The organism is Pandoraea morbifera (assembly GCF_902459575.1).
GTDB lineage: Bacteria > Pseudomonadota > Gammaproteobacteria > Burkholderiales > Burkholderiaceae > Pandoraea > Pandoraea morbifera.
Map to the genome: position 1 here is coordinate 1 of NZ_CABPSD010000018.1, position 56503 is coordinate 56503.

52 protein-coding genes and 1 tRNA gene (1 of these 53 cut by a window edge) are annotated in these 56503 nt (G+C 65.8%); 19 read left to right on the forward strand and 34 right to left on the reverse strand.

Features of this window, described 5'->3' with window-relative positions; all coding sequences use genetic code 11:
- Positions 1-341, reverse strand: a 341-nt coding sequence (locus PMO31116_RS23910) for a hypothetical protein (protein WP_217424766.1), incomplete at its 3' end; no start/stop codon positions are given.
- Here PMO31116_RS23910 and PMO31116_RS21160 point away from each other — a divergent pair.
- Positions 340-1350, forward strand: a complete 1011-nt coding sequence (locus tag PMO31116_RS21160; RefSeq protein ID WP_150568420.1) for a serine/threonine protein kinase — start codon at positions 340-342, stop codon at positions 1348-1350. The two genes, PMO31116_RS23910 and PMO31116_RS21160, sit on opposite strands and share 2 nt — an antisense overlap.
- Before the next feature lie 73 nt (positions 1351-1423).
- Here PMO31116_RS21160 and PMO31116_RS21165 read toward each other — a convergent pair whose 3' ends face one another.
- Positions 1424-1882: a metal-dependent hydrolase gene (locus PMO31116_RS21165; protein WP_150568421.1), complete on the reverse strand. Its 459-nt coding sequence runs from the start codon at positions 1880-1882 to the stop codon at positions 1424-1426.
- A 296-nt stretch (positions 1883-2178) separates the two neighbouring features.
- Between PMO31116_RS21165 and PMO31116_RS21170 the strand changes: the two genes are divergently transcribed.
- Complete coding sequence (locus tag PMO31116_RS21170) at positions 2179-2922, forward strand: transporter (protein ID WP_150568422.1); 744 nt, start codon at positions 2179-2181, stop codon at positions 2920-2922.
- Positions 2923-3095: 173 nt separating this feature from the next.
- Here the strand turns inward: PMO31116_RS21170 and PMO31116_RS21175 are convergent, their stop codons facing one another.
- From PMO31116_RS21175 to PMO31116_RS21210, 8 genes are all read right to left on the reverse strand, one after another.
- Positions 3096-3983, reverse strand: a complete 888-nt coding sequence (locus PMO31116_RS21175; protein WP_150568423.1) for a sugar phosphate isomerase/epimerase family protein — start codon at positions 3981-3983, stop codon at positions 3096-3098.
- Positions 3980-5149, reverse strand: a complete 1170-nt coding sequence (locus PMO31116_RS21180) for a dihydrodipicolinate synthase family protein (RefSeq protein ID WP_150568424.1) — start codon at positions 5147-5149, stop codon at positions 3980-3982. Before PMO31116_RS21180 ends, PMO31116_RS21175 begins: the two co-directional genes overlap by 4 nt.
- Before the next feature lie 3 nt (positions 5150-5152).
- Positions 5153-6316 carry a Gfo/Idh/MocA family protein gene (locus PMO31116_RS21185; protein WP_150568425.1) on the reverse strand — a complete coding sequence of 388 codons (1164 nt, stop codon included), beginning with the start codon at positions 6314-6316 and terminating at the stop codon, positions 5153-5155.
- A 190-nt stretch (positions 6317-6506) separates the two neighbouring features.
- The gene (locus tag PMO31116_RS21190; protein WP_150568426.1) at positions 6507-7970 is read right to left on the reverse strand and encodes an enolase-like domain-containing protein; all 1464 of its coding nucleotides are present in this window, start codon (positions 7968-7970) and stop codon (positions 6507-6509) included.
- An 82-nt stretch (positions 7971-8052) separates the two neighbouring features.
- Positions 8053-8817, reverse strand: a complete 765-nt coding sequence (locus PMO31116_RS21195) for an ABC transporter ATP-binding protein (RefSeq protein WP_217424768.1) — start codon at positions 8815-8817, stop codon at positions 8053-8055.
- A 62-nt stretch (positions 8818-8879) separates the two neighbouring features.
- Positions 8880-9878 (reverse strand): ABC transporter substrate-binding protein, encoded by a 999-nt coding sequence (locus PMO31116_RS21200; RefSeq protein WP_150568428.1) that lies wholly within the window; start codon positions 9876-9878, stop codon positions 8880-8882.
- Between the two features lie 245 nt (positions 9879-10123).
- Positions 10124-10927, reverse strand: a complete 804-nt coding sequence (locus tag PMO31116_RS21205; RefSeq protein ID WP_174971671.1) for an ABC transporter permease — start codon at positions 10925-10927, stop codon at positions 10124-10126.
- 189 nt (positions 10928-11116) lie between these two features.
- A complete protein-coding gene (locus PMO31116_RS21210; RefSeq protein WP_150568429.1) occupies positions 11117-11761 on the reverse strand; it encodes a TetR/AcrR family transcriptional regulator in 645 nt (214 codons plus the stop codon).
- A 198-nt stretch (positions 11762-11959) separates the two neighbouring features.
- On the opposite strand from PMO31116_RS21210, the gene PMO31116_RS21215 reads away from it, so the two are divergent.
- Positions 11960-12036, forward strand: a tRNA-Met gene (locus tag PMO31116_RS21215).
- Between the two features lie 124 nt (positions 12037-12160).
- Complete coding sequence (locus PMO31116_RS21220; protein ID WP_150568430.1) at positions 12161-12973, forward strand: class I SAM-dependent methyltransferase; 813 nt, start codon at positions 12161-12163, stop codon at positions 12971-12973.
- Between the two features lie 143 nt (positions 12974-13116).
- Here PMO31116_RS21220 and PMO31116_RS21225 read toward each other — a convergent pair whose 3' ends face one another.
- Both PMO31116_RS21225 and PMO31116_RS21230 read right to left on the reverse strand, forming a co-directional pair.
- A complete protein-coding gene (locus PMO31116_RS21225; protein ID WP_150568431.1) occupies positions 13117-14094 on the reverse strand; it encodes a bifunctional helix-turn-helix transcriptional regulator/GNAT family N-acetyltransferase in 978 nt (325 codons plus the stop codon).
- A 99-nt stretch (positions 14095-14193) separates the two neighbouring features.
- Positions 14194-15534, reverse strand: coding sequence for an aminotransferase-like domain-containing protein (locus PMO31116_RS21230; protein ID WP_150568474.1), 1341 nt, complete (start codon positions 15532-15534; stop codon positions 14194-14196).
- Between the two features lie 152 nt (positions 15535-15686).
- Between PMO31116_RS21230 and PMO31116_RS21235 the strand changes: the two genes are divergently transcribed.
- Positions 15687-16172, forward strand: a complete 486-nt coding sequence (locus tag PMO31116_RS21235; protein ID WP_023594814.1) for a PaaI family thioesterase — start codon at positions 15687-15689, stop codon at positions 16170-16172.
- Positions 16173-16276: 104 nt separating this feature from the next.
- Here the strand turns inward: PMO31116_RS21235 and PMO31116_RS21240 are convergent, their stop codons facing one another.
- Positions 16277-16681, reverse strand: coding sequence for a hypothetical protein (locus PMO31116_RS21240; protein WP_150568432.1), 405 nt, complete (start codon positions 16679-16681; stop codon positions 16277-16279).
- Between the two features lie 424 nt (positions 16682-17105).
- Here PMO31116_RS21240 and PMO31116_RS21245 point away from each other — a divergent pair, with 424 nt between their 5' ends.
- Positions 17106-17363 (forward strand): hypothetical protein, encoded by a 258-nt coding sequence (locus tag PMO31116_RS21245; protein ID WP_150568433.1) that lies wholly within the window; start codon positions 17106-17108, stop codon positions 17361-17363.
- 17 nt (positions 17364-17380) lie between these two features.
- On the opposite strand, the gene PMO31116_RS21250 is transcribed toward PMO31116_RS21245, so the two are convergent.
- From PMO31116_RS21250 to badH, 11 genes are all read right to left on the reverse strand, one after another.
- Positions 17381-18559 carry a CmpA/NrtA family ABC transporter substrate-binding protein gene (locus PMO31116_RS21250; protein WP_150568434.1) on the reverse strand — a complete coding sequence of 393 codons (1179 nt, stop codon included), beginning with the start codon at positions 18557-18559 and terminating at the stop codon, positions 17381-17383.
- 9 nt (positions 18560-18568) lie between these two features.
- The gene (locus PMO31116_RS21255; protein ID WP_023594810.1) at positions 18569-19144 is read right to left on the reverse strand and encodes an ANTAR domain-containing response regulator; all 576 of its coding nucleotides are present in this window, start codon (positions 19142-19144) and stop codon (positions 18569-18571) included.
- Positions 19145-19146: 2 nt separating this feature from the next.
- Positions 19147-19962 (reverse strand): uroporphyrinogen-III C-methyltransferase, encoded by an 816-nt coding sequence (cobA, locus tag PMO31116_RS21260; protein ID WP_150568435.1) that lies wholly within the window; start codon positions 19960-19962, stop codon positions 19147-19149.
- Between the two features lie 108 nt (positions 19963-20070).
- Positions 20071-22782: a nitrate reductase gene (locus PMO31116_RS21265; protein ID WP_150568436.1), complete on the reverse strand. Its 2712-nt coding sequence runs from the start codon at positions 22780-22782 to the stop codon at positions 20071-20073.
- Positions 22783-22839: 57 nt separating this feature from the next.
- The gene (gene nirD / locus PMO31116_RS21270; RefSeq protein WP_150568437.1) at positions 22840-23211 is read right to left on the reverse strand and encodes a nitrite reductase small subunit NirD; all 372 of its coding nucleotides are present in this window, start codon (positions 23209-23211) and stop codon (positions 22840-22842) included.
- 10 nt (positions 23212-23221) lie between these two features.
- On the reverse strand, positions 23222-25684 hold the full coding sequence (gene nirB, locus PMO31116_RS21275; protein ID WP_150568438.1) for a nitrite reductase large subunit NirB: 2463 nt from the start codon (positions 25682-25684) through the stop codon (positions 23222-23224).
- 375 nt (positions 25685-26059) lie between these two features.
- Positions 26060-27229 carry an acyl-CoA dehydrogenase family protein gene (locus tag PMO31116_RS21280; RefSeq protein ID WP_150568439.1) on the reverse strand — a complete coding sequence of 390 codons (1170 nt, stop codon included), beginning with the start codon at positions 27227-27229 and terminating at the stop codon, positions 26060-26062.
- Positions 27230-27296: 67 nt separating this feature from the next.
- On the reverse strand, positions 27297-28940 hold the full coding sequence (gene aliA / locus PMO31116_RS21285) for a cyclohexanecarboxylate-CoA ligase (RefSeq protein ID WP_150568440.1): 1644 nt from the start codon (positions 28938-28940) through the stop codon (positions 27297-27299).
- Positions 28941-29079: 139 nt separating this feature from the next.
- Positions 29080-30234 carry a cyclohexanecarboxyl-CoA dehydrogenase gene (aliB, locus tag PMO31116_RS21290; protein WP_150568475.1) on the reverse strand — a complete coding sequence of 385 codons (1155 nt, stop codon included), beginning with the start codon at positions 30232-30234 and terminating at the stop codon, positions 29080-29082.
- Positions 30235-30248: 14 nt separating this feature from the next.
- Positions 30249-31031, reverse strand: coding sequence for a 2-ketocyclohexanecarboxyl-CoA hydrolase (gene badI / locus PMO31116_RS21295; RefSeq protein WP_150568441.1), 783 nt, complete (start codon positions 31029-31031; stop codon positions 30249-30251).
- A gap of 153 nt (positions 31032-31184) precedes the next feature.
- Entirely contained in the window at positions 31185-31952 is a 768-nt protein-coding gene (badH, locus tag PMO31116_RS21300; RefSeq protein WP_150568442.1) for a 2-hydroxycyclohexanecarboxyl-CoA dehydrogenase, read from the reverse strand.
- 144 nt (positions 31953-32096) lie between these two features.
- Here badH and PMO31116_RS21305 point away from each other — a divergent pair, with 144 nt between their 5' ends.
- From PMO31116_RS21305 to PMO31116_RS21330, 6 genes are all read left to right on the forward strand, one after another.
- A complete protein-coding gene (locus PMO31116_RS21305) occupies positions 32097-32648 on the forward strand; it encodes a MarR family winged helix-turn-helix transcriptional regulator (RefSeq protein ID WP_150568443.1) in 552 nt (183 codons plus the stop codon).
- A 212-nt stretch (positions 32649-32860) separates the two neighbouring features.
- Entirely contained in the window at positions 32861-33334 is a 474-nt protein-coding gene (locus PMO31116_RS21310) for a MarR family winged helix-turn-helix transcriptional regulator (protein WP_150568444.1), read from the forward strand.
- 3 nt (positions 33335-33337) lie between these two features.
- Positions 33338-35356 (forward strand): FUSC family protein, encoded by a 2019-nt coding sequence (locus PMO31116_RS21315; RefSeq protein WP_150568445.1) that lies wholly within the window; start codon positions 33338-33340, stop codon positions 35354-35356.
- The gene (locus PMO31116_RS21320) at positions 35353-35562 is read left to right on the forward strand and encodes a DUF1656 domain-containing protein (RefSeq protein ID WP_150568446.1); all 210 of its coding nucleotides are present in this window, start codon (positions 35353-35355) and stop codon (positions 35560-35562) included. The genes PMO31116_RS21315 and PMO31116_RS21320 overlap by 4 nt, the downstream gene beginning before the upstream one ends.
- Positions 35559-36515, forward strand: coding sequence for an efflux RND transporter periplasmic adaptor subunit (locus tag PMO31116_RS21325; protein WP_150568447.1), 957 nt, complete (start codon positions 35559-35561; stop codon positions 36513-36515). The genes PMO31116_RS21320 and PMO31116_RS21325 overlap by 4 nt, the downstream gene beginning before the upstream one ends.
- Positions 36512-37981, forward strand: a complete 1470-nt coding sequence (locus PMO31116_RS21330; RefSeq protein WP_150568448.1) for an efflux transporter outer membrane subunit — start codon at positions 36512-36514, stop codon at positions 37979-37981. The genes PMO31116_RS21325 and PMO31116_RS21330 overlap by 4 nt, the downstream gene beginning before the upstream one ends.
- Positions 37982-38235: 254 nt before the next feature.
- On the opposite strand, the gene PMO31116_RS21335 is transcribed toward PMO31116_RS21330, so the two are convergent.
- The 3 genes from PMO31116_RS21335 to PMO31116_RS21345 all read right to left on the reverse strand — a co-directional run bounded on the left by PMO31116_RS21335 (position 38236) and on the right by PMO31116_RS21345 (position 40769).
- Positions 38236-38502: a DUF4148 domain-containing protein gene (locus PMO31116_RS21335; protein WP_150568449.1), complete on the reverse strand. Its 267-nt coding sequence runs from the start codon at positions 38500-38502 to the stop codon at positions 38236-38238.
- A gap of 458 nt (positions 38503-38960) precedes the next feature.
- Positions 38961-39728: a LuxR family transcriptional regulator gene (locus PMO31116_RS21340; RefSeq protein WP_150568450.1), complete on the reverse strand. Its 768-nt coding sequence runs from the start codon at positions 39726-39728 to the stop codon at positions 38961-38963.
- Positions 39729-39875: 147 nt separating this feature from the next.
- Entirely contained in the window at positions 39876-40769 is an 894-nt protein-coding gene (locus PMO31116_RS21345) for a LysR family transcriptional regulator (protein ID WP_150568451.1), read from the reverse strand.
- Positions 40770-40906: 137 nt separating this feature from the next.
- Between PMO31116_RS21345 and PMO31116_RS21350 the strand changes: the two genes are divergently transcribed.
- Complete coding sequence (locus tag PMO31116_RS21350; protein WP_217424767.1) at positions 40907-42052, forward strand: MFS transporter; 1146 nt, start codon at positions 40907-40909, stop codon at positions 42050-42052.
- A gap of 75 nt (positions 42053-42127) precedes the next feature.
- Here PMO31116_RS21350 and PMO31116_RS21355 read toward each other — a convergent pair whose 3' ends face one another.
- From PMO31116_RS21355 to PMO31116_RS21365, 3 genes are read right to left on the reverse strand one after another with little or no spacing between them, the layout of a single operon-like run.
- Positions 42128-43591, reverse strand: a complete 1464-nt coding sequence (locus PMO31116_RS21355; protein ID WP_150568452.1) for an efflux transporter outer membrane subunit — start codon at positions 43589-43591, stop codon at positions 42128-42130.
- Positions 43588-46761: a multidrug efflux RND transporter permease subunit gene (locus PMO31116_RS21360; protein WP_150568453.1), complete on the reverse strand. Its 3174-nt coding sequence runs from the start codon at positions 46759-46761 to the stop codon at positions 43588-43590. Before PMO31116_RS21360 ends, PMO31116_RS21355 begins: the two co-directional genes overlap by 4 nt.
- 2 nt (positions 46762-46763) lie before the next feature.
- Positions 46764-48029: an efflux RND transporter periplasmic adaptor subunit gene (locus PMO31116_RS21365; RefSeq protein WP_246185419.1), complete on the reverse strand. Its 1266-nt coding sequence runs from the start codon at positions 48027-48029 to the stop codon at positions 46764-46766.
- Between the two features lie 349 nt (positions 48030-48378).
- Between PMO31116_RS21365 and PMO31116_RS21370 the strand changes: the two genes are divergently transcribed.
- The gene (locus tag PMO31116_RS21370; protein WP_150568455.1) at positions 48379-49251 is read left to right on the forward strand and encodes a LysR family transcriptional regulator; all 873 of its coding nucleotides are present in this window, start codon (positions 48379-48381) and stop codon (positions 49249-49251) included.
- A 3-nt stretch (positions 49252-49254) separates the two neighbouring features.
- Here the strand turns inward: PMO31116_RS21370 and PMO31116_RS21375 are convergent, their stop codons facing one another.
- Both PMO31116_RS21375 and PMO31116_RS21380 read right to left on the reverse strand, forming a co-directional pair.
- On the reverse strand, positions 49255-49731 hold the full coding sequence (locus PMO31116_RS21375; protein ID WP_150568456.1) for a YaiI/YqxD family protein: 477 nt from the start codon (positions 49729-49731) through the stop codon (positions 49255-49257).
- 69 nt (positions 49732-49800) lie between these two features.
- Positions 49801-50877, reverse strand: a complete 1077-nt coding sequence (locus PMO31116_RS21380; protein WP_150568477.1) for a zinc-binding dehydrogenase — start codon at positions 50875-50877, stop codon at positions 49801-49803.
- A gap of 90 nt (positions 50878-50967) precedes the next feature.
- Between PMO31116_RS21380 and PMO31116_RS21385 the strand changes: the two genes are divergently transcribed.
- Positions 50968-51894: a LysR family transcriptional regulator gene (locus tag PMO31116_RS21385; protein WP_150568457.1), complete on the forward strand. Its 927-nt coding sequence runs from the start codon at positions 50968-50970 to the stop codon at positions 51892-51894.
- 269 nt (positions 51895-52163) lie between these two features.
- On the opposite strand, the gene pdxR is transcribed toward PMO31116_RS21385, so the two are convergent.
- Entirely contained in the window at positions 52164-53591 is a 1428-nt protein-coding gene (pdxR, locus tag PMO31116_RS21395; RefSeq protein ID WP_150568458.1) for a MocR-like pyridoxine biosynthesis transcription factor PdxR, read from the reverse strand.
- 91 nt (positions 53592-53682) lie between these two features.
- Between pdxR and PMO31116_RS21400 the strand changes: the two genes are divergently transcribed.
- The 4 genes from PMO31116_RS21400 to PMO31116_RS21415 all read left to right on the forward strand — a co-directional run bounded on the left by PMO31116_RS21400 (position 53683) and on the right by PMO31116_RS21415 (position 55816).
- Entirely contained in the window at positions 53683-54114 is a 432-nt protein-coding gene (locus tag PMO31116_RS21400) for a GNAT family N-acetyltransferase (protein WP_150568459.1), read from the forward strand.
- Positions 54115-54192: 78 nt separating this feature from the next.
- Entirely contained in the window at positions 54193-54627 is a 435-nt protein-coding gene (locus tag PMO31116_RS21405) for a carboxymuconolactone decarboxylase family protein (protein WP_150568460.1), read from the forward strand.
- 24 nt (positions 54628-54651) lie between these two features.
- Positions 54652-55266 carry an FMN-dependent NADH-azoreductase gene (locus PMO31116_RS21410; RefSeq protein WP_150568461.1) on the forward strand — a complete coding sequence of 205 codons (615 nt, stop codon included), beginning with the start codon at positions 54652-54654 and terminating at the stop codon, positions 55264-55266.
- A 196-nt stretch (positions 55267-55462) separates the two neighbouring features.
- Complete coding sequence (locus PMO31116_RS21415; RefSeq protein ID WP_150568462.1) at positions 55463-55816, forward strand: RidA family protein; 354 nt, start codon at positions 55463-55465, stop codon at positions 55814-55816.
- 186 nt (positions 55817-56002) lie between these two features.
- Here PMO31116_RS21415 and PMO31116_RS21420 read toward each other — a convergent pair whose 3' ends face one another.
- Positions 56003-56503: the 3' end of a M81 family metallopeptidase gene (locus PMO31116_RS21420; protein ID WP_150568463.1), read on the reverse strand. The gene runs 957 nt beyond the window's last position; only the last 501 of its 1458 coding nucleotides appear in the window; its start codon lies off the right edge, out of view — the gene reads right to left on this strand; its stop codon occupies positions 56003-56005.

The following is a 56503-nucleotide window of genomic DNA, read 5'->3' on the forward strand; positions in this document are numbered from 1 at the left end:
GAAGTGAGATTATGTCGCAGCTTCTCGTCGTCGTCAACAGTTTTTTTCGCTTTCTTCGCTCGCCGCCGTAGCGACTCACCTGCTCGAAAACCACCAACCACCGGGCTTTCCAGCCCGTCGCTCCAACCGCTTCGCCGCTTGCGCTGCGTCGCCGTCGTTGCGAGAGACGAGATATTAGTCACGTTCGCCCAACCGCGCAACCCTTTTGTGAAACTATTTTTACGGGGCTGCAATTTCAGGTGCGCTCTGACGCAAGCATCAGGGGCGGCCCACATATATATAGACACGGGGTGCCCCGAAGCCCACGCCGCCGTCAACGCCTTTGGCACAATAGCGAACATGAACACCGAACTCCCGCACGCCGGCAACGGCCATGCCCATCCCTTCGCCGCCTTGTTGCCCGACACGGTCATCGCCGCCGTCGAGCAACTGGGAAGTTTCAGCGACGGCCGCCTGCTCGCGCTCAATAGTTACGAGAACCGCGTCTATCAAGTTGGCATGGAAGACGGCCCGCCGCTGATCGCAAAGTTCTATCGTCCGGAGCGATGGACCGACGAGGCCATTCTGGAGGAGCACGCCTTCACGCAGACACTCGCCGACAATGAAATCCCCGTGGTCGCGCCGCTCGTCATCGAGGGGCGCACGGTGCATCGTTTCGACGGCTTCCGCTTCGCCCTCTTCCCGCGTCGCGGCGGACGCGCCCCCGAGCTGCAGGATCCGGACACGCTGAACTGGCTCGGACGCTTCCTCGGCCGCATCCACGCCGTGGGCGCCGTGCAGCCCTTCGCTCACCGCCTGACGCTGGACATCGCCAGCTATGGCCGCGCGCCGATCGAATATCTTTGGTCAAGCGAGTTCATCCCACGCGACCTGCGAGACGCATGGCGCGCCATCGCCGACCTCGCGCTCGACGGCGTATCCCGCGCCTACGAACGGGCGGGAGACGTGAAACTGCTGCGCGTGCACGGCGACTGCCACGGAGGCAATGTGTTATGGACGGACGCAGGCCCGCATTTTGTAGACTTCGACGACACCTGCATGGCCCCCGCCATGCAGGACTTGTGGATGCTGCTCTCGGGCACCCGTGCGGAGATGACCGTCCAGCTTGACGAGGTACTCTCCGGCTACGAGGACTTTGCGGAGTTCAATCCCCGTGAACTGCACCTGACTGAAGCGCTGCGCACACTTCGCCTGTTGCACTACAGCGCCTGGTTGGCCCGCCGCTGGGACGACCCCGCATTCCCCGCGGCGTTCCCATGGTTCAACACCCAACGCTACTGGCAGGATCGCATTCTGGAGTTGCGCGAGCAGGTCGCGCTGATGGACGAACCACCGCTCGTCTGGCGCTGAACGTCGGGCCGCCGTTCACCCGGTTCACCCCACCCGTCCCGCCGCTGGCTCCAAGGGCACCAGCCCCCGGCACTTACCACCAACGCCACATGGCGAATGCCAGAGCCGCGGCCACACATCCTTCGGCGGCGGAGCCCGTGGTCACATAGAGCGGCGAACGAAAGCGCGTTCGCAACGGCCAGCAAAGCGGCACACCGGACGGCGTCAACCAGTCCGCGAGCAAATGCGACAGATATCCTGCGCATAGCGCAAGCATCGAGGGCGGCACGCGTCCCCAGTGATACACGCAAGCCGCCAGCATGAGCAGCGGCAGCAGCAGCGAATGGGTCATACCGCGGTGACCGAACACCCCGGAGATCGCGAACGAAACGGGAGCGATGCGCCGCCCCAGCATGCTTTTGGGATGATCGATGTCGGGCAGCAGCGCACCGACCAGCGTCAGCGGCCACGCGTGGACGCTGGCGGCCCACCCGGTGCGATGCATGAGCCACGTCGCGCCGATACCGAAAATGAGATGACTTCTGGATTGCATGAAGGACGGCCGTCGACGCGAGGTCGGAGCGACCCGCGCGTCTGCGCAAAGAGGGGGCGAAGTCTACCACTGCGGCCACGCGTCCGCATCGCGCCCATCTGGCCCTCGCGGCTGGGCTCGAAACCAATCACAGCGCCCATGAAAGCGCAACGCCGTCGCGTGAAAATCCCACGATCGCCACACTCGCCTGACAACGGGCGATATCTGGTTGACGTTTGTCATGGACGGCCCGTACGATCCGCCCGACGGATTTCCCCGCGTTCGCCTCGAGGCGAACGTCTGCGCAGGAGTTTTCGATGAAGAAGTATCTGATTCCGGTGGCGATCGCGACGATCGCCGTCCTGGCACCGCTCGGTGCGCATGCCGCGAACCCGCTGGTCACGGACGACACCGGCACCCAGGACACCGGCAACTGGCAGCTCGAACTGAACAGCGAGTGGCTGACGCTGCCCACGGCACGGCAACAACAGTGGACGAACACACTCACTTACGGCGTGCTGCCGAATCTCGACCTGGCGCTCCAGGCGCCTTACCAACGAACGCACCCCGACGGCGACGGCTGGACCAGCGGCTTGACCGATCTGACGTTGCAGGCGAAATGGCGCTTCATCGAGACGGCGCAATGGAGCCTCGGCCTGAAGCCCTTCGTGACGTTGCCCACGGCGAGCCAGGACCGGAATCTGGGCAATGGCCGTGCGACGACCGGCGCGAACCTGCTGATGCAATACAACCTGGATCGCTGGACGTTTCTGGCCAACACGGGCTACACGTGGAACAACAACAGCATTGGCAACCGTCGGGCTCTGTGGAACGCGTCCACGGCCGTGCTCTTCAGCGTGACGGACGAGTTGCGGCTTGCCGCGGACATCGGCATTGCCACCAACGCAGACGCCTCCACGCGGACGAAGCCTGCCTACGCGCTGGTTGGCGCCATCTACAGCCCGACCAAAGACCTCGATCTGGACGTGGGCTACAAGCGTGGCCTGAACCCGGCGTCGCTCGCGCACTCGGTGCAGGCGGGGGTCACCATACGCTGGTGAGCTGGTGAGCGATCTGGCGTCCATCGCGGATCCCCGTATGCCCGCACGCCCGGAAGCCAGAGGTTCGGAGGCGAGCAAGCAGGCAAGCAGATAACCAGACAGACGAGCCGCCAAGCATGCCGCCGGCAAGCGGTTCCCGCATCACGCGGCATCCGCCTGCCGTCGCGCTATCCTCAGCAACACGTCAGATGGCGCGCCTTGCAGGTCTCGAGCACCTCGTCGGGCGAGCGTTTCCACCAGTCATGCGACGAGAATATTTCGACCTCGTGCATGCCGGCATACCCTTGCGCCTCAACGAGCGCGCGCGCGGCGGGGATATCGATCACTCCGTCGCCCATCATGCCCCGATCGAGCAAGAGGTCGCGCGTCGGCACGAGCCAGTCGCAGATGTGAAACGCGAGCAATCGCTTCTTCCCCGCACGCGCGATCTGCGCCGCCAGTTGCGGGTCCCACCACACGTGATAGAGATCGACGGCGATGCCCAGTCCGTCGTCGCCGAGCTCGTCGCAGAGATCGTTGGCGTGTGCCAGCGAATTCACGCAGGCGCGATCGGCGGCATACATCGGGTGCAGCGGTTCGATGGCGAGCGGCATCCCCACGCCGCGCGAGTAATCGAGCAGCGCCGCGATACCGTCACGCACCTGATCACGCGCGCCCGCGATGTCCTTCGATCCCGCGGGCAGCCCCCCCACGACCAGCACCAGGCACTGCGCTCCCAGACTCAACGCTTCGTCCACCGCTCGCCGGTTGTCGTCACGCGCCGCCAGTCGCCCTGCGGCGTCCGCTGCGGGAAACATTCCTCCGCGGCAATAGCCGGTCACGGTCAGGTCGTGCGAGCGAATGCGGCGCGCGGTTTCGGCCAGTCCCAGCTCGGCCACCTGGTCGCGCCAGGGCGAAATCCCGCGAATGCCATGCCGGGCAATGCCGTCGATGATGGCGTCGAGCTTCCACTGCTGGCGCACCGTCGCGGTATTGATCGACAGCTTGTGCGCCGGCGGTGGCACATAGGGCGTAACGGACGTCGCCGCCGTGAGCGCATCCTCTCGCGTCGCGGCGCTCATGCTTCCACCCCGTTCACGGCGAGCCACAACTTCATGCGATAGGTGGCCAGCGCCGGGTCTTCGATCAATTGCGCGGCGGTCGCCAGCCGGAACAGCTCGCAGTAATGCCAGAGACTGCGCGCACTTTGCTGCCCGCCGATCATCGCGAAGTGATCCTGATGCCCGTTGATCCAGGCCATGAACACCACCCCCGACTTATAGAAACGCGTGGGCGCCGCGAAGATGTGGCGCGACAGCGGCACGGTCGGCGCCAGAATGGCATCGAACGTTGCGCGATCGCCCCGACCGAGCGCGTCGAGCGCGGCCGACGCCGCCGGCGCGATGGCATCGAAAATCCCGAGCAAGGCGTCCGAATGCCCTTGGGCATCGCCCGCGATCAATTCCGCGTAGTTGAAATCGTCGCCCGTATACATACGTACCCCCTTGGGCAGACGGCGCCGCATCGCAATTTCCTTGTCCTTGTCGAGCAACGATATCTTGATGCCGTCGACCTTTTCGGGCCGTGCCGCGATCGCTTGCAGACAGACGTCCATCGCCCGATCGGCGTCGCCGTGCCCCCAATAGCCTGCAAGTGCCGGATCGAACATTTCGCCGAGCCAGTGCAAAATCACCGGCTCGCGCACCTGACGCAGAACCCGCTCATACACGTGCAGATAGTCGTCCGGCCCTTTCGCGACTGCCGCGAGCGCGCGGCTGGCCATCAGAATGATGCGACCGCCCGCCGCCTCTATGGCCTCGACCTGCTCCTCGTAGGCGCGGATCACGTCATCGAGCGTGAGGCCTGGCGCGGGCGCCAGATGGTCCGTGCCGGCGCCGCAGGCGATGAGCGCCCCCGGATGCCCCTTCGCCTGCGCTACACTGCGTCGGATCAATTCGAGCGACGTCGGCCAGTCGAGGCCCATGCCCCGTTGCGCCGTATCCATCGCCTCGGCCACGCCGAGCCCCAGCGAAAAAAGATGCTCCCGATAGGCCAGCGTGGCGTCCCAATCGAGCGCCGCCGTCAGCCACGGATCGGCGCTCGAGCGGGAGTCGGCGACCACGTGCGCGGCGGAATAGGCGATGCGATTCATCTTCGGCGACGGGCTCGGTCGCCACGTGCGTTCCGTGCGCACGGTAAACGGCACGAGCTGCCCGTAGCGATCGACCAACTTGAGCGTGGGTGCCATGACTTACGCTCCTTCGCGACCGGTGAGTTCCGGCACGTCGAGCCAGCGGCGCTCCTTCCAGCTTTGCAACCCCAGCTCGACGAGCTGCACGCCCTTCGCGCCTTCGAGCAAGTTCCACCGGAACTCGCCCTCGCCGGCGACGTGGCGCAGGAAGAGCTCCCACTGCACCTTGAAGGCATTGTCGTAGACCGTCGTGTCGGGCACCTTCACCCAGTCGTCGAAGAAATCGTGCGTCTGGCGCACGTCCGGATTCCACACCGGCTTGGGCGTATTCACGCGCGACTGGGTCCAGCAGTCGGTCAGTCCGGCGACCGCCGAGCCGTGCGTGCCGTCGACCTGGAACGTCACCAGGTCGTCTCGACGCACACGCACGCACCACGAGCTGTTCAGTTGCACGATCACGCCGTTCTCGAGCTCGAACGTGGCATAGGCCGCGTCGTCGGCGGTGGCGCGATACGGCTTGCCCTGCTCGTCCCAGCGCTGCGGGATGTGCGTGGCGCCCAGGCACGACACGCTCCTGACCTTGCCGAAGACGTTGTCGAGCACATAGCGCCAGTGACAGAGCATGTCGAGGATGATGCCGCCGCCGTCTTCGCTGCGATAATTCCATGACGGCCGCTGGGTCGGTTGCAGATCGCCCTCGAACACCCAGTAGCCGAACTCACCGCGCACGGACAGCACCTGTCCGAAGAATCCCGCATCGTTGAGCAGTTGCAGCTTGCGAAGCCCCGGCAGCCAGAGCTTGTCCTGCACCACGCCATGCTTCACGCCAGCGGCCTGTGCCGCTCGGTAAAGATCCAGCGCTTCGGCGAGGTTGGTGGCGACCGGCTTCTCGCAGTAGATGTGCTTGCCCGCCTGCACGGCGCGCTTGAGCAGCGCAGGACGCGCCTGCGTCGTTGCCGCGTCGAAGAACACCGTGTCGTCGGCGTTGGCGAGGGCCTTGTCGAGGTCCACGCTCCAACGCTCGATACCGTACTGACGCGCGAGCGCCGCGATCTTCTCGGCGTTGCGGCCGACCAGAATCGGGTCCGGCAGCAGCCGGTCGCCATTGGCGAGCGTCACGCCACCCTGTTTTCGAATCTCCACGATGGAGCGGATCAGATGCTGATTCATGCCCATGCGGCCAGTCACGCCGTGCATGATGATGCCGATTCTAAGCGTTGCCATTGCGTATTCTCCTTTGACTTCCCTTTTATCGATGCCCTGTCGATTCGTCGTCGATCCAACGCGATTCGGAATGATTCGAAATCCTCCGGGGCCGGTCATCGAAACCGCCGGTTGGCATACCTTTCCAGATATTTCGTACAACTAATTGTTATGAAAACATCACTTCGCTTACCCGTGATGCCATCATGATTCATTGCAGCGGCATCTCCCGCAGCGCGCGCCAGTCAGGCATGGCGCGCGAAGCAAATCCCGCGTCCTGCAAATCCGCGAGCGAGATGTTCCCCTGCGTGACGCGCAGGCGCAAGGCAGCGGCCCGATCGTCCCAGGCATACAGCGTCGGATGCGCCTGCGCGAAGGCCCGCTGCTCCGCCGCGTCGGCCCCTGGCATGCCCGCCACATAGTGGTGCCCGTTGCGTTCGACGTGCGTCACCCCGATCAGCGCGGCCAGCGCCAGGTCCTGCTGCACGGCCAGCCCGGCCTGGCAGGTCAGATCTTCGGCCGTCATGAAGTAGCGACGCACACCCGCCTGCGCATTCCATTGTTCGCAGCGCGCACGATTGACGATGGACTTGTACAACCCCTTGCAACTCTTGCTCGACACGGCGCGATAGCCGAGATCGCGAGCAACGACAAACGCATCGAGCGTGTCGTCCGACTCGTCGATCATCATCGGCACCGCGCTGGCGAGCGGGCCCAACGGGTGCCGTAACGCCACGCCGCGCGCGAGCGGTTGCTCCACGTAACGCACACGGCGCGCAAGATCGGCCGATCCCGGGTCGTCCTGCAATGCCCGCCAGAAGGCGAGGAATGTCGCGGCGTCGCGGTACTGCTCGTTGCCGTCGAGCGTCACCCGATAGTCCGGGCATTGCCGGGCGAGCAACGCAGCGATCGCGCCCAGACGCTCCCGGTCCTGCCCGGCGTCTCCGCCCAGCTTGAGCTTGAATTCGCGTGGCCGATAAGTGCGCACCACGGCGTCGAGCGTGGCAGGCAGGCCGTCGACGGGAAGCGTCTCGGCAACATCGCCTCCATCGGCAGCGCCCTTAGTGGCGTGTGCGTCGTCGGTCAGCCGGTCCGCCATGCCGACCGTGTGGCGCAGCGCGAGCGAGCATGCGGGCCGAAGATCCGCGAGCATGGCATCGAAATCGAAGCCGTCGAGATCGGGCACCAACGGGCTGGCCCGCAGGCCCGGCACGTTGCACCGCATGGCATCGAAGAACGACACGCCCAGTGCCCGGCAGAGACCGTCGAGCACCGCCTTGTCGACCTGCGCGAGGCCGAACGAGGCCACCAGCGGATTCAACTCGCGCGCCGCCGCTTCGCGAAGTTGCACGGGATATTGCCGCTCGAAGCGCCCGAACGCCGTCGCCGGGGTGTTGTCGGCGAGCGCCAGACGACGGGCGAGACGCAACGAATCGCGCAGTTGCTCGACGTTCTCCGACTCCGAGAAGGCGGGCGACTTGTCGAACCACTTCGGCACCATGAGTTCGGCGGACGCGCCAACGGCCTCGCGCCCGTCGGCAAGACGCACCCCGACGCGCACAAACGCCTGCGTCGCGTGGCGCAGTGTGAGCACGCCGAAGCGAAACGGCAGCCGCAGTGCGACGTCGCGCTCGAACAGATCGCAAAACGTTAGGGTGAGCGTTTCCGCTGACATATGTCAGTCCTAAAAATGACCATGGGTTGAATCCGGGGTCGCCTGCGGGCGACCGAAGCGACGCGGGCGCTGCCCGCCCACATCACTCGTCGAGATTTCCTTGCGCGTAGAAATGCGAGCGGATCGTGCGCGTGAGTCGCGCAAACTCCGGATCGCCCATGACGTCGAGCCCGCGCGGACGCGGCAGCTTCACGTCGTAGATCGCCGCGATGCTGCCCGGGCGCTCCGACATCACCACCACGCGATCCGACAAAAACACCGCTTCCGGAATACTGTGCGTGATGAGCAGCACCGTCTTGCCGGTCGACAGCCAGATCCGCTGCAGTTCCAGGTTCATCTTTTCGCGCGTCATCGCGTCGAGCGCGCCGAACGGCTCATCCATGAGCAGGATCTGCGGGTCGTGCACGAGCGCGCGGCAAATCGCGGCGCGTTGCTGCATGCCACCCGACAGTTGCCATGGCAGCTTGTGCGCGAAGTCGGTGAGCCCCGCCATCTCGATGAGCGCCTTGGCACGAGGCAGATACTTCGCGCGATCGAGCTTGCGCACCTCGATCTGCAGCATGATGTTCGACAGGATGTCGCGCCAGGCCAGCAGTACCGCACTCTGGAAGACCATGCCGATGTCGTCCGGCGGTCCGTCCACGGCCTTGCCGTTCACGACGAGGCGCCCCTCGGTGGCGGGCAGCAGCCCGGCGGCGATCTTCAGCAGCGTGCTCTTGCCGCAGCCGCTCGGGCCGACGATCGACACGAACTCGCCAGGCGCCACGTCGAGCGAGACCGGATTGAGCGAGCGTACGGCGCCCTCCTTCGTCTCGTACGTCTTGGCGATGCCGTCGAAGCGAATCATCGGCGCCGGCGCGGCGTCCGGCGACGCCGGCCAATCCGTCACCACGCGTTCTACTGGGCGGTTCATTTCGGCAAGAACTCCAGCGAGTAGTAATCCTCGGGCTTGCCCGCCGTGGCGGCGTCCACGCCGCCATAACGGACCATCAGATCGAGCGTGGCGGCCATGTCCCTGGGATCGAAGCGCAGCGGCGGCAGGTTCTGCGTGCTGGCCGTGTGCAGCAGCGGGATCGTGGCGTTCCAGCTCTTAGCGAGCGTCTCCGGCTTGCCCGCCTTCGGATTGATCTTGAGCATGGCGTTCACGGCGTCCTGCGGCGACTGCGTGGCGGCCTGCACCGACCTGGTCGCGGCACGCAGGAACCGGCGCAGCAGATCGGGGTTCGACTTGAGCATGTCCTTTCGCGCGATGATGCCGCCATTGAGCGGATTGACGCCCGAGTCCGCGAAGAGCAGGGCGCGTACGGGCTTGCCGGTAATCTCCTCGATGATCGGCTTCTGGTCGTTCACGTTGCCGAGCAGCAGATCGGCACGGCCGTTGACCACCGCATTGCGCTTGGTCGTGGCGTCGCCCGACACTGGCTTGTAATCGTCGTCGCTCAGGTGGTTCGCCTTCAGGTAGACAGGCCAGAGCTGCGAGAGCGAATCGCCGGGGGTCATGGCCACCGTGCGGCCCTTGATGTCGGCGGGCTTCACGATGTTCTTCTCGGCGAAGCCCATGACCGAGGCCGGGCTCTTTTGCAGCATCACACCGACGGTCACGACCGGCGCACCCTTGGCGGCCGCCTTGATCATCGTGCTCACGTCGGCATAGCCGAGCGTGGTCGACCCGGCGGCGACCGCCTGCACCGTGACGGCGGAGCCGCGCCCTTCCTGGATATCGAGATCGATGTTCTCCGCGGCGAAGTATCCGCGCTCGACGCCGAGATAGAACGGTGCGTGCTCACCGTACGTGTACCAGTTGAGCATCAGCGTGACCTTGTCGCGGGCGTGGGCGGTCGACGCCATGCCCAGCGCCAGCGCGGCGCCCGCGGCGAACGTCGCCATCGCGCGAGCGATGCGCGCCATTCCGGCCGGCCGGGCCGGGCGGACCGTATTCGGTCTTGCGCCCGAAATCGGCAATAGCGTAGACACCCGCCGCGACACGTCCGCGCGCCGCGCTTCCATTCGAATCATGCCAGTCTCCTAATGTCGTTCTTCTAACGGGGGGGATGCGATGGGCCGTGCGTGGCATCGACGGTGTCGCCGGGGCCGCCGGTGCGGACCGTGCGACGGGACACCCTTCGCGCCACGGCGCAATTCGGTGAAACGAATCAGGTACTGACGTAGTAGTCGTCGCGATGCGAGGCGTGCCAGGGAATCATCAGGCGCTCAACTGCGTCGACGAGCACGAAAAGCACCACGCCGACGAGCGAGAGCAGGATGAGCGCCGCGAACATCAGCGGCAGGTCGAAATTTCCGTTCGCTACCTGCAGCACGTAGCCGATGCCCGAGTTCGCGCCGACGAATTCGCCGACCACGGCCCCCACGACCGCCAGCGTCACCGAGACCTTCAGGCCGCTGAAGATGCTCGGCATGGCGAACGGCAGGCTGATCTTGAGAAAGGTCTGCAGGCGACTCGCCTTCATCGAGCGCACCAGGTCGATCATGTCGCGGTCGACCGACTTGAAACCCATCACCGTCGAGACGACGACCGGGAAGAAGCCGAGCAGGAAGGCAGTCACGATCTTGGGCACGATACCGAACCCGAACCACACCACGAGCAACGGCGCGATGGCGATCTTCGGAATCGATTGCGAAAACACGAGCAACGGATAAACGTAGCTCTCCACGAGCCGCGAATACGCGATGAGCATGGCCAGGGGCACGCCGATCAGCGCGGACAGCACGAAGCCGCCGACCGTGGCATAGGTGGTGATCAGGGTGTCCTGCCAGAGCTTCGGGAAATCGGTGACGAGTTGCCGGATGACAACGATCGGATCGGGCACGAGATACGGCTTGATGTGAAAGAGCTGAATGGCCAGCTCCCAGCCGATGACGATGATGGCGATCAGGGCAATGGGCCTGAACGCCCGAGACTCGAATACCTTACGAACCAGCGGTGTCGCTTGCGCCATGAGTTGTCTCCATCCTTGGCGAGGTACGCGCCGGTCGCGCCCGGGCGCTTGGCCCCGAACATCGCCGGCGTGCGGTCTGTGCACGGTGTTTCGCTTGCGCGGCTTTTGCCTTTCCTACTTTTTGTTACCAACTGGTTAATTATCTTAGGCAGGCGACATGGGACTGTCAACGGGGAAAAGTGCGAAAAATCAGCTGATCAGTAGATACCCCAAGACCATGTCGATCATGTGCTGCAGGCGCTCGAGTCGCGCCTTCGGGGTCGAGAGGTCGCGCCCGAAGACGGTGCACAGCGTGGCGTTGTTGGAGAGGTAGAAGTAGCCGAGCGCGGCGATGGAAATATAGAGCTGGAGCGGATCGACGCCACCGCGAAAAAGCTTCTCGCGATGCCCGCGCGTGAGGATCTCGCCGAGCGTGTCGATGAGCGGCGAGTTTAGCGACCGGATATCGGTCGACCGACGCAAATGCTGGGCGTGGTAAAGGTTTTCGCTATTGAGCAGCGAGAGAAACTCGGGGTGTGCGAGGTAATACTCCCAGGTAAAAGTGACGAGCGCGCGTATGGCGTCGATGGGAGGCAGGTCGAGCAGGCGCAGCTCGGCTTCCGCGTCGCGAATGCCGCGATACGTGTCCTCCATCACCGCGAGAAAGAGCTCGTCCTTGCTCTTGAAGTAGTAGTACAGCATGCGCTTGTTGGAGCCCGCGCGCTCGGCGATGGCTTCCACGCGAGCACCTTCATAGCCGCGCAGCGAGAATTCGTCGCGTGCCGCGGCGAGAATCTGGGCACGCGTGCGATCGCGGTTGCGGGTGACGCGCGTTGCCTGGGGATTGTTCGTCATGGAGAGACTTAATTAACCAATTGGTAACATAAATACTAAACGAGGCGCTTCGGCAAGGGAAGCGGGCAGTCACAACGGGCACGCACGGGAGGCCGCGAAAATGCACGCGTTGCGCATGAATTTCGCGCGCGTCATAAAGTAGATGTCACAAATGCTTGACACAATGCGTAGAATACCCGTATTATCTCTCTTCTCAGACGCGGGGTGGAGCAGTCTGGCAGCTCGTCGGGCTCATAACCCGAAGGTCACAGGTTCAAATCCTGTCCCCGCAACCAAATTGGAAAGCCCGTCGATCGCAAGGTCGACGGGCTTTCGTTATTCTGCGCGACCGGTTCGTCGTGCACCGGCCTAGAATCCATATCAGAAACGTCGGTGGCATATCCACTCCGGGAGCGCATCATGACCGATCGCGACAATGTCTTTGCAGGCTCGCTACCCGAGTTCTACGACACGCTGATGGTGCCATTGATCTTTGACGCCTACGCGGCCGACATGGCGGCATGGGTTGCCGAATCCGCGCCGGGCTGCGTGCTGGAGACAGCCGCGGGCACCGGCGCGCTCACGCGCGCGCTCGCCCCGAAACTGCGCGCCGACGCGCGTTACGTAGTGACCGACCTGAACTCGCCGATGCTGGATTTTGCCGCCGCACGTCAGCGGGGCGATGCGCGCCTCGAGTGGAAGCAGGCCGATGCGCTTGCCCTGCCGTTCGACGACGACGCGTTCGACGTCGTGGTTTGCCAGTTCGGCGCCATGTTCTTTCCCGACGCGGTGCGCGGATACGCCGAGGCACGGCGCACGCTCCGGCCAGGCGGCCGCTTTCTGTTCAGCGTCTGGGATCGGATCGAAGAGAACGCATTTGCCCACGAGGTGACGCAGGCCGTGGCGGAAATCTTTCCCGAGGACCCGCCCCGCTTCCTCGCCCGCACCCCGCACGGGCATTTCGACGTCGAGCGCATCCGGCAGGCGCTGCATCTGGCCGGATTCTCGACAGTCGACGTCGAGACACGCGCGAAGACCAGCGTGGCGGCGTCGGCGCACGAGGTCGCGGCGGCGTACTGTTTCGGTACCCGTCTTCGCGACGAGATAGACGCGCGAGACCCCGGCCGATTTCCTGCCGCGCTCGCGCGCGCGACAGCCGTCATCGCCGAGCGTCACGGCGACGGGCGCATCGAAGGCAAGATACAGGCGCACTTCATCGTCGCAACACCCTGACACCGCAGCTTCGCTTGCCCCGCACCCGCGAGTCGACCTCCAGGAATCACGCACGCGCAGCGGCATCGATGCGCAGATCATGGTGGGCATCGTGTCGACCCGCGTGGCGCTGGAGCGAATCGCGTCACCCGCGCACCGCGTTGTCACGCAGAGCACGCTTTGGCACGGACGAACTTCTGTTCGACGACTCTGCTGCCCCACTGCTCGCCCTCGGCCTCGCTTGCGAGCCGGAAGCCGAACGATTCATAAAGATGGCGCGCGGCGTCGAGCCCCTTGAACGTCCAGAGGCAAGTCTCGTGAAACTGCGCATCGACAAAGGCCATCGCCTGAGTCAACAAATGCCGCCCGACACCCGTGCCTCGCAGCGAATCGTCGACGATGAACCAGCGCAAGTGAGCCTTGCCCGTCTCGGGATCACCGTCGATGGCGAGCGACGCGAGCGTGCGCCCGTTCTCGACGTGGTGCCAGAGTTGCTTGCCGTCAGCGGGCAAATTGCCCGCAAACTCGGCAAGCTCCGTCGCCACCCGCTTCTCGAAGAATGCGCCGAAGCCCCAGTACTCGGCGTAAAAACGCCCATGCAGACTGGCGATGTCGCCGATACATCCCGGCCGATAGCCCTCGACGATCTGCCCGATCGGCGCAGGCGGCGCCGAACCCTTTGCCCGGTTATCCTGCGCCAGGGCATCGGCGTAAAGCGCGAGCGAGCGAACCAGGGCTTCCTGGTCAGCGGGCACGATACGCCGCAGCGCGCTCGAGACCTGATCCGTTGCATACCGATCGATCTTTCGCCGAAGCCTTTGCCCGGCCTCGGTGAGCTGAAGCTGCGAGGTTCGCGCGTCGCCGCTAGCCGTGGTACGGTGCACGAGGCCGGCAGCCTCGAGCTTGGCCACCTGACGGCTCGTATTCGATTTGTCAAGACGAAGCACGTTACCGAGGTCTTTGGCGCTGATTCCCGGCGCCGCGCCGATCTCGATGATCGCGTGCACCGCCGACGGTGCCAGGTCACTGTCGGCCAGGGTCGTACGCATGAAACCGAGTTCGCGAACCAGCCGACGCGAAAAGTCCCGCAGCGCCAGGATTTCCGCTTCTCGCGGTTGGCCAGGCAAGTCGATGATATCCATGGTGCAGCCTCCCGAAGCACATCGGTTGCGATACGCAACCAATATAGTTGCGATGCGCAACTTATGCAAGGCATGCTTTGAGACGGGCCTTGCCGACGCTCAGATGGGCAGTCGCTCGATCACGTCGCGCACTTGCGTGAGCACACCTTCGACCTGCGAAAAAGGCATCGAGCTCAGCCCGAGTCGCAGCGCGTGCGGTGCATGACGGGTGGTGGCATACGCTTGTGCCTTCGAGACGGCGATACCGCGCGCGGCAAGCGCGCTGGCCACCCGGTCCATTCGCAAGCCCTCGGGCAGCGGCAACCACAGAAACATCGATGCGGGATGCGCGACCAGGTCCATCCCGCGCAGCACCCGGCGCGCCACGGCCTGCCGGCGGCGCGCGTCTTCGCGCTGGCGCGCTTCCTGCCTCACCACCTCGCCGCTGACCAGCCAGCGCGTTGCCATCGCCGTGACCACACTCGACTGGCTCCAGAAACTCGCCCGCACCACCCGCTTGACGTCGGCCGCCTTGTCCTTTGGCGCCACGACGTAGCCGAATCGCAGCCCCGTCGCCACGCTCTTCGAGAGGCTGCCCACGTACCACGTTCGCTCAGGCGCCAGCGAGAAGATGGACGGCACCGCATCGTCGACGAGATATGCATAGGTCGCGTCCTCGATGATCGCGCATTCATGTCGTCGCGCAATCTCCACCAGCCGGCGCCGCTGCGCCGGATTCAGCACCCAGCCAAGCGGGTTGTGCATCGTCGGCATCGCATAGATGGCCCTGACCGCACCACGTCGACATTGCGACGCCAGCGCGTCGAAGTCGGGGCCGTCAGCGGCTGACGCGACGGGCGTGAGCGTCACGCCCGCCACGGCGGCAGCCATCTTGAAGCCGGGATAGGTCAGCGCGTCGACGGCCACTGCGTCGTTCGGCCGGAGCGTGCTGCGAATGGCAACGTCGAGTCCCTGTTGCGCGCCACCGACCAGGAATATCTGGCCGGCATCGGCGACCACGCCGCGCTGTTCTTGCAGATAGCGGGCGACGATCTCTCGCTCATGGAGGCGTCCGCCAGGGGGCTGCTGGTGCATCAGCGCGCTCAAATCTCCCGAGGTGGCAAGCTCTCGCAAGGTGGCGCGCAGCAGTTCGGCCTGCTCCGGCCACCAGGGGTGATTGAACGACAGGTCCACCGCGCTCGAGCTGAGCCGCGCTTCGTCGTCGCCATCCCATTCGCGCTGGGGCGGACGATCGCGCACGAAGGTGCCGCGGCCGACTTCGCCGACCACCAGCCCGAGGCCCTGCAGCTTGGCGTAGACCTTGGTCGCGGAGGCGATCGCGATACCGTACTGCGCGGCGAGCTTGCGGTGCGTGGGTAGTGCCGTGCCCGGCGGGAGCACGCCGATGCGAATGTCGTGCGCGAGCCGCTCGACGATCGCCGGTAGCCGTGATGACGACATGCCTGAGCCACGCGACGAGAGCGGCGCGGGTGAAGCAAGCGAAGCGGCGGAAAGACCCGAGGTATTGGCCACGATTGCACCTAGGACAATTTCTTGATTGTCCGATTCTAGGCGACGACACTGAGCGCAGCAAACGCCACCCGAGGTCTCTCATGTCCGACTCCGCCCCACCGCTCCCGGTACTGACCTACCTGCAACGCCAGTTGGCAGGCACGCTTCGCGACGGCGAGCGCACGCACATGCGTTATCCGACGCCCATCTCCGAACTCCTGCAATTCCAGATCGTGGAGGTCGGCGAAGCGAGCGCCGTCATCGCGTTGCAGGCGCGCGCGGAACGGCACGGGAACCAACAAGGCACGGTACATGGCGGACTGCTTTGCGAGCTGGCCGACGCGGCCATCGGCACGGCGCACTCGACATTGATGGCCGAAGGCGAGTCGTTCACCAGCATCGATCTGAAGGCGACGTTCCTGCGTCCTGTCTGGAACGCCCGGTTGCTCGCGCATGCCTATGCCACGCATCGGGGGAGGACCGTGTCGCACTACCAGTGCGATATCCGGCGAGAGGACGGCAAGGCGGTCGCGCGCATCGACAGTGCGGTCATGACCTTGCGAGGCGAGCACGCCAGGGGAAGATGATCGCGTGACGGGCGTGACGGGCGTGACAGGCGTGACAGGCGTGACGGGGGTGACGGGCTTGACGAGCGCGACAGGCATTCCACCACGGTGCGAATCGCCTGCGCTCAGATGCCGAAAAGGTCGTGGGCGTCCAGAATGGCGTACGCAATGCTCGGATGCGACTTCAGGCACCGGCGAACGGCGGCGGGAATCGCCGCCCGGGTCTTGCGGCACAGGCCGGGGTGATCTTCCAGATGGATGTCAAAACCGCTGACGGTCTTGACTTCGTTATCTCCCGGCGCGACGTGCAGCCGAACGCCCAGTTGCGCGTGAATGCGCTCGACGATGCGCTTGAGCTCGTCGTACGTCTCGATGGCCTCGATCCGCGCGATAAGTCGCTTCTCTTCGGCTTGCGTGAGCATCAGGATGCGACGGTCCCCTTGCGGGTCTTGCAGAAGGCCATCGCGCTCGCAGGTGCAGGCACCGGGCGGGCACTCCGTACGAATGAGGATCTGAATCTCCGCGGCCATGACAGGGACAGCGCTGGGGTAAAAGGAGCGTGGGCAAGGCGCCCATTATCCGACACATCGGGCGCGCCGAGCGCAACCCATGGGTGCAGTATCGCCTGTGCGACACCCGCCCATCCATTAGGGATTTCAACCCCGGTGAGGCACTTCGGTTCCGGGCGACGGCCGGGACGGCTCCGCGAGAGACGCTGCGACGTGGGGAAGCCGACTTGGCGTGATTCCCTGCACTTTGCGCAACAGAGGCTTTCGCTTTCCTGCGTTTATCGAAATGCCCCCCGTCCCTACACTGAAACCCATGCAGTGAGACGGGGGGAGACGCCCGCCAACACGACGAAACCGGCGCACGCGCGTGCGCCGGTTTGCGTTCCGAACCCCAACCGTCTCCGGAAGTCGCGTCGTCGACGCGCGCTCACCACATCCGACGGCCATGAAAAAGAAGATTGCGTTAGCGGCGTTTCTCGCAGTGCCCGGATCGTTCGCGATCCTGGCCCTTGCTTGCCTGCACCCTGCCCTGCGGCGCGCGCTCGCCCGCGCGGCGGGCCTCGAACCCGTGCTGGCGAATGTATCGCGCCAGGTCGTGCTGCTCGCGCTCGTGTACCACCTGAACCTGCACCACCGTCATCGCGAACGGGCGCTGCGCGCCTGCCAGACGCACACCGGCGACTGCGACGTCTTCGCACAGTAATGCCGCGCTCCGGGCCGTCATCGCGCCCGAATCGCGAAACCTTCCACATAGGCGCGCAAGTCCGAGGCGGCGGCCGCATCCCATAGCCGGCCGTCGCAAAGCCGCTCGCTTGACGGCATCGACACGACCGGCACGCCTTCGGCAAGTGCCGCCGCCTCGTACAGCGCCGTCTGACTGACGGCGGACGCCGTCTGCGCGGCGTGCGTCAGGGCCTCGTCTCCGACCATTCCCCAGCGCCGGTACTGCGCCACGAACCACATCCCGTCCGATGGGTGCGGGTAATTGACCGCCCCCTCGTCGAAGAAGCTCACGGGCAACAACGCATGACGCCCCGGCAAGCGCCCGAAGTCCCCGAGCAAACGCGCGGCGATCAGGTCACGCGGCGCGCCCACCCAGACCGGTTCGGCGAGCCAGCCCGCCGCTTCCGCACGGTGACCGGGCATGTCCAACCAGCGGCAGGCGCTGAGCAGCGTGCGCACCAGCGCCCGCGCCGTGCCGGGGTAGCGCGTAACGAAATCGCGCCGACACGCCAGCACCTTCTCCGGATGGTTCGGCCAGATATCGCTCGACACGGCGACGGTGCGTCCCAGGCCGCGCGCCTGCGCGACCGCGTGCCACGGTTCGCCGCAGCAAAAGCCGTCCAGGCCACCCTCTTCCATCGCCGCGACCATGTGGGCGGGTGGAATCACCAGGCGCGACACCTCGGCGAGCGGATCGATGCCTTGCGCCGCGAACCAGTAATTGAGGAACATCGCATGCGTGCCCGTCGGAAACGTCTGCGCGAAAACAGGCTTGCGCCCCAGCGAGGCAAGCGCCGCGCGCAAGTCGCCGGTGTCGGCCATCGCTTCGGCCAGCGGCGGCGTTACCGTCACGGCCTGCCCGTTGCGATTGAGCACCATCAGCACCGCCATGTCCTCGCGCAAGCCCCCGATACCCAGTTGCACGCCGTACACAAGACCGTAGAGGGAGTGCGCCGCATCCAGCTCACCGGTGATGAGCTTGTCGCGTACAGCCGCCCACGACGACTCGCGACTCAACTCCAGCGTCAGTCCGTGTTCATGTCCCAGTTCGAGACGCTTTGCCACGACCAGCGGCGCGGCGTCGGAGAGGGCGACGAAACCCACGCGCAAATGACGCTTCTCCGGCACACCGTCCGGTGCCTGCGCGGCGCTGGCCAACCATGATGACGTCGACATGCGTAGTGTCTACCCCAGTAATTCGGCGATCGAGACGAGCTGGCGCGCCACCTCGACGAGCTTCTCGCCCTGATCCATCGCCCGTTTGCGCAGAATGGCGTAAGCCTCCTGCTCGGAAATCCTGCGCCGGTCCATGAGCAGACGCTTGGCGCGGTCGATCAGCTTGCGGTCGGCCAGTTCGCTCTCGGCCTTGGCCAGCCGGGCGCGCAGCTTCTCCTCATGCGCGAAGCGCGCAAGCGCGACCTCGAGGATGGGCGCCAGGCGCTCGGCGGCCAGTCCTTCGACCGAATACGCCGTCACCCCGGCATCGACCGCCGCGCGAATGAGCGACTGATTGCCGTCGGCCGCGAACATCAACACCGGGCGCGGCGCTTCGGCATTCATCACGGCCAGTTGCTCCAGCGTGTCGCGAGACGGCGACTCGGTATCGATGATGACCACGTCCGGACGCTCGCTCTCGACCACGCGCGGCAACGCCTGCGGCTTGGCGACTTCGGCCAGCATCTCGCAGCCGAGCCGCGCGAGCGCCGCGCGCAATTCGCCGATCGGCTTGTCGGTATCGGTAACGAGCAACACACGCAGCATGGTCACGCCGCCACGGCCAGGTCGGCTGCCCGCGCCGCACGACGAGCGGCATGGTCCCGGTCTGTCCGGACGGTCGGGCCGGCGCGCTGCGCGTCATCGGCCGTCACGACCGCCTCGCTCACCGCGCCGCCCACGAGCAGAATGGCCGGACTGGCGAATCCCGAGGCGCGCACGTCGGCCGCGAGCCGCCCCAGCGACGTGACGAGCCGCCGCTCCTGCGGCGTGCCCGCCCATTGCACCGCGGCCGCGGGCGTCGTCGGCGCGAGGTGTTCCATCAACGTGGCGGTCAGCGCCTCGATCCGCGTCACGCCCATGTAGATCGCCAGCGTCGTGCCGGTGGCCGCCAACGCGGCCCAGTTCGGGGCACTGCCGTCCTGCCGGTGCGCGGTAACGAACGTCACGCCCGCGCAGTGATCGCGGTGCGTGAGCGACATGCCCAGCCCCGCCGCAGCGGCGAAGGCCGACGACACGCCGTTGACGATCTCCACCGGCACGCCCGCATGCCGCAATGCCGCCAATTCCTCGCCCGCACGTCCGAACATCAATGCGTCGCCGCCCTTGACGCGCACCACATGCGCGCCGCGACGAGCCATGCGGCACATGAGGCGTTCGATGAACGCTTGCGGTGTCGAGCGGCAACCGCCGCGCTTGCCCACCGCAATCACGCGCGCCCGCGGCGCGAGCGTGGCGATCTCCGGATTGGCCAGATCGTCGACGAGCAGCACATCGGCCTCCCCGAGCACGCGCGCGGCGCGCAGCGTGAGCAAATCCAGCGCGCCAGGTCCGGCGCTCACCAAGGTCACCTTGCCGAGCTTCATGATCGTTCTCCCTCAATCCTTCCATGGTCTGTCTTTCGCCCGACGTCACCGCAGGGGTCGCCGGCGTGACAACGGGCGTGAATCGCGCCACCGGACACGCGGGCCGGCTCATGCCGCGTTCGTCGACATCGACGTTGCCCGGCCGCGCGCGGCGCACATGCGCTGCAACTCCGGCACGCACGAGCCGCATACGGTGCCGCAGCCGAGTGTCGCCTTGAGCTGGGCCACGTCCGCACCTGCCACGATCGCGGCATCGATCCGCGACGCGCTCACCGCCTGACATTGGCACACGGTGCGATCCCTCGGTGCGGCCGGTCCGCTGTCCCCCACGAACACGGCATGACGCGCCCGGGGCCACGGCTCGCTGTCGCCAACCCTTGCGAGCAACGACGTCGATGCCGTCACGTCCGCTTCGGTGCCCGCGACCAGCACGCCATCGATCCACGTGTCGCGCCAGGCCACGCGCTTGGTCATCGCGCGACGCACGTCGCGGTATTCCAGCAACGACGCGTCGCGCGGCAACGCGAGCGCCGTGTGCAACTGTTCGAGCCAATCGGCGTCGGGCTGCTCGTCGGCGGCGACAACGACGATCCGGTCGTCGCCCTCAAGACGCACCGTAGCAAACCGTCGCGCGGCCAGCAACGGCTGCACCGCCGCGTGAAGTTCCAGCGCGTCGCCACGGCGCACCGCCGCCACGCGCCACGGCAGCGCCAGCGGATCGACGCGCACGGCGGCGTGCTTGAGTTCCGGCTGCTTCGAATAGTTGTCGACGCTGCCGAGCGTCGTGTCGTTCACGCCCCCGCCGCCGAGGAACTGGGCGCTCCAGTGCATCGGTACGAACACGGTACCCGAGCTCACGTCATCGCTCACGGCCAGTACCAGCACCCGCTCGCCGCGCCGACTCGCCAGCCGCACGTGATCGCCCGCGCGCAGGCCGCGACGCGCCGCGTCGGCAGGATGCATCGTGAGCGTGGGCTCCGGCGCATGCTCGAACAGCGCACCGGCGCGCCCGGTCCGGCTCATGCCGTGCCACTGATCGCGCAGGCGCCCGGTGATGAGCCGCAGCGGGTAGCGTGCATTGATCGGCTCGGCCACCGGCCGATAGTCGAACGCGTGAAACCGCGCCCGCCCGTCGGCGGTGGCAAACACGCCGTCCTCATAGCGCCGCGCGGCGCCGCGCTCGGCGCCTGCCGGAAACGGCCACTGCTGCGGCCCCTGCCGTTCGAGCCGTGCGTAGTCCAGCCCCCCGATGTCGAGATCACGCCCCACGGTGAGTGCGCGATGCTCGTCGAAGATTTCCTGCGTCGACGCGAACGTGAACGGTTCGGCACTCACGCCGAGTGCCGGCGCGAGGCGACGGGCGACTTCGCTGGCGATCCACCAGTCCGCCCGCGCCGAGCCGGGCGCCGGCACGGCGGCGCGAACGCGCGAGATGCGGCGCTCCGAATTCGTGACCGTGCCGGCCTTCTCGCCCCAGGTGCTGGCGGGCAACAGCACGTCGGCATAAGGCACGGTGTCGGTCTGATGAAAGGCGTCCTGCACCACGACGAACTCCGCCGCCGCGAGCGCGTCGCGCACGCGAGCGCTGTCGGGCATCGAATGCACGGGGTTCGTGCAGGCGATCCAGATCGCCTTGATGCGTCCGTCGCGCACCGCGTCGAACATCTCGACGGCCGGCAGTCCCGGTGTGTCCGACAATCCCTGCACGCCCCAAAGCCGCTCCAGCTCGGCGCGATGCGCGGCGTTGCCGATCTCGCGATGTGCGGCGAGCATCGTGGCCAGACCGCCGACTTCACGCCCGCCCATGGCGTTGGGCTGGCCGGTGAGCGAGAACGGCCCGGCGCCCGCGCGCCCGATCTGCCCTGTCGCCAGATGCAGATGAATGAGCGCGAGGTTCTTCTCGGTGCCGTGACTCGACTGATTTAGCCCCATGCAATAAAGCGAGAGCGCAGCCGGGCTCTCGCCGAACCAGTCCGCCGCCTGCCGCAGCGCGGCTTCCTCGATGCCGCAGATGTCGGCCGCCAGTTGCGGCGGATAGGCGCGCAGCACCTGCTTGAGCGCCTCGAATCCCTCGGTATGCGCGTCGACGAACGCGCGATCCACGCGTCCCTCCCAGATGAGGTGATGCAGCATGCCGTGAAACAGCGCCACGTCGGTGCCCGGCACGATGGGCAGGTGCAGATCGGCCATCGACGCGGTGTCGGTGCGGCGCGGGTCCACCACGATCCAGCGAATCGACGGGTCGGCCGCCTTGGCCGCCTCCAGGCGGCGAAACAGCACCGGATGCGCATACGCCATGTTGCTGCCCGCGAAAAGCACGGTCCGCGCAGCTTCCAGATCGTCGTAGCACGTTGGCGGGCCGTCGGCGCCGAACGCCATCTTGTAGGCACTCACCGCGCTCGACATGCACAGGCGCGAGTTCGTATCGATGTTGTTGGTACGCACCAGCCCCTTGGCCAGTTTGTTGAAGACGTAGTAATCCTCGGTGAGCAACTGGCCCGAGACATAGAACGCCACGGCGTGCGGACCGTGACGACGAATGACGTCGGCGAAGCGCGACGCCACGGTCGCCAGCGCGTCGTCCCACGAGGTGGGCGCGCGAGCGGCGTCGCGCGTCGCGCGCAACTCCGGCGTGAGCACGCGCCCGGCGAGCGAACTGGCGGTGAGCGGCAAGGTCATGCCCTTACTGCACAGCCGTCCGTGATTGGCCGGATGCGAGGGGTCGCCCCGCACCCCGACGATGCGCGCACCATCGCTCTCGACGAGCATGCCGCAACCGACGCCGCAATAGCAGCAGGTGGTTTGCGTGAGGGTTGTCATGAGGACTCCGGAATTCGTGCGACGAGCGCGCAGACGGCGCGAACAGGGACAGCGGCTTCAGACGACGGCGGCAAGCGCCGTTGCTTCGGCGGCCCCGCCGGCCTGCGCGTCGAGCGACACATACACTTCGCCCGCCTCGACGCGCACGGCAAAGCGCTGTGCGCAGCCCACGTCGGGGGCGCAGGCTTCTCCGGTGGTCAGATCGATGTTCCAGGCATGCAACGGGCACGTCACCTTCTCGCCGTGCACGATGCCCTGGGAGAGCGCCCCGCCCTTGTGCGGACAACGGTCGCGCAGTGCGAACACCTTGTCGCTCTCGGTGCGAAACAGGGCGATATCGCCGCTCTCGTGCGAGAGCACCCGCGTACCGAGGCGCGGAATCGCGCCCATGTCGCACACATGCAGCCAGATCGTTCGGGATTGCGTCATGGAAGTCTCCTCAGACCGTCGCCGGTTCGGTTTCCGATCGCGCGCCCTGCGCCGCGAGCGGTCGATATTCGTTAGCCTGCGCACCGTCGATGCGGGCCTTCCAAGGATCGGGCAGACCGTCGAGCGCGAACAGCAAGCGCTCGTAGAGTGCACGGCGGTTGGCCGCATCGTTCACCACGCGTTGCTTCACGTAGTCGAGTCCAACGCGCGCGAGGTAGTGCACGGTGCGGTCGAGGTAATACGCCTCCTCGCGGTAGAGCTGGAGGAACGCTCCGGTGTACTCCTTGACCTCCTCGGCCGTCTTCACCTTGACGAGGAATTGCGCGACTTCGGTCTTGATACCGCCGTTGCCGCCCACGTAGAGTTCCCATCCCGAATCGACGGCAATCACGCCCACATCCTTGATGCCCGCCTCGGCGCAGTTGCGCGGACAGCCCGATACCGCCAGCTTCACCTTGTGGGGCGACCACATGTTCGCGAGCATCGTCTCCAGATCGATCCCCATCTGCGTGCTGTTCTGCGTGCCGAAGCGGCAGAACTCGCTGCCCACGCACGTCTTCACCGTGCGGATCGACTTGCCGTAGGCGTGCCCCGACGGCATGCCAAGATCGCGCCAGACATTGACGAGGTCTTCCTTCTTCACGCCGAGCAGATCGATGCGCTGGCCGCCGGTGACCTTGACCATCGGAATCCGGTACTTGTCCGCCACGTCGGCAATGCGACGCAGCTCGCCGGGGTTCGTCACGCCACCCTTCATCTGCGGCACGACCGAGAAGGTGTTGTCCTTCTGGATATTGGCGTGCACGCGCTCGTTCACGAAACGGCTTTGCGGATCGTCGACGGCCTCCTTCGGCCACGTACTCAGCATGTAATAGTTCAGTGCCGGGCGGCATGTGGCGCACCCGTTCGGCGTGCGCCATTCGAGAAAATCGAAGGCGGCGCGATGCGTGGTGAGCCGGTGCTCGCGCACGGCGCGGCGCACGTCGGCATGCGAGAGGTCCGTGCAGCCGCACACGGCCTTCTCCTTGGGCGCCGCATCGTAGGTCGACCCCAGCGTGCTCATCAGGATCTGCTCGCACAGCCCGGCGCAAGAGCCGCACGAACTGGCCGCCTTGGTGTGCTTCTTCACTTCGTCGAGCGTGAAGAGCCCCTTCTCGGTGATGGCCTTGACGATGGTGCCCTTGCACACGCCATTGCAGCCGCAGACCTCGTCGGTGTCCGCCATGGCCGACGCGCGATTCTGTCCCTGCGTACCGACGTCGCCCACGCTCGATTCGCCGAACATGATGCGCTCGCGCAACTCGCCCAGCGCGCGGCCTTCGCGCAGCAGCTTGAAGTACCAGGCGCCGTCGGCGGTGTCGCCATACAGGCATGCCCCCACCAGCTTGTCGTCGCGGATCACGAGCTTTTTGTACACGCCGCTCGCCGGGTCCGAGAGCACGATCTCCTCCGTGCCTTCGCCGCCCAGGAAGTCGCCCGCCGAGAACAGATCGATGCCGGTGACCTTGAGCTTGGTCGACATCACCGAGCCGCGATAGCTGCCGATGCCCATGAGCGCGAGGTGATTCGCGCACACCTTGGCCTGTTCGAACAACGGCGCGACGAGACCATACGCCACGCCTCGGTGGCTCACGCATTCGCCCACGGCGTAGATGCGCGGATCGTAGGTTTGCAGCGTGTCGGACACGACAATGCCGCGCGAGCAGTAAAGCCCTGCCGCTTCGGCCAGCGAGGTATTCGGTCGGATGCCGGCGGCCATCACCACGAGATCGGCCGGGATTTCGTCGCCGTTCGCGAATTGCACGGCACGCACGCGGCCGTTGTCGTCACCGAGAATGGCCGATGTCTGGTGCGAGAGCCGGAACGCGAGGCCCCGGGCTTCGAGCGATTGCTGCAACAGCTTGCCCGCCGTGGTGTCGAGCTGGCGCTCGAGCAGTGTGTCGGCCAGATGCACGACCGTCACGTCCATGCCGCGCAACTTCAGGCCGTTGGCCGCCTCGAGGCCGAGCAGGCCGCCGCCGATCACGACCGCATGGCGCTTCACGCGCGCGGTCTCGATCATGGTCTCCGTGTCGCGAATATCGCGATAGCTGATCACGCCCGCCAGATCCTTGCCCGGCACCGGCAGGATGAACGGGCTGGAGCCGGTCGCGATCAGCAGTCGGTCGTAAGGGGCTTCGGTGCCGTCCGCGCAGCGCACCACGCGCCGCGGGCGGTCGATCTGCGTGACCTCCTTGCCCAGATGCAGCGTAATGCCCTTTTGCGCATACCAGTCGAGCGGATTAAGCACGATGTCGGCAAACGACTGCTCGCCCGCAAGCACGGGCGAGAGCAGGATGCGGTTGTAATTCGGATGGGGCTCGGCGCCGAACACCGTGATGTCGTACTGGTTCGGTGCGATCTCGAGCAGTTCCTCGAGCGTACGAATGCCGGCCATGCCGTTGCCGATGACGACCAGACGAGGTTTGCGCATGCTGTCTTCTCCTGTTGCTGCGCTTGCAGCGCCCGAAAAACAAAACGGCGTCCGACCGTGCCGCAGCACGGAGGGACGCCGTTGTCCTGTGGGTGCGTCGCAAGCTGACCCGCCTGACGTCGCACCGGAATTCGTTGCCTGCGACGCCTTTGCCGCTGGCCTAGACGCTAACGCAACAAGCGTGCCAGGCGATGACCGATCCCACGTAGCGCGTTGCAGGACAAGGCAGAACAGGAGAATTGTCTATGGGAAATACCCGAAAGGCGTGCGAAATCTGCTGCACCGCAGCAGTGCAACGCGCTGCGGAGCCCGGCGTACGCGCACCACGATGAGGCAGGCGCGCGCCGCCGTTCGGCACAGGGGCGGGGGGGCCGATCAGTCGTCCTGCATCAGGGCGCGACCGATGATCAACTGCTGAATCTGCGTCGTGCCTTCGTAAAGACGCAGCAAACGTACGTCGCGATAGAAGCGCTCGACCTTGTACTCGTTGATGTAGCCCGCGCCGCCGTGGACCTGCACGCCCCGGTCGGCCACGCGCCCCACCATTTCCGTGCAGAAGAGCTTGGCGCACGACGCCCGCGTGCTGACGTCGGCGTCGCGCATGCCTGCGGGTTTGGCGTCGTATCGCAGGGCACAGTCCTGCACCATCGACCAACCGGCATACAACTCGGCCTGGCTGTCGGCGAGCATTGCCTGCACCAACTGGAAATCGCCGATGCGCTGGCCGAACTGCTTGCGCTCGCGCGCATACGCGACCGATTCGTCAAGAATGCGCTGCGCCATGCCGCAGGCGAGCGCCGCCACGTGCAGACGGCCCCGGTCGAGCACCTTCATGGCCGTCTTGAATCCCTTGCCCGCCTCGCCCCCGATGATGTTCGTCGCGGGCACGCGCGCGCCCTGCAGCACCACATCGCAGGTCTTCGTGCCGCGCTGTCCCATCTTCTTGTCGGGCCTGCCCAGCGAGAGCCCTGGCGTGTCGGCCGGCACGATGAACGCCGAGATGCCGCCCGCGCCCTCGCCGCCGGTGCGGGCCATGAGCGTGAACGCTCCGGCGCGGGGCGCATTGGTGATGAAGCGCTTCACGCCATCGATCACATAGGTGTCGCCATCGAGCACGGCGCGCGTCTTGAGCGCGGCCGGATCGGAACCGGCATCCGGCTCGGTCAACGCGAATGACATGATCAGCTCGCCGCTGGCCACGCGAGGCAGCAGCTCATGCTTTTGCGCATCGGTGCCGTCCATCAGAATGCCCTGCGAACCGATGCCCACGTTGGTGCCGAAGACCGAGCGAAACGCCAGCGACGTCTGCCCGAATTCGTAGGCCACGCGCACCTCCTGCGCCATCGACAGGCCAATGCCACCGAATTCCTCCGGGATCGACAGGCCGAAAAGGCCCATCGCCTTCATTTCGTCGACGATCGCGGCGGGCACTTCGTCGCGCTCCTCCACATCGTTCTCGGCCGGCACCAGCCGCTCCCGAATGAAACGTTGCACGGCGGCGAGCAGCAGCTCGAACGATTCGCTATCCAGTCCTTTCGATGTCATCGACCTTCGATCCTTGAAGAATGCAGCGCCTGCGCCCGCGCGCGTCCTCACGCGTCCTCACGCGTCCTCACGCGCCCGTGTGCAGCATCTCGCGCAATTTGAATTTCTGTATCTTACCCGTGGGCGTCGTCGGCAGCGTGTCGCGCACTTCGATCCGTTCGGGCCAGTATTGTCGCGCGACCTTGTGCGACGCCAGGAAATCGGTGATCGCCGGCAAGTCGATCGACTGCCCCGGGCGCGGCACCACCACTGCGCACGCGCGCTCGCCGAGGCGCTCGTCCGGATAGGCGACGATGGCCACCGTCGCCACCGCCGGGTGCCGGTAGAGCAGCGCCTCGATCTCGACGACCGGAATGTTCTCGCCGCCCCGGATGATCACGTCCTTGCTGCGCCCCGCGATGCGCACGTAGCCGGTGGGATCGAGCCATGCCATGTCACCGGTGTCGAACCAGCCCTCGGCGTCGGTGCCGTTCCACTGCGGGCGTTTCAGATACCCGCCGAAGTTCGAACACGAACGCACCAGCAAACGTCCGGTCTCGCCCTGCGGCAACTCCCGCCCCTGTGCATCGACCACACGCAGTTCCACGCCCGGCAGCGGGCAGCCGTCCGTGGTCGACGCCCGCGTGTCGTCATCCTCCAGGCGCGTGAGCGTGACCGCCCCGTTTTCCGTCATGCCCCATGCCGACACGATCTTCGCACCGAGCACCTTGCGCGCCTGCTCGACCACCGGGCCGGGAATCGGCGCGCCCGCGCAGAGAAACGCCCGCAGCGTCGGCACCGTGTCGCCACTGGCCGCGACCGCCTTCGTCAGGTCGGCAAGAAACGGCGTCGACGCCATCGTGAACGTCACGCCATACGTGCGGATCAGGCGGACCGCGGTGGCGGGGTCCCACACGTCGAGCATGACGGCGCTGGCCCCGAGCAGGATCGGCATCATCAGGCCGTACATGAAGCCGGTCTGGTGCGCGAGCGGCGAGCCCATCAGCACGACGTCATCGCGGCCGAGCCGCATGCGCTCTGCATAGGCCCCGATGTTCGAGAACGTCGTGTTCGCGCTGTGCATCACCCCCTTGGGCTCGCCCGTGGTGCCCGACGTGTACATCAGTTGCATCACGTCGTCGGGCCGCGCGCGCGAAGCTTGCATCCGGTCGCGCTCGTCGTCGGTGGCCGCGGGCTCGCCAGCCATGAGCACGGCATCGAAGCCATCGGGCGAGGCGGCGTCCCCGACCACGATCACGTGTGCCAGCGCCGGCAGGTCGGCCTGCAGCGCACGCGCCACGGCGGCATGATCGAAGCCTCGGAACATATGCGGCACGATGAACACCTTCGCTTCGCCGTGACGCAGCATGAACGAAAGCTCGCGCTCGCGAAAGATATGCATGAGCGGGTTGAGTACGGCGCCGATGCGGGCACAGGCGAGGTAGGTCACCGCGAACGGCCAGCCGTTGGGCAACTGGCAGGCAACGACGTCGCCGCGCCGCACGCCCCGTCGCCACAGGCCGAGCGCCAGACGCTCGGCTGCGTCGGCAAGCGCGGCATAGGTCAGTTGCGTCGTTTCGCCGTTGGCCGTCGAGACAGCCGTGAGCGCCACTTTGTCCGGCGAGGCCGCGAGCGCCGTCTCGAGCGCATCGTTGATCGTCCGCTCGGGCCACCAGCCGCGCGCCAAGCTCTGCTCTCGCCTCGGCGGAAGCAACACCGCATCGAATTCCATCGCATCGTCTCCTGTGCTGTCGCAACGCTCACGTTGTTATGGTCTTGCGCCTGCCTGTCCTGCATCTGCTGTCGTACCGCGCCGTCGCTGCAACGACTGGCGACGACTGGCAACGAGCGGCAACCGGCCGCTCGCGCCCTCAGACGGGCACCGCCTGCCGGCCCGCGCGTGTCCGGGCGATGATCGTCTTCATGATCTGCGCGGTACCGTCGCCGATCTGAAAGCCGAGCACGTCGCGCAACCGTTGCTCCATCATCCCCCGGTCGTAGCCGCCGTGTCCGAACATGAGCAGGCACTGATGGATCGTGTCGTAGGCGAGCTTCGGCCCCCACCACTTGCACATCGCGGCCTCGGCGCTGTGTGGCAGGCCACGATCCTTGAGCCACAACGTCTGCAGGCACAGCAGACGCGCCGCCTCGACCTGCGTATCGAAGTCCGCCAGCGGATGCGACACCCCCTGGAAGGCCGAGAGCGGTTTGCCGAACGCTTCACGCTGCGCGACGTACTCCCATGTCTCCTCGAGCGCGGCCCGCGCGACGGCCAGCACCTGCAGGCCAATGAGCGCACGCGAGAAGTCGAAGCCCTGCATCACCTGCACGAAGCCCTCGCCGGGCGCGCCGAGCACATGGTCGGCGGGCACTTTCACGTTCTCGAAGAACAGCGCGCCGCGCCCGATGGCGCGCTGTCCGTGGCAATCGAACCGCTGGCGCGTCACGCCCGGCAAATCGAGCGGCACGAGAAACGCGGAAATACCGCGAGCACCCGATGCCACATCGCCCGTGCGCGCGAAGACCACGGCGGCATCGGCCTGATCGGCCGCGGAGATGGACGTCTTCTCGCCGTTGAGCACATAGTGGGTGCCGTCGAACTCGGCGCGCATGCGCAGGTTGGCGGCGTCCGAGCCGCCGCGCGGCTCCGTGAGGGCGATGGCAAGCAGCGTCTGTCCGCGGGTGAGCTTGTGAAGCCAGGGCGCCACGATCTCCGGTTGTCCGTGCTCGGCGAGAATCTGGCCATTGAGCGACGCCAGGAGATTGATGTACGACAGACTGAGGTCGGCACGGGCGACGGCTTCGTGAATCACCCCCGCGGCGAGCCGCCCCATGCCCTGCCCGCCGTACGCTTCTGGCAGTTCCGGTGCGATCAGGCCAAGCTCGCCCATCTCGCGCATGATGGCGCGGTCGAGCACACGGGTGCGGTCGCGTTCGAGAAAACCGGGCGCGATGCGCGCCTGCGCGAAACGCTGCGTGTGCTCGGCCAGCGCGACGAGATCGTCGTCGAGATACGGATTGTGCATCGCGTCTGCCTCGCTCACTTAGCGAATTTGCGGAAGTCGGGTTTGCGCTTTTCCTGGAACGCGCGCACGCCTTCGCGCGACTCTTCCGTCTCGTAATAGAGTTTGAGGGCGTACATGCCCATGCCCGCAATGCCGGCCTGCTGCGCGGTGTCCATGTTGAACGAGCGCTTTGCGATCGCGATGGCCGTCGGGCTGCGCTCGAGAATCTCGTCGCACCACTTCTGCACCTCGGCGTCGAGCCGATCGTGGGGCACGACAGTGTTCACCAGGCCCATCGCCAGCGCCTCGCCGGCCGGATAGCGGCGGCACAGATACCAGATCTCGCGCGCCTTCTTCTCGCCGACCACACGGGCGAGAAATGCCGTGCCGAAACCAGGGTCGACCGACCCGACCTTGGGGCCGACCTGACCGAATACCGCCCGCTCCGACGCGATCGTGAAATCACATAGCGTGCAGATCACATTGCCGCCCCCGATGGCATAGCCTTGCACGCGCGCGATGACCGGCTTCGGCACATCGCGAATCGCGTTGTGCAACTCCTCCATCGGCAGGCCGATGGTGCCGCGTCCGTCGTACTGACCTTCGTGCGCCGATTGATCGCCGCCGGTGCAAAACGCCTTGTCACCCGCCCCTGCCAGCACGATGCTCGCGATCTCGCGGTCGTAACCCGCCCGGTTGATCGCGTGAATCAGTTCGTCGCAGGTGCGCCCGCGAAAAGCGTTCATCTTCTCGGGACGGTTGATCGTGATCCAGGCCGCGCCGTTGCGCACTTCATACAGAATATCTTCGTACTGCATCGTCTCGCTCCTTGCCGCCATGCGCCTTCGCGCGTGGCGATCCTGATGTCGATGGCATGTCGCCGGGCAATCGTCGTGTGATCGTCCAGCGATCGCCGGTAAGTCGTTCGAATGTCGGTCGAGCGTCGGTCCAATACCCCGGGCAGGGGCGCGTCAGCCGTTCATCGTCAGGCCGCCGGACACACTGAGCACCTGGCCCGTGACGAACGCGGCGTCGTCGCTCGCGAAGAACGCGATCGCCCCCGGAAGATCCTCCGGCTGGCCGATGCGCCCGAGCGGAATCGCCCGCGTGAACGCTTCGACCAACTTCTCAGGATTGCCCGCGCCTTCCTTGTAGTCGGCGAAGAGGGCCGTATCGGTCGGCCCCGGACAGACGACGTTGACGGTGATCCCGTGACGGGCATGCTCGCGGGCGAGCGTCTTCGAGAACGCCACCAGCCCCCCCTTGCATGCCGCATACACGGCTTCGCCCGACGATCCGGCGCGCGCGGCGTCAGAGGCGATGTTCACGATCCGGCCACCGCGGCGCTCCACCATCTGCGGCAGCACCGCATGGTGCATGTGCAGGGCGCCCACGAGATTGATGGCGATCAGGCGCTCCCACTCCGGCGGCGTCGTCTTGGTGAACGGCTTGAAGATGTCCCACCCGGCGTTGTTGACGAGCACGTCGACGGGACCCAATGCGGACGACGCGGCGGCGACGGCCGCATCCACCTGTTCGCGCAACGTGATGTCGCAGGCAAATGCCCGCGCGCGTCCGCCGGCTGCCACGATGTCGCCCGCGACCCGTTCGGCGGCGGCGCGATCGCGGTCGAACACCGCCACGGCCGCCCCCTCGCGCCCGAGTCGCCGGCACGTTGCCCCGCCGATCCCGCCCCCGCCGCCCGTCACGATGACGGTCTTGCCTTCGAACCGCTGCATGTCTCGCCTCCAGAGTGCTGGCGGGGCGCGGTATCCTTGGTCATCTCGCAGATCCCGGCCCGCCGATCAAATTACGTCAATATATTGACGTATACTAGTCACGACGTCGGTGATGCGCAAGCGTGAGAAAGCGGAGACAATGATATGGAATACCCTAATAAGAATCTGGAAATCACACGAATGGAATTGGCTAACCGGTTGTTCTTCCGGTTATATCAATGCGCCAATATGTTGCATAAAACCGGTACCCGTGCCGTTGAAAGCCTGGGGCTGACGACGCAGCAATGGGCGGTGCTCGGCGCACTGTCGCGTCCAGAGGTCCCCGATGGCATGAGCGTGGGGGAGCTTGCGCGGTACCTGATGGTGAGCCGTCAGAATCTGTCCGGCCTGATCAGCCGCATGGAGCGCGACGGACATGTCGTGAGCACCCCGGACGGACGAGACCGCCGCTCGCGGCGCGTGACCATGACCGAGCGGGGGCACAAGGTATGGCACCGCGAAGCCGTGCCGCGCATTCACGGCTACTACGGCCAGGCGCTCGACGAGTTCTCGACCGGCGACATGACGCACACACTTCACTACCTCCTCAAACTGCTCGAGAACATGAAGCGCATCGACGAGGCGGCGGGTCCCACGGGCTCGGCGGATGCCTCGGCGACGCCCGACGAAGAAGACGAAGACGCAGATGAACGCTAGCGAGGCAGCGTCCGATTTCGGGACGTGACGCGCCGACCCTCAAAAATAAAACCGGCGCGCACGGGCCGGAATCATGCCTCGCCCCCAACGCACACGTGGTTTCTCAATTCCTGCAAACCCAGGCCCCGCCTCGCTTTCCAACGACTCCGCCGTCTGGCGCAATGCGCCATTAACTAGCATCCTAATTATTAGTTAACATATAATCTTTCGCCATGACCTCCCTAGAATCGCTCCGTTTTGTCTTCACCAGCCATCTGCTGCTGGCAGGCAAGCAGTGGCGCCAGTTGTCGCAGGGCGCGATCGTCGAATACGGGATTTCCGCGGCGAGCGCGGGCCCGTTGCTGTTCATCCGCCGGCTCGGCCAGGGGGTGCGTCAGGTCGAGCTCGCCGAATACGTCGGTCTCGAAGGCGCATCGTTGGTGCGGCTGCTCGACCAACTGTGCGCGGCCGGGTTGGTGCTGCGCGAAGTCGACGTCAGCGACCGCCGCGCCAATGCGCTGCGACTGACGCAGGCCGGCGAGGCGCTCGCCGAAAAGCTCGAAATCGAACTCAGCCAGTTGCGCGCGAAGGTGTTTGCGAACATTCCGCGCGAGGATTTCGAGGCGGTGTTGCGCGTGTTCGAAGCTCTCTCCAGCGCGGCGGGACCCCACGGGTCGATCCTCGCCATGGAGCCCCCAAAGAAGTAAACCGTGCTCAATTGGCCCTCTTCACGCGACTGGATTTTCTCGATCAAGGCGTTCGGCGCCTCGATGCTGGCGCTTTACATCGCGCTTGCGCTGGGACTGCCGCGCCCCTATTGGGCGATGGCCACGGTCTATATCGTCTCGCACCCGCTCACGGGCGCCACGCGCTCCAAGGCGCTGTATCGCGTGCTCGGCACGCTGCTCGGCGCTGCCGCGGCCATTGTTTTCGTTCCCTCGCTTGTCAACACGCCTGAGCTGCTAATGGCAGCCGTCGGCCTGTGGACCGGCACGCTGCTTTACATTTCGCTGCTCCACCGCTCGCCGCGCAGCTACGTGTTCCTGCTCGCGTCGTACACGCTGCCGCTGATCGCCCTGCCCGCCGTGAGCACCCCGAGCGGTATCTTCGACATCGCCGTGGCGCGCGCCGAAGAGATCATTCTCGGCATCATCTGCGCGAGCGTGGTCGGCGCGGTCGTGCTGCCCACGAGCGTGGCCAAGGTATTGCACGATCGCTCCGCGCGCTGGCTGACCGACGCCGCCCGCTGGACCACGGACATGCTTTCGGGCGACCCCGACGGCAAGGCCACCCGCCACATGAGTCGCCACCGCATGGCGGCCGACATTCTGGCGCTCGACCAGTTGATCGGCCAGCTCTCGTACGACGCCGACACGTCCGAGCGCGTTCGCGACGCACAGGAGCTGCGTGGACGCATGACGATGATGATGCCGGTGCTCTCGACCGTGGCGTCGCTCGTGCATGCACTGCGGCAGCATCCGCAAGGCGCGCCGCAAGCGCTCGAAGCCAAGATGGCCGACGTCGTGGCGTGGTTGCGCCTGGGCGCGCCGTCGCCGGCGCCTGCGCACCTGCTCAGCCCGGCGAGGTCCGCGGGCGAGGCGTCGGACTGGTACGGCGCGCTGGTCTCGGCCACTGAGGACCGTCTGCGCTCGCTCGTTCAGCTCTGGCAGGATTGCGCCACGCTGCAACGCCGCTTCGGCCAACGCGATACCGCCGAAGCCACGGGCGCCGCCGCTCCGTGGACGCCCGCCTTCCAGCACTGGGAACTCGGCGGCGCGCGGCATTACGACCACGGCCTGTTGCTGTTCTCGACGATTTCCGCCGCGCTGTGCACCTTTCTCATGGGCATGGCGTGGATCTACACGGGCTGGAACGACGGCGCCGCCGCCGTTTCGCTCGGTGCGGTGGCCTGCTGCTTCTTCGCCGCGATGGACGAGCCCGCACCGTTCATCCGCTCGTTCTTCTGGGCGACGGCCGTGTGCGTGGTGTTCGCCGCGGTGTACGTGTTCTTCATCCTGACGAACGCCCACGACTTCGGCCTGCTGGTCGCGCTGTTCGCGCCGCCGTTCCTCCTGCTGGGAACGCTGATTCCGCAACCGCGCTTTACCATGGTGGCGATGCTCGTGGCGGTGAACACCGCGACCTTCGTGGGCATCCAGGGCGGGTACAGCGCCGACTTCCAGGGGTTCCTCAACGGCAACGTCGCCGGTCTGGCGGGCGTGTTGTTCGCGTTGCTCTGGACATTGCAGACTCGGCCGTTCGGCACACGCGTGGCCATGCGACGGCTGATTCACTCGAGCTGGCGCGACATCGCGAAAAACGCGGTGGGCCGCTCCGTCGCGGAGCACGGTCGCCTGCGCGCCCGTCTGCTCGATCGTCTCGGACAACTCGTGCCGCGCCTGGCCGCGAGCGAGAGCGAAACGTCGAGCGACGGCTTTACCGAAGTGCGCGTCGAACTCTCGGCGCTCGCGCTGCAGCGCGAGCTGCCGCACCTCAATCCATCGCAGCGCGACGCCGTACAGGCCGTGCTCACCGACGTGGCGCGCTTTTATCAGGCGCGGCTCGACGACAACGTGAGCGAGCCCGACACCACGCTGCGAGACCAATTGCTGGGCGCGGTGCGCTCGTTGGTGGCCCACAGCGACCAGGCCTCGCGCAGCGCGCGCGCCTCGCTCATGGACATCCACGTCGCATTGTTCCCGGCGCCACGCCCAGGGAGTGCTCAATGAGCGGAGAGATCGATATCTATGGCGTGTTCGTGCCGACGCTGCTGGCCCTGATGGTCGTGGCGTTCGTGCTGACCGGCGCGCTTCGCTTCGTACTGGCGCGCCTCGGCTTCTACAAGCTGGTCTGGCACCGTTCGTTATTCAACCTTGCTGTGTACATCATCGCGCTGGGCGGCATTGTGGCCATCGCGCGCGCCTTCCATCCATGAACCTGAAACTTCGCTCTCTCGGTCCCATCGTTCTGACGCTCGCAGTTTCCTGCGTTGCGATCTTCGTGCTGCTGCACCTGTGGGACTACTACACGGTCGCCCCCTGGACCCGCGACGGCCGCATCCGCGCCGACATCGTGCAGGTGGCGCCCGACGTCTCCGGCCTGATCACGGATGTCGAAGTCAAGGACAACCAGCCTGTCCATCGCGGCGACCTGCTGTTCGTGATCGACCGTGACCGCTATACGCTGGCCTTGCAACAGGCCGAAGCGAATGCGGCCGCCAAACGCGCCACGCTTGCCCAGGCGCGCCGCGAAAACGCACGCAACCACCAGTTGACGGAAGTCGTGGCCAGGGAGGTCGTGGAGGCCGGTCAGGCCAAGGTCGAATCGGGTGAAGCCGCCGTGGCACAGGCCGAAGCCGCGGTGCGGCTCGCGAAGCTCAATCTCGAGCGTACGCGTGTGGTCGCGCCAGCCGACGGCTATCTGAACGACCGGCTGCCGCGCGTGGGCGATTACGTCACGACCGGCCGCCCCGTGCTGTCGATGGTCGACGCCAACTCGCTGCACGTCGAAGGCTATTTCGAAGAAACCAAGATGCGCGGCATTCACATCGGCGATCGCGTGGAAATTCGCCTCATGGGCGAGCGCAAGGTGCTGCACGGTCACGTGCAGAGCATCGTCGCCGGCATCGAAGACCGCGACCGCACGAGCGGTGCGTCGATGCTCCCCAACATCAACCCGACCTTCAACTGGGTACGCCTCGCGCAGCGCATCCCGGTGCGCATTGCCCTCGACGACGTCCCGGGCGACATGCGCCTCGTGGCCGGGCGCACGGCGACCGTGACCGTCGTGGAAGGAGGCACCGGCACCGCGAAGACCGAGGGCAAGGCGGCGCGCAACGACGGCACCGCCACCACGCTGGCTGGCGCCCGCACGGGGGCCCGTCAATGAGTGCGCGGATATTGCTGACGAGCGCGGTGGCTGCGGCCGCGGCACTGGTGGCGGGTTGCACGACCGTCGGCCCCGACTACCACCTGCCGGAGACCTCGGCGATGCGTTCGCCCGAAGCGAACGGCCCGCTCGTCGACGGCACGCAACGCGCCGTCTCGATCGGCGCCGTACCCGACGACTGGTGGCGTCTCTACGACGACCCGCGGCTCGATGCCCTCGTCAAGGAAGCGCTCGCGGCAAACACCAAGGTACGGGTGGCCGTCGCCAACGTGCGGCGCGCCGTGGCCATGTATCACGAAGTGGAATCGGAAAATCTGCCGCAGGGCGGCGTGGAAGCCAACGCGGCCCGCGCGCAGCTCTCGGGCGAGAGCTTCCTGCAGGAAGAAAAGTTGCCGGTCATCAATCTGGCGGCGGCGGCCTTGTCCGTCTCGTATCAGATCGACTTTTTCGGCAAGCTCGCGCGCGCCGACGAGGCCGCCCTCGCGGCAGCCGAAGCCAGCCAGGCCGCGCTGGACGTCGCCCGCGTGAGCGTGGCCGCGGAGACCGTGCGCGCTTACGTGCAGGGATGCGCCGCCAACCACGAATACGACATCGCCCGCGAGCAGTTGGCACTGCAGGAAAAAAGCGTGGCGATCACGCGCAAGCTCGTCGACGCCGGTCGGGAACAGCCGACGGATCTGCTGCGCGCCCAGGCGCAGGCCGACATGCTGCGTGCCACGCTGCCACGCTTCCAGGCACAGCACGATGCGGCGACTTACCGCCTCGCGGTGATGCTAGGCAAAGTGCCCGGTACGCTCGGCACCAATGCCACGCAATGCCGACGCATCCCGCAACTGAGCCAGCCGCTGCCGGTCGGCGACGGTACCGCACTGCTCAAGCGCCGTCCGGATGTACGTCAGGCCGAGCGAGAACTGGCATCGGCCACGGCCAGGATAGGCGTCGCTACCGCGGATCTGTATCCGTCGATCAGGATCGGCGCCTCGGTCGGCGCGAGCGGCATGCTGGAGCACTTCGGTCAGGCGCGCACGGAACAATGGTCCATCGGCCCGATGATCACGTGGTCGCTGCCGACCAACGGCGTGCGATCGCATATCGAGGGCATGGAAGCCGGCGCGGACGCCGCGCTCGCGCACTTCGACGGGGTCGTCCTCAAGGCATTGCAGGAGACGCAAACCTCGCTCTCGGCCTACGCCCGGGAGCTGCAACGCGACGACGCGTTGCGCGACGCCCGCGACAAGTCGCGCGCCGCAGCCGACCAGAATCGCAAGCTCTATCAGGCCGGCCGCGCGCCATACCTGACCAGCCTCGACGCCGAGCGCACGCACGCCAGCGCGCAAGCCGCCCTGGCGGCATCGGAAACCCAGTTGGCGATGGATCAGGTGAACCTGTTCCTCGCGCTCGGCGGCGGATGGCAGTCGAGCGCCAATGCCGGCGCACAGCCTGCAAAGACCGCGGCGAAGGAGTAGTCCAGAAATGCACAAGCCCCGTCGGGAACGAGTTCTCGGGCGGGGCTGTGGTCAGTGACGCGGTACAGCGTCGAAAACTGGAATCGCGCGGCTCGGGCGGGATTCAACGGTGAATCGGGTGGGCCGGCGGCGAATCCAGGGACTGCGGGAACGGCAAAAAAAAGCAACAGCGACTGCGGGACTGCGGGAACGACCAACACTTCACGAGCATTCGGGACTGGCCCGATCACCGCGAAAGCGATTCCGCGTGCCGTTCAGTCGGCAACGGGTGCCTGCGATGCGCCCTGATTCTGCGCCTCGATCTTGGCCGTCAGTTTTTGCAACTGCACGGATTGCTCGTAGGTGTACGGGAAATTGAATTCGGTGACCGGCGAGAGGCCCAACTCACGTGCCGCTTGCAGTTCGGCGCGCACATGTTCGCGCGTCACGCCGCTCGTTTGCGTCGGCTCGGCAGCGAAAGTCGAGCCGGCAGCCATCGTCAGGCCAACCAGCGCGACGGCAGTCAACAGGTTCTTTTTCATGGAAAACTCCTTTTATCGTCAGTACGTCGCTCATGGACACGAAAACCGCCAACCAACCAGTTTTCGCCATGAGTAAATTATAGTTTTCCCTAGGTAATGAACCAGCCCTAAAGCGGCAATACACTGTTTCGGAAAAGTCGTGAAATCCACCGGGTCGGGATGCGAAATGTCCCGAAAATGGCGCATCGCCGTCTGGAAATCGGTCTTCCGGACGACGCGAAAGCGCGACGATCCCTCGAAGACCGAGCGAATCGGGTACCTGAAAAACCACGGAATGTTTTGCGCCGTCACCGGAAATCTTCAAACGGCACGCGCGAGAGATTCGAGGCGAATCCAAATGAATCGGAATCCCGTGAGCCTGAGTTAAATGACGCTCACGGGAATAGGGCAATCGCGAAGAAATCAGAGAAAAATCCGCGACGAATCTGGAATCGAATCAGAGGTGAATCGGGATCAAATCAGGGCGAAATCAAACCGCTGCTGATCGCCGCGGCAATCGCCTGATGCCGATTGACGGCCCCGAGTTTGCGCTTGGCGTTATTGATGTGAAACGTGACCGTATGCTCCGAGATCTTCAGGATCAGGCCAATCTCCCATGCCGTCTTGCCGCGTGCGGCCCACAACAGGCTTTCGATCTCGCGCGGACTGAGCTTGCCGGTGCTGCGACTGGCCACCCACTGCATGTCCAATTGCTGGATCGCCTGATGGAAGTACACCGCGCTCAAATAGATCTCGCCGACCATGCGCGCCTCGTGCTCCGCCGACTCCTCGGGCGACCGGGCTGTCGCCGCGCTGAAGATCGCACGCTCGCCGGCGGCCCCGTAGATCGGGATGGAAACGCCGCAACTCAGGCCATGCGCACGTGCGTCCGCGAAAATGGGATGCGGTCGTTTCTGCTGCAAAAACGAGCGCCAAAGAATCGGCAGCGGCGACAGGTTCGCCGCGACGAGAATCGGATCGACTTCCGCGTATCCCGCGCTTTGATAGCGCTCGATCCACGAGGCCGGAAACGTCGTGAAGATATGGCGGCTCGGCATTCCCTGCGCGGTAATACGTTGGTCTTCGATCTGAAAGGCCGCCGCCTCCCTTTCGCGCCTCGGTAATAAAGGCGCATAGAACAACGCGTCATAACCCAGCGCATGCGTCAGCTTCTGGAACTCGGCGTCCAGCGCCTCGACCGAGCGTGCTCCGAGCAGCCCCTCATATCGATGAATATTGTGATGCATTGCGAATTGCACGTTCTCAATAATTGCCGGCGAATTGCCAATATCCGCGCATTGTAGTCCCAGCTTCGGTTTTTGCGGGCAGTAATTTTGCCCAATAAAACAACAATCACATTTCTCGTGGACTGCGAATCAATAGCACATTGGGTATCATGCCGGGCCGCCCAATCCCTCCAGCGCCGACAGGACTTTTCGCAATCCCGGCGTGAGCGGCTTGTCCTGCCGTACAACAATGGCCAACGTCCGCGTAAGGCTCGGATTCAGCGTCGATATACGCAATCCACGTCGGTAATGGGCCGTACTCACGGACATGCGCGGCACGATGCTATACCCCAGGCCCGCGGCCACCATCTCCTTGATCGCCTCGATGCTTCCGAGCGCCATGACGGGCCGCACGCGCAACCCTTGGCGCAGGAACCATTCATCGATCAGCGCACGCGTGCTGCTGCCCGCCTCGAACGCCACCATCGGCCTGGCGGCCAGCGTCTGGGGCGAGACCTCGTCGACCCAGTCGGCGTCGCCGGCCGGGGCGATCGCCACGAACGCGTCGTCGAGTACCGGGGTAATGTGCAGGCTGCGTCCGGCGGCGGGCAGCGTGACCAGCCCGATATCGAGCCGATTCTCCGTCACGGCGCTCACCACGCCGTCGGTGTTGCCGGTACTCACGCGAATGTCGAGTTTCGGGTGACGCTTGCGCATGGCCCGCAGCATGGGCGGCAGCAGATGAATGCACGCCGTCGCGCCAGTGCCGATCGCCACCTCGCCCGCCACGCCGCGCGCGTGGCTCGATACCGCCTGCATGGCGTCGTCGACCACGGCGTCGATGCGCCGGGCATGCTCCAGCAGCGTCAGCCCCGCCGACGTCGGCTTGAGCCGTTTGCCGACACGCTCGATGAGCCGCACGCCGAGACGCTGCTCCAACTGCCGGACTTGCAGGCTCACGGCCGGCTGCGACAAGTCGAGCCGGGCGGCGGCGGCGGAAAAGCTCCCGGCGTCGATCACCTCGGCAAAGGTGTGAAGCTGGTCCAGATTCAGGCGCCGCATCTCAAAGTTTTCCTTATGAAACGAATAAGATGCCAAGACTTTACCAAGGGATGGCACCGGCGCACCATGCAGAATGTGTCCTCGCCCCGAGGCCGCGTTCCCGCATTTCTCCATTCCCGCGCGCCTCCGGTTCCCCCATGCCCACCGTCATCACTCTCGGCCTTGCGCAACTGATCAACTGGGGTGTGAGCTTTTACTTGCCCGGCGCGTTTGCGTGGCGCATCGCGCGTGCCTCCGGCTGGCCCCAGACATGGGTATTTGCCGGTCCGTCGCTGGCCATGCTCGTCATGGCGGCGGTCTCCCCGCTTTCCGGCCGATGGCTCGATCGCCTGGGCGGGCGCCGCGTGATGTGCGCCGGCACGCTCATCTGCTCGGCGGGCTGTGTGGTCCTCGCCACAAGCACGACGCTGTTCCGGTTCTACGCCGCGTGGTGCCTGCTGGGCGTGGGCATGCGTCTGTCGCTGTACGACGCGGCGTTTGCGACGCTCGCGTCGATCCATGGCGCGTCCGCCCGGCGGCCGATGACGCAGATCACGCTGATGGGCGGGCTGGCCACGACCGTCTTCTGGCCGCTGGGCAACTGGCTCGGCGACACATGGGGGTGGCGCACGGGCGTATTCGTATACGCCGCGATCGGCCTCGTTGCCTGGGCGCTGCTGCGCAGCCTGCCGGCCACCCCGCCACGCGCATGGGCAGTGCACGAGTCCGAAAGTCCACGCGCGACACTGCCCTGGATCCCGGCGCTGCTCTATGGCGCGATCATGGCACTGGTTGCCATTCTGTCGTCGGGACTGGCCGCCCATCTCACGGCACTGCTCGGCGCGCGAGGGCTGCCGGTCGGGCTCGCGGCGTTATGGGGCATTGGTCAGGTGTGCGCCCGCACACTGGAGTGGCTCCAGCCGCGTCAGGCCAGCGCCGTCAAGCTCAACGTCATCGTCGGCTGCGGCCTGCCGCTGTGCTTCGCGCTGGGGCTGGCCGGGCTGTCGTGGGTCGCGGCAGTGGGGGCCTTCATCTTTCTGTACGGTGCACTGAACGGCCTGGCCACGCTGCTGCGCGCGAGCCTGCCGCTGGAGCTCTTCTCGCACGACGCTTACGCGCGGGCGCTGGGCACCCTGCTCACGCCGGCATTCGCCGTGTCGGCCGCAGCGCCATGGGGATATTCGCTGGCGCGCGAGCGCTGGGGCGACGCCGCCATCCTGTGGGTCTCGCTCGTCATCGGCCTGCTGATCGCGATGGCGGCCCTGACGCTGCGGCGTCTGAGGCCGACAGCGCCTGCGCCATGAACGCACGCGGAAACTCGCTCTCCGACTTGCCCCGGCATCGAGATGCACGTGCGACGCCCGGGGGTCGGACCGACCTCAGGAGGCACCGTCGTCCGGCGTCCAGCCGCCACCGAGCGCCCGGTACAGCGCGACGTGGTTGACGAGTACGCGCTGCTTCACGTCGATGAGTTGCTGGGCGGCCTGAAACTCGCTGCGCTGCGCATCGAGGAGTTCGAGGTAGCTCGCCACGCCGTTCGCATAGCGTCGCTCTGCCAGACGCAGGCGCTCCCGCTCCCCGTCCGACACGCGCTTTTGCGCCTGGAACTGTCGCGAAAGCCACTGCCGTGCGGCCAGCGCATCGTCCACCTCGGCAAATGCCGTCTGGATGGCACGCTCGTACGAGACCACGGCCATCTCCTTGCGCACGTTAGCCAGATCCAGGCCCTGAACGTTGCGCCCGCCCTGGAAGATCGGAACGGTGATCTGGGGCACGAACGACCAGACGCCCGAGCCCGCGCCGAACAGATTGGAGAAACTCGCGCTGGCCGTGCCAATGTCCGTCGTCAGCCGGATCGACGGAAAGAACGCCGCGCGCGCCGCGCCGATATTGGCGTTGGCGGCACGCAACTGCGCCTCCGCACGGCGAATGTCCGGACGACGTGCCAGCAGCGACGACGGCAGTCCCGCCGCGACCGGCACGACAAACGCGTCGTCGAGCGTCGCGGCGGCCATCGGCCTCGTGCCGACGTCGCCGGTGAGCACCTGTAACGCGCGCACGATCTCGCTGCGCTGACGCTCGCGCTCGGCCACTGCCGCACGCGCGACCTCAACCTGGGTCACCTCGGTGTTCAGTTCGAGATCGTCGACCAGACCGCGCTGCGCACGCAGGCGAATCACGCGAATGCCCGCCTCGCGCGCGGCCAGTACCTCGCGCGCGTAATCGATCTGCTCGCTACTCGCGACCAGTCCGATATAGGCCGTGGCCACTTCGGCGACCAGACTCACCTGCGCCGCGCGCCGCGCCTCCTCGCTCGACAGATACTCCTGCAACGCGGCGTCGCGCAGACTGCGCACGCGCCCGAAGAAGTCGAGTTCGAACGCGCTCACGCCGACGTTGGCGCGCACGTCGTTGGCCACATACCCTCCTGGCGTGCTGCTGCCGCCCTCGGGCAGTCCGGCCGAGCCGGAGTAGCGCTGGCGGGAGAACGCGCCGCCCGCCTGTACGCTCGGCAGCAGGTTGGCCGCCTCGATACCGTACAGCGCGCGCGCCTCCTGCACGCGCAGCGACGCGAGGCGCAGGTCGCGGTTCTGCTCGAGCGCCTTGCGAATGAGCGCCTGCAGGCCCGGATCGGTAAATACCTGCGCCCAGTCCGCATCGGCCGCCAGCGGCCCGGCCAGCGACAGGGGCATCTCCTGCCCCGGCGGTGTCGCGCCGTACGTGGTCGGCACGGGCGCGGACGGGCGTTCATAGGTCGGTGCCAGCGTACATCCGCCGAGCAAGGCGAACAGGGCGACACCGGCGAAGGCTATCCCGCGCGGGCGGGGGTAAAGCTTGGTCATACTTTCCTCTCGACGGCGGGCGCATCGGCGGGCGACACCCCCTCGCGGTCGTGACTCGCGCCACGGTCCATTTGCGGCCGGCGCCCCGGGCGAACGAAACGACCGACCCACAGGAAGAACAAGGGCACCAGGAAGATCGCAAGCACCGTGGCCGTGACGATCCCGCCAAGTACCGCCACACCGATCGCACGTTGCGCGCCCGACGCCGGCCCCGAGGCGATGGCAAGCGGTACCACACCGAAGCCGAACGCGAGGGACGTCATCACGATCGGGCGCAATCGCAACCGTGCGGCTTCCACCGCGGCATCGAGCCATGTCATGCCCTGCCTGGTCAGATCGTTGGCGACCTCCACGATCAGGATCGCGTTCTTCGCCGACAGACCGATCGTCGCGATCAACCCCACCTTGAAGTAGATGTCGTTGGGCATGCCGAGCAGACTCACCGCACCGAGCGCGCCGATCACCCCGAGCGGCACCACCATGATGACCGCCGCCGGGATCGCCCAGCTCTCGTACAATGCGGCGAGCGCCAGGAACACGATCAGGACCGACAAGGCGAACAGCATGGGTGCCTGTGCGCCGGAGACCCGTTCCTCGAGCGATTGACCGCTCCACTCGTGGCCGATCCCCTTGGGCAGGTCGGCCATCAGTTGTTCCATACGGGCCATTGCCTCGCCGCTGCTCCTGCCGGGGGCCGCCTCACCCTGAATCGTGAACGACGGATAGCCGTTGTAGCGCGTGAGCTGCGGCGAACCGAGCTTCCACCTGAGCGAGACGAACGACGAGAGCGGCACCATCTCGCCGGCGGCGTTGCGCACGCGCAGTCTGCCGACGTCCTCGGGAGACACACGATGGCGCCCCTCGGCCTGCACGATGACGCGACGGTTCTCCGCGCCAAGCATGAAGTCACCCACGTATTCCGAACCGAACATCGTCGCGAGCGTGGTGTTCACATCGTCCATGCCGATCTTGAGCGCTTCCATCTTGCGGCGATCGATCGTCACGTCGATCTGAGGCACGTCGCCCTGCCCCGCAAAAATCACGTTCCTGAGCACCGGGTCGCGCGCGGCCTTTTGCAGCAGCGCGTCGCGCGCGGCGATAAGTGTGTCCTTGCCCACGCCGGCGCGGTCCTGCAGTCGCAGGTTGAAGCCGTTGGACGACCCCAGTTCCGGCAGCGCCGGACTGTTCATCGCGATCATCATGCGATCGGGCTGGCCGGTGAACTTCTCGTTGATGCGCTCGACGATGGCGTTCACGCCGTCGTGCTTCGACGTGCGCTCATGCCAGTCCTTGAGCGTGACGTACAACATGCCGCCGCCGGGGCCGGCGCCGAACTCGTTCCAGCCGCCCAGCAGGAATACGTGCTTGACCGGTTCATGCTGCATCAGATATTGCTCGATGCGCCTGAGCGCAGTCATCGCTTCGGGCAGCGTGGCGCCCTGCGGCTCCGAGGTCATCACCATGAAGCTGCCCGTGTCCTCCTCGGGAATAAACGCCGACGGCAGGCGCAGGAACGCAAGCGGCACGGCGATCAGCACGAGCCCGTACACGACCAGCGCGCGCCACGGACGCCGCAACGTATTGCCCACCGTGCGCGTATAACGCTCGGTGCCCAACGCGAACGCGCGGTTGAACCAGCCGAAGAAGCCACGCTTGTCGTGGTGGTCGTGCGCGATCGGGCGAAGGAGCGTGGCGCACAACGCCGGCGTAAGCGACAGCGCGAGGAACGCGGAGAAGCCGATCGACACCGCGAGCGTGAGCGCGAACTGACGGTAGATGTTGCCCACCGCCCCCGAGAAGAACGCCATCGGCACGAACACCGTCACGAGCACCACGGTGATTCCGACAATGGCCCCGCTGATCTGCGACATCGCCTTGACCGTGGCCGCGTAAGGCGAGAGCCCCTCCTCGACCATGATTCGCTCGGTATTCTCGACCACGACGATGGCGTCGTCGACCAGAATGCCGATGGCCAGCACCATGCCGAACATCGTCAGCGTATTGATCGAGTAGCCGAGCCCGAGCAGTACGCCGAAGGTCCCCAGCAGAGCGACCGGCACCACCAGTGTCGGAATCAGCGTGGCGCGCAGGTTCTGCATGAACAGGTACATCACCAGGAAAACCAGCACCACGGCTTCGAGCAGCGTCTTGAGCACCTTCTGGATCGAGACCCTCACGAACGAGGCCGTCTCGTAAGGCATCTGGTACGTCACGCCCGCCGGGAACAGGCTCGCCTGCTCGTCCATCACCTTGCGAACCGCCTTCATGACTTCAACGGCGTTCGAGCCTGCGGCGAGCTTGATCCCCATGGCGGTGGCCGGCAGGCCGTCCACGCGTGCCGAGTAGTTGTAGTCCGACGCCCCCAACTCCACACGGGCAACGTCGCCAAGCCGGATGGCCGAGCCGTCGGCGCGCACGCGCAGCGGAATGTCCGCGAACCCTTCCGGCGTGGAGAACGTGCTGTCGGAGACGACGTTCGCGTTGATCGGCGCCGACGCGGGTGTCGCGCCTGATCCGATGTCGCCGATCGTCACCCGGGCGTTGTAGGCGCGCACCTTGGAGACGATGTCGGAGGCCGTGAGGTCGAGCGCCACGAGCCGAGCCGGATCGGGCCAGATGCGAATGGCTTTTTCCGTGCCCCAGAACTGCACCTGCCCCACGCCCGGCACGCGCTTGAGCTGGTTCATGACCTGCGAGGCGGCAATCTCGCCCAGGTCGAATTCGCCGATGGCGGGGTTACGCGACGACAGCGTCACGATCATGTGAATGTTGTCGGCCGCGCGCTCGACCTTCACGCCGTAACGCCGCACGACCTCGGGCAGACGCGACTCGACCGTCTTGAGCCGGTTCTGCACCTCCACCGCAGCCAGATCGAGGCTGGTGCCCTGGCGGAAGGTCAGGTTGACCGACGACTCGCCATTGCCGCTGGTGGCCGATGTGTACATGAGGCCGGGCGCACCGTTCATCTGGCGCTCGATGATCGCGGTGACGGAATCCTCGACGACTTTCGCCGATGCACCGGGGTAGCTGCTCCACACGCTGACCATCGGCGGCGCGATGTCCGGATATTGCGCGACAGGCAGCGCCCGGATCGCGAGTACGCCGACGAGCGTGATCAGCAGGGAAATCACCCATGCAAAAACCGGGCGATCGATGAAGAAGCGGGCCATGATTATTGCGTCTCCGCGTGGGAGGCCGGGCGGGCGGGCGCGGGCGCCGCCGGCTTGGCGTCGTCTTGCGGTCCCGGGGCATCGACGTTGCCAGCCTTGCCGGAGTTGTCGGACCTGTTTGGCTCACTGGACATGTCGGCCCGGGCGGCCTCGGGCTTTACCTTGACGTGCATGCCGTCGGAGAACTGCGCGACGTTCTGCACGATGACCTGCTCGCCCCCCTTGAGCCCGTCCGTCACCAGCCAGTCGCGACCGTCCATCGCTTCGGCCCGCACCTTCTTGTCGTGGACCCTGCCCTGTGCATCGACCACGCGCACGACGGCGCCGTCGACCGTGCGAGTGAGCGACTCGCGAGGCACGCGCACGACGTTCGGATTGACCGCCCCCTGCATGCGCACCTGCACGAACGCGCCCGGCAGCAGCACGCCGTCCGGGTTCGGCAGCAGCGCACGCATGGCGATGGTGTCGGTGCCGGGATCGACGGCCAGATCCGTGAAGAGCAGCTTGCCGGGCAACGCGTATTCGCGCCCATCCGGAAGCGTGACATGCACCTGCGGCGCAGCGGCGTCGTTGCCTTGCCGCAGCTTGCCGGCGCGCAGATCGCGCGTCATGGCGTACACCTCGGCGGCCGGCTGCGAGAAGTTCACGTAGATGGGATCGATCTGCTCCACACGCGTGAGCAGCGTGGGCGAATCGAGGCCGACGAGCGCGCCTTCTGTGACTTCGGCCCGACGCACGCGCCCCGCGATGGGCGACTCGACCTTCGTATAGCCAAGGTTGAGCTCCGCCTTGCGCACTTCTGCGCGCGCGGCGAGCACGTCGGCTCGCGTACGCGCCTCGGCGGCGCGGGACTCGGCGTCCTCGCGCGCGCTGATGGCGCGCGCTTCGAGCAGGCCGCGATAGCGCTCCACCTTGTCGCGTGCCGAATCGTACTCGGCCTGCGCCTTGGCGAGCGCGCCGCGCGCGGCGTCTAGCGCCGCCGAGAGCGGCTGCGGATCGATGCGAAAGAGCAGGTCGCCCTTGGCGACCGTCTGCCCTTCCTGGTAGCGGCGCTCGATGACGACACCGCCGGCGCGCGCGCGCACATCGGCACTGCGATAGGCTTCCAGACGGCCCGGCTGCTGCGTCGTGAGCGGCTCGGCGCGCCGCTCCACGGTGCGCACCACGGCTTGCAGCGCGGCATCGGCATCGCGCTTGTCGCCGCGCTCCGAACAGGCGGCGAGCACGAACACACTGACGATCAGGCTGGCACACGAGCCAGTTAGCATTCCGAAGCGGGTTCGGTAGTCGATTTTCGGTGACATGTAATTGCGTTGGATTGACGACATCCGGTCGGCGTGTCGAGTCCGCGTTCGGTGCACGGCGTCGACGATTGGCGAATGCCACTGATGGGGGAAACCGGGGGCCCGCATCGCTCCATGGGCGCCGTGGGTGGCAGGTGCGCATGGTGCGCGGGAGGTCCGTGCCCGGGACCGCTGGACCGGGCGATCCGGGCGATCCGGTCGTCTGCCGCCTCGCCTATGCTGGCGTTTCAATCTGGCGTTTTATTCTGGAGAACGCGATTCTGACGCGAAATTGATGTTAGAAAAAGTTGGAACCCATCTATAAAATGGATAAATGAACTGGACAATTGAACAATTACGCTACTTTGTGGCGGCGGCGGAGGAAGGATCGATATCGGCTGCCGCGCGACGGCTGGGCAAGGCACAGTCAGCGGTGAGCACGGCGATCTCGTTGCTCGAAGCCGATCTGGGCTTCGAGCTATTCGACCGCAGTCGCCGTAATGCGCGACTCACCGATCAGGGCGAGGTGATGTTGCTCGAAGCGAAGGAGTTGTTGCGACAGGCCGAGGGCCTGAACCATCGCGCCAACGCCCTCGCCTTTGGCGAACAACCTCAGCTCTCGCTGGCGCTCGACGAGGCGCTGCCTTATCAGGCCGTGAGCGAGTTGGTGCGCGATCTCGCCTATCAGTTCGCGTATCTGGAACTCACCTTGCTCAACGGCACGTCGACCGAAGTGGCCGAGTACGTGGAGAAGCAAAGGGCGGATATCGGCTTTCACGTCGATCGTGGGGCGATTTCCTCGGCGCTGGGTCACAAGTACGTGGGCTCGGCCGTTCAAGGGGTGTTCGTCGCAGGCGATCATCCGTTGGCCTTTCGCGATCAGGTCACGCGCGGCGATCTCGCCAAATATCGGCAGATTCTGATGCAGATGGACGACTTCACGCCGTTGCAGCTGAGTCCGTCCATCTGGCGAGCGGACAGCTCCTACGTGATCGCCAGCATGGTGGTCGACAAGCTCGGCTGGGCGATCCTCCCCATCGACATTGCGGAATACGAGGATCTTCACGAACTGCGCTGCGACGATCTGGGACTGCCGCAGTTGCCGGTACGCATGCTCTGGCGTTTTGGGCGGGAGCCCAACGACGTCATGCGCTGGTGCGCGGCGCGCTTCGCCGAATTGTTGCGGGCCAGCTCGCAGGAAATTTGACGCTCAGGGTACGCGAGGTCCGCCGGCGGCCGACGCGCGGCGGCGCATGAGGAAGCGGTCGAGCTGCCCCGCGAATGCCTTGCCGTCGCGCGCGCTGAATGGCGCCGGCCCGCCCGTCTCGATGCCGGCGTTGCGCAATTGCTCCATCATGTCGCGCACCGACAGGCGCTCCCGGATGTTCTCAGGCGTGAACCAGTTGCCGCGCGGATCGAGCGCATTGGCGCCCTTCTCGATCACCGCGGCGGCAAGCGGTATATCGGCCGTCACGACCAGATCGCCTGTCAGCGCCATCTCGACGATGCGCGCATCGGCCACGTCGAAGCCTGCCGGCACCTGAATCGCGCGGATGAAGGGCGACGGCGGCGTGCGCAGAAACTGGTTGGCGACCAGCGTGACCGGAATTTCCTCGCGCCTGGCGGCGCGAAAGAGAATTTCCTTGATGACGGCAGGACAGGCGTCGGCATCGACGAGGACATGCATGGCGGTGGGCGCAAGCGAAAACGCACATGATAAGCCAGGGGCACGCGTGCGGCGCACCGCGCCTGCCGCTCAGTCCATCGAGAATCCGACGACGGTGGCTTCGAGTCCGGACTGTGCAAGTGCCGCGTCGATGGCCGCTTCGAGGGCGTCGAAGGAGAAACGGCGCACCGCGATCCCGTCGAGCGCGAGCTGGCGTGCACGAACCAGATTCACCAGCGCGCGGTAGTCGACGGGAGAGTACATGAAGTGCCCCATGACTTCCCATCCGTTGCGCAGCAATTCGCCGTACGGCAGCGGCAGCGCTACGCGCATGCTCCCCATCAGGACCAGACGTCCGCGTCGCTTCAGGCTGTGCAACGCCGCCAGCGTGCCGCACGGATCCTTCGCCTGTCCCACCATGTCGAACGCCAGATCCACGCCCTGCGGCGCGACAGCGCGAATCGCGGCGCGATCGGCATCGACATCCCCACTCAACACCACCGGGCACAAGCGCTCACCGCACAGTCTGGCGAGCGCATCCAGCGATCCGGCGCGACGCCCCAAGGCGATTACCCGCGACGCGCCCATCGCCAGGGCGGCGAGCGCCGCAGCCGAGCCGAAGGCGCCCGTCGCGCCATTGATCACCGCCGTCTCGCCCGCGACCAGGCGGCCGCGACGCAGCCCGCCCATGGGCACGGCAAATCGGGAAAGCACGGCCAGTCGCTCCGACGGGATGTGCGCCAGCCCGTCCAGCTCGACCAGCGCGGACGCCGGAAATTCGGCCACTTCGCGCAGCGAACCGTGGGGAAAGTCCAGCAACAGCGCTTCGCTGTCGTCGCTGATGCCTGTCAGTCCCATCAGGATCTCCGCAGGCGCCTCGACGCTCTCCGGACTCGCCAGATAAGGATTGACGGCCACGCGCTGACCGACACGGAAGTGATGCACCCCCGGCCCGGTCTGCACGATCGTGCCGACGCCGTTCGTCCCGGGCGTGAAGGGACCTTCGGGGTAGCGGTAGGGCAACGTCCCGTTCAGATAGGCGCGCATGTAGCTGAGCAATGGCACCGCTTCCATGCGCACCAGCACGGCACCGGGCCGCACGTTTGGCGGGTCGACCTCGGACAGCACAAGCGGTTGTCCAGGGCGTTCGAGCATCCAGGCTTTCATCATCGTTCTCCGGGAGGAAGTGACACGCATTGCACTTTAGGCGTCCGGTACGTATGTTTGAAATCAATACCTAATATACGAGGCATCACCATGGTGGATTTCAAAGGCGTGGACCTCAATCTGCTCGTCACGCTCGACGCGCTGCTGGCGCAGCGCAATGTCACACATGCGGCACAGCGCCTCGGCCTCTCGCAACCCGCCGTCTCGGCCCAGTTGGCACGGCTGCGGCAAGTATTCGGCGATCCGCTGCTGATACCGGCCGACAGCGGGCGCGGCATGGTGGCGAGCGCTCGCGCGTTGGCGCTGGTCGCGCCACTGCGTGCTGCCCTGAAGGACCTGGAGTTGGTGGTGCGGGCGAGGCCCGGATTCGACCCGCTGACCGATGTGCGGCGCTTCGTGATCGCCGCCAGCGACAATGCCACGTCGACGATCGGCATTTCCCTGCTCGAGCGGTTGCCGCTGGTGGCGGGCGACGGGGTTCAGGTGGCCTTCGTCCACGCGCGGCAGACCGACATCGCAGCGCGACTCGAATCCGGCGAAGTCGATGTGCTGATCGGCTCGGAGCGCATGGTGCCGCCGACCATGCGTGGCCGCAAGCTGCTCGACGAAACGTTCGTGATGGCGCAGCGCAAGGGGCATCCGCGCGGCAAGCGCAAACTCACGCTCGCGGCCTACTGTACGCTGCGCCATGTTCTGGTTTCGACGAGCGGCGGCAGTTTCTTCGGTTTCGTGGACGAACAGCTCCAGACGATGGGGCGCTCGCGCGCGGTCGCCGTCTCGGTGCAGACCTTCACGGTGGTGCCGGAACTGCTGTACCGAAGTGATTATGTCTGCACGATGCCGGCGCGGCTCGCAACGCGCTGCGCCGACCGGCTTGACGCATTCGCGTTGCCGTTCGACCAGCCGGGCTTTTCGTTGAGCGCAGCATGGCACCCGCGCAATCACCACGACCCGGCCGTCGCATGGCTGCGCGCCCAACTGATCGATGCGATCGACGCCGAGACATTTGGGACGTGAGGCGTCGGTGCTGCGTACGTGAGGCGCGCAAGAGGGTCGCGTGAAGAGACTGTGATGCGCCGAAGCGCCCCCGTCTGTACGCAGAAGTCACCGACGCGATTGCCGCCGGCGACGTCAATCGGGCGGGCGAGGGGCTGGACGCCTTGCAGGACAACATCGAAGCCTTCACGCGCGCCACGGTGCCGGGCGACCGCGCCTAGCGAAATTGCGTCGGCACCGGACATGTCGCGTCGCGTATCGAAGCGCAGACGGTGTGGTTCGCGCTGGACTCAGTCGCCGGGCAAGGCGGCGGCGAGCCGCCTGACGGCGGCAAGCGCCTCCGCTTCCGACGCGAAATTGGCGAAACCCATCAATAACCCGCCCTGGCCGCCCCGCCGCGCCCGCCAATCGCTCAACGCCTGCACCGCCAGCCCGCGTGCGCGGGCCGCTGCGGCCAGCGCACTGTCGCTATCGCCTCGCGCCAGATGCGCCAGCACGTGAATCCCACCGGCCTGCGGTTGCACGTGCAGGCGCTCGCCAAAGGTCTGCGCCAATGCGTCGACGAGATAGCCCCGGCGTTGCGCGTACAGGCTGCGCATCTTGCGCAGGTGCCGGCCAAAGTGTCCCTGCTCCATGAAATCGGCGACCATGCCCTGCAACAGGATCGAGCCGGGGCCCGGCATGTGGACGACGGTGTCTCGAAACTTGGCGATCTGCGACTGCGGCACCACAAGATAGGCCAGGCGCAGGCCCGGGAACAGCACCTTGCTGAAGGTGCCCGTATAGAGCACGCGCTCGTTCTGATCCAGACTCTTGAGCGCAGGCAGCGGGCGGCCGTGGTAGCGAAACTCGCTATCGTAGTCGTCCTCGATAATCCACGCCCCCGAGTCCTGTGCCCACGCCAGCAGTTCCAGTCGACGCGGCAGCGACAGCGCCACTCCCGTGGGACTCTGGTGCGTTGGCGTCACCACGGCGAAGCGCGCCTTCGGCGCGCGCCGCTGCCCCTCCCCTACGTTCAGGCCCTCCTCGTCCACCGGCACCGGCGTCAGAAGCATTCCTGCGAACGTCAAACACTGACGCGCGAACAGGTACCCCGGATCCTCGTACCAGCCGGTATCACCCGGCTCGAGCAGCGCACGGCTGACCAGATCGAGCGCGCCGCGATACCCTGCCGTCACGAAAACCTGCTCCGGCGCGCAAACGATGCCCCGCGAGATGCCAAGGTAGCCGGCAATCGCGTGCCGTAGCGGCGCGTACCCCGCGGAATCCGGAACCGTCATGGCCGCCGTCTCCAGCGCGCGCACGCTTCGCCCGGCCAAACGCGCCCACACCTTGCGTGGAAACGCGTCCAACGCCGGCAATCCGAGCTGAAATGGCGCGGCTTCACCGGGCGTCGCCTGCGGCACTCGCGAGGCATCGGCGCTGGACGGCGCCCTGGCACTGGCCACCGCCGGATCGGGCAGGTTCGCGAGCCGCGGTGATACCACCGTCCCCGCCGCGCCGCGCGTAACGAAATACCCCTCGCTCGCCAGCATCTCGTAGGCCGTCTCGACGGTACCGCGTGCAAGGTTCAGGGCGCTGGCGAGACTGCGCACCGACGGCACGCGGTCGCCCGGCCCGAGCATGCCGTTGGCGATGGCCTCCCGATAGCGCCGATACAGCTGGAGATAGACCGGACCGCTGTGATCCCGGCTCGGCTTGAGTTGCTGCAAGTCCATGATCGATGCCCCACTAATTTCTTCAATTCTTGCACCTATTGAGTAGGCCATTGAAAGTCTACATTAGTGGCTCGACGACAAGGAATATCCCATGACAACCTATCAATTGCGCCACCTCGACAGCGATCAGGACATTCAGGCCGGCTTCGGCGTGATGCGGGAGCTGCGCCCGCATTTGACCGACACCGCGGCGTTCATCGCCCAGGTACATCGGCAAGCCCGGCAGGGATACCGGATCCTTGCCGCCTGGCAGGATGACCAGGTCAAGGCGTTGGCCGGCTACCGTCTGCAGGAAAACACCATCTACGGACGCTTCCTCTACGTGGACGACCTGGTCACCACCGCCGACGTGCGCAGCCACGGGCTGGGCGCCCGGCTGCTGGACGCGCTGCGCGACGAGGCGCGCCGTCATGACTGTGCGCACTTCGTGCTCGACACGGGTCTTGGCAACGCACTCGCGCAACGCTTCTACTTCCGACAAGGACTGTTGGCCATGGGCATGCACTTCCGTCAGGCACTGTAAGCCCGGCACCGACCTGCCACCTTCCTTTTTCCCCTTGAGTATCTCGAATTCCGAGAGCTCGCAACATTCGAGCCAATCATGAGCACACCGAAACGCTTGCCATACAACACGCTTTCCGCCGACGCCTATCGCGGCCTGGGCGCCACCAAGACCGCCTTGTTCAAGGGACCGCTGGGCAAGGAGATGATCGAACTGGTGTGGTTGCGGATATCGCAAATCAACGGCTGCGCGTATTGTCTGGAAATGCACACCAAGGCATTGCGTTCGGGAGGCATGCCGGAGGGCAAGCTGGACAGCCTCGCCGGATGGCGCGTAAGCGAATACTTCACGGATCGCGAGCGTGCCGCGCTGGCATGGACGGAATCGCTCACGCACGTCGACCAGACCCACGCGCCGGACGAGGATTACACGCCGCTCGAAGCCTGCTTCAGCGACGTGGAGATTTCCGATCTCACTTTTGCGATTGCCTTGATGAGCGCGTTCAACCGCCTGGCGATCGGCATGCGCCAGTAACCTTTTGCGACAAGCGCCGACTTCATGAAGATCCTGCACATCGACTGCAGTCCGAGAGACGTATCGCACAGCCGCAAGATGTCGGCGGAAATCGTGATGCGTCTTATCGCGCTCGCCCCCGGGGCGAGTGTCATCCGACGCGACTTGGGGCGCGACCCCGTCCCGCATGCGGACGCCGGTTACGCCAATGCCCTGTCGTCACCTGCGTCGCTCGACGCCGGGCAGGCACTGACCGCGACGCAACGCTCGGAGCTACTGATCCGCGAGGTCGAAGACGCCGACGCGCTCGTCATCGGCACGCCCGTCAACAACTTCACGGTGCCGTCCAATCTGAAGGCGTGGATCGATCAGGTATTGCGCGTGAGACGCACGATCGGTACCACGCCCACGGGCGAGAAGATCGGGCTGCTGCAGGACAAGCCGGTATATATCGGCATCGCATCCGGCGGGGTCTTCACCGGAGAGCACGCGAAGCAGCCAGACTTCCTCACGCCTTACCTGCGCGCGGCATTCGCCTGCATCGGGCTGAAGTCGCTTCGGTTCCTGGCGATCCAGGGCACCGCGTTTCGCGACGACGAGCAATTGCGTGCCGAGCGAATTGCGCTGGTGGCGTCGCTGGATATGGCGGGCGTGACATGATGCCTCGCCGCTGAACACCCCGTTCTCGACCTGTTCCCGGATGGCCCGAGCGGCGAACCGCAGGCTCGAATCCCGACGTCATTCGGTATTTTCTCGTATACGAGAATTATTATTCTCGTATACGATAACCGTGTGACTGCAAGCACATCGAGCAGACGTCTGCGGCCGCATCCCTCACCATTCCGGACACAGAAAAATGAAGAACGAAATCACGCGTATGAAAACGAACGGCCGCATGAGTCAGGTGGTCGTTGCCGGTGGCATCGTATATCTGGCCGGGCAAGTGCCCGAAACGCCAGACGGAACGGTCACCGAGCAGACCATCGGGGTTCTGAAGCAGATCGATGCATTGCTCGCTTCGGCGGGTGTCGACAAAACCCGCCTTCTGACGGCGAACATCTGGCTTTCGGATGCGCGTCATTTCGACGAGTTCAACCGCGTCTGGGATCTCTGGGTTCCCGAAGGCCATGCCCCCACGCGCGCGTGCGTGCAATCACCGCTGATGCGAGCCGGCTTCCATGTGGAAATCGCCGTGACCGCCCTGGCTTAGCAACACGAAACGGTTGACCGGACGCGCAGCACGATGCACTGACGCGGGCGAAATTCGGCAACAGGAAAAAACGCCCTTCGTGAAGAAGGGCGAAAAATTGCCGGAGTTTTGGCGATGCCCGGCAAATCGTCGGATCCGGCTGGCTCTGGCCGGACATGACAATCGATGCACGCGTGACACCTCGAATCACGCGAATGGATTTTCGACACGAGGCCAGTAGTTGAGACTGCGGCGACGATACGGAATCGTCGCGAAGTCTGTCGACAATGCGCCTGGCGACGCGACGTGCACGATGGCCTTCGCGCGGGGAGCGAATTCTGCCTGGAAGTGCTGAGTCGATTTCACGATCACGAGTCGCTTCGCCTGCATCGCGATGCCCAGTCCAGTGAAAGCGTCCACCCCCATGACTTGTGTACGTATGGAAACCAGTACGATGTCCAATCCGTGCGCTGCTTCGACCCAGACCGATCGTCCCAGGGGAATCGACATTCCGCCGATGCTTTGCGAATGCGCCTCGTGCACCGCTCGAATGGTCACTCTCAGATCGATGGGATCGCCGGATGCCGGGCCGCATTTCCCGCCGATGCGAAGATCGAGTGTGGCGCCAACGCCTGCATCCGCGCAGATTTGAATGGCGCCGAGGTCCCAGATGCACCCCAGGGCCACATCAGGAATCTGACGCTCGAC

Excerpts from the sequence above, each read along its gene's own strand:
- PMO31116_RS21355 (WP_150568452.1), bottom strand. The coding sequence starts at position 43,591 with ATGACCAAGCTTTACCCCCGCCCGCGCGGGATAGCCTTCGCCGGTGTC.
- PMO31116_RS21245 (WP_150568433.1), top strand. The coding sequence starts at position 17,106 with ATGAAAAAGAAGATTGCGTTAGCGGCGTTTCTCGCAGTGCCCGGATCG.
- PMO31116_RS21205 (WP_174971671.1), bottom strand. The coding sequence starts at position 10,927 with ATGGCGCAAGCGACACCGCTGGTTCGTAAGGTATTCGAGTCTCGGGCG.
- cobA (WP_150568435.1), bottom strand. The coding sequence starts at position 19,962 with ATGAAGCTCGGCAAGGTGACCTTGGTGAGCGCCGGACCTGGCGCGCTG.
- badI (WP_150568441.1), bottom strand. The coding sequence starts at position 31,031 with ATGCAGTACGAAGATATTCTGTATGAAGTGCGCAACGGCGCGGCCTGG.
- PMO31116_RS21255 (WP_023594810.1), bottom strand. The coding sequence starts at position 19,144 with ATGCTGCGTGTGTTGCTCGTTACCGATACCGACAAGCCGATCGGCGAA.
- PMO31116_RS21345 (WP_150568451.1), bottom strand. The coding sequence starts at position 40,769 with ATGCGGCGCCTGAATCTGGACCAGCTTCACACCTTTGCCGAGGTGATC.
- PMO31116_RS21175 (WP_150568423.1), bottom strand. The coding sequence starts at position 3,983 with ATGAGCGCCGCGACGCGAGAGGATGCGCTCACGGCGGCGACGTCCGTT.
- PMO31116_RS21335 (WP_150568449.1), bottom strand. The coding sequence starts at position 38,502 with ATGAAAAAGAACCTGTTGACTGCCGTCGCGCTGGTTGGCCTGACGATG.
- PMO31116_RS21400 (WP_150568459.1), top strand. The coding sequence starts at position 53,683 with ATGACAACCTATCAATTGCGCCACCTCGACAGCGATCAGGACATTCAG.
- PMO31116_RS21210 (WP_150568429.1), bottom strand. The coding sequence starts at position 11,761 with ATGACGAACAATCCCCAGGCAACGCGCGTCACCCGCAACCGCGATCGC.
- PMO31116_RS21170 (WP_150568422.1), top strand. The coding sequence starts at position 2,179 with ATGAAGAAGTATCTGATTCCGGTGGCGATCGCGACGATCGCCGTCCTG.
- PMO31116_RS21360 (WP_150568453.1), bottom strand. The coding sequence starts at position 46,761 with ATGGCCCGCTTCTTCATCGATCGCCCGGTTTTTGCATGGGTGATTTCC.
- PMO31116_RS21250 (WP_150568434.1), bottom strand. The coding sequence starts at position 18,559 with ATGTCGACGTCATCATGGTTGGCCAGCGCCGCGCAGGCACCGGACGGT.
- PMO31116_RS21320 (WP_150568446.1), top strand. The coding sequence starts at position 35,353 with ATGAGCGGAGAGATCGATATCTATGGCGTGTTCGTGCCGACGCTGCTG.
- aliB (WP_150568475.1), bottom strand. The coding sequence starts at position 30,234 with ATGCACAATCCGTATCTCGACGACGATCTCGTCGCGCTGGCCGAGCAC.
- PMO31116_RS21305 (WP_150568443.1), top strand. The coding sequence starts at position 32,097 with ATGGAATACCCTAATAAGAATCTGGAAATCACACGAATGGAATTGGCT.
- PMO31116_RS21165 (WP_150568421.1), bottom strand. The coding sequence starts at position 1,882 with ATGCAATCCAGAAGTCATCTCATTTTCGGTATCGGCGCGACGTGGCTC.
- nirD (WP_150568437.1), bottom strand. The coding sequence starts at position 23,211 with ATGACGCAATCCCGAACGATCTGGCTGCATGTGTGCGACATGGGCGCG.
- PMO31116_RS21200 (WP_150568428.1), bottom strand. The coding sequence starts at position 9,878 with ATGGCGCGCATCGCTCGCGCGATGGCGACGTTCGCCGCGGGCGCCGCG.
- PMO31116_RS21265 (WP_150568436.1), bottom strand. The coding sequence starts at position 22,782 with ATGACAACCCTCACGCAAACCACCTGCTGCTATTGCGGCGTCGGTTGC.
- PMO31116_RS21415 (WP_150568462.1), top strand. The coding sequence starts at position 55,463 with ATGAAGAACGAAATCACGCGTATGAAAACGAACGGCCGCATGAGTCAG.
- PMO31116_RS21240 (WP_150568432.1), bottom strand. The coding sequence starts at position 16,681 with ATGGCCGCGGAGATTCAGATCCTCATTCGTACGGAGTGCCCGCCCGGT.
- PMO31116_RS21380 (WP_150568477.1), bottom strand. The coding sequence starts at position 50,877 with ATGAAAGCCTGGATGCTCGAACGCCCTGGACAACCGCTTGTGCTGTCC.
- PMO31116_RS21185 (WP_150568425.1), bottom strand. The coding sequence starts at position 6,316 with ATGGCAACGCTTAGAATCGGCATCATCATGCACGGCGTGACTGGCCGC.
- PMO31116_RS21220 (WP_150568430.1), top strand. The coding sequence starts at position 12,161 with ATGACCGATCGCGACAATGTCTTTGCAGGCTCGCTACCCGAGTTCTAC.
- PMO31116_RS21385 (WP_150568457.1), top strand. The coding sequence starts at position 50,968 with ATGGTGGATTTCAAAGGCGTGGACCTCAATCTGCTCGTCACGCTCGAC.
- aliA (WP_150568440.1), bottom strand. The coding sequence starts at position 28,940 with ATGGAATTCGATGCGGTGTTGCTTCCGCCGAGGCGAGAGCAGAGCTTG.
- PMO31116_RS21330 (WP_150568448.1), top strand. The coding sequence starts at position 36,512 with ATGAGTGCGCGGATATTGCTGACGAGCGCGGTGGCTGCGGCCGCGGCA.
- PMO31116_RS21190 (WP_150568426.1), bottom strand. The coding sequence starts at position 7,970 with ATGTCAGCGGAAACGCTCACCCTAACGTTTTGCGATCTGTTCGAGCGC.
- PMO31116_RS21375 (WP_150568456.1), bottom strand. The coding sequence starts at position 49,731 with ATGCATGTCCTCGTCGATGCCGACGCCTGTCCTGCCGTCATCAAGGAA.
- PMO31116_RS21235 (WP_023594814.1), top strand. The coding sequence starts at position 15,687 with ATGTCCGACTCCGCCCCACCGCTCCCGGTACTGACCTACCTGCAACGC.
- PMO31116_RS21180 (WP_150568424.1), bottom strand. The coding sequence starts at position 5,149 with ATGGCACCCACGCTCAAGTTGGTCGATCGCTACGGGCAGCTCGTGCCG.
- PMO31116_RS21340 (WP_150568450.1), bottom strand. The coding sequence starts at position 39,728 with ATGCATCACAATATTCATCGATATGAGGGGCTGCTCGGAGCACGCTCG.
- PMO31116_RS21280 (WP_150568439.1), bottom strand. The coding sequence starts at position 27,229 with ATGACATCGAAAGGACTGGATAGCGAATCGTTCGAGCTGCTGCTCGCC.
- PMO31116_RS21310 (WP_150568444.1), top strand. The coding sequence starts at position 32,861 with ATGACCTCCCTAGAATCGCTCCGTTTTGTCTTCACCAGCCATCTGCTG.
- PMO31116_RS21410 (WP_150568461.1), top strand. The coding sequence starts at position 54,652 with ATGAAGATCCTGCACATCGACTGCAGTCCGAGAGACGTATCGCACAGC.
- PMO31116_RS21325 (WP_150568447.1), top strand. The coding sequence starts at position 35,559 with ATGAACCTGAAACTTCGCTCTCTCGGTCCCATCGTTCTGACGCTCGCA.
- PMO31116_RS21225 (WP_150568431.1), bottom strand. The coding sequence starts at position 14,094 with ATGGATATCATCGACTTGCCTGGCCAACCGCGAGAAGCGGAAATCCTG.
- pdxR (WP_150568458.1), bottom strand. The coding sequence starts at position 53,591 with ATGGACTTGCAGCAACTCAAGCCGAGCCGGGATCACAGCGGTCCGGTC.
- PMO31116_RS21160 (WP_150568420.1), top strand. The coding sequence starts at position 340 with ATGAACACCGAACTCCCGCACGCCGGCAACGGCCATGCCCATCCCTTC.
- badH (WP_150568442.1), bottom strand. The coding sequence starts at position 31,952 with ATGCAGCGGTTCGAAGGCAAGACCGTCATCGTGACGGGCGGCGGGGGC.
- PMO31116_RS21350 (WP_217424767.1), top strand. The coding sequence starts at position 40,907 with ATGCCCACCGTCATCACTCTCGGCCTTGCGCAACTGATCAACTGGGGT.
- PMO31116_RS21370 (WP_150568455.1), top strand. The coding sequence starts at position 48,379 with ATGAACTGGACAATTGAACAATTACGCTACTTTGTGGCGGCGGCGGAG.
- nirB (WP_150568438.1), bottom strand. The coding sequence starts at position 25,684 with ATGCGCAAACCTCGTCTGGTCGTCATCGGCAACGGCATGGCCGGCATT.
- PMO31116_RS21230 (WP_150568474.1), bottom strand. The coding sequence starts at position 15,534 with ATGTCGTCATCACGGCTACCGGCGATCGTCGAGCGGCTCGCGCACGAC.
- PMO31116_RS21195 (WP_217424768.1), bottom strand. The coding sequence starts at position 8,817 with ATGATTCGCTTCGACGGCATCGCCAAGACGTACGAGACGAAGGAGGGC.
- PMO31116_RS21405 (WP_150568460.1), top strand. The coding sequence starts at position 54,193 with ATGAGCACACCGAAACGCTTGCCATACAACACGCTTTCCGCCGACGCC.
- PMO31116_RS21365 (WP_246185419.1), bottom strand. The coding sequence starts at position 48,029 with ATGCTAACTGGCTCGTGTGCCAGCCTGATCGTCAGTGTGTTCGTGCTC.